Below are 56204 nucleotides of genomic sequence, written 5' to 3'. Positions count from 1 at the left end.
CGCTGTCGCGGATGCCCCTGCTCCGGCGCCCCCGTCGGAGGTCCCTGCTCCGGCAGCTCCCGCGCCGGCTGCCGAGGCAGCCGAGGAGGCGGCCACGGCCGGCACCGGGCCGGTGCTGGCGGTCAAGGGTCTCGACGAGCCGCGCCGTGCGCCGGAGAACCTCACCTACTCCGCGCCCAGCCTGGACGCATCCCCGGCCGAGGGTGGAAAGGCCAAGGCCGCCAAGACGGCGACGGTCTCCGGCACCAAGGAGACCCCGCGCAACGCGCCCTGCCCGTGCGGGTCGGGCCGGAAGTACAAGCAGTGCCACGGGGCGGCCGGCAACTAGCAGAAGGACCCCGTCCGGACGCCACGACGCCCCGCCGACCGGCACACGGTCGGCGGGGCGTCGTCGTGCAGGGGCCCGCGGGGCTCAGCCGATCTGCAGCACCGTGCAGCGCCAGTGGCCGTCCATGCCCTCCAGTCGAGCCGCCACGGCGTGCGCGCGGCCGCCCCGGTGCGCGACGGCGCTGACCTCCGCGACCCCGTCCACGGGCTCGCAGACGCGCACCCGGCCGATCACCACCGGCGCGTTGCCCTCGGCGCACCACCGCGGGCGGCGGCCGGCCGACAGCGCCGCGTAGACGCCGGGCGAGGCCAGGGGCCGAACCTGGGCGAGTGGTCGCCGTCCGGCCAGCGCCTCCAGCGCCGTGGTCACCAGCCGCCGGGCCGCCGCGCCGACCGGCGGGAGTTCGTCCCGCCCCGTCAGGACGGGTCCGAACTCGTCGCGCGCGGCGGCGGGGGCCGCGACGCTCGGCCGGGGGCCCGGGCGTGGGACGGGTCGGGGGAGCGGCCGTCCCGGGTGCACCAGCCGCAGAGCCGGCAACGGGTCGGCCGGCGGCTGCGGTGTGGGGACGACGGTCAGGCGCAGGGCCGGGCGTGCGGTGGGCGGGGCGTGGCGGGACGGCGCGGTCATCGGGGCTCCCGGGAGTGGCGGTCGGTGGCGGACGGGCGGGTCACGGCAGGGCGGGCGGGCGCAGCACCTGGCCGGGCAGCAGCAGGTCGGGGTCGGGGCCGATCACCTCGGCGTTGGCGCGCCACCAGGCCGTCACGGCGGTGGCCACCTGGGCGGTGGCGGGCGCGCGCCCCGCGGTGCGCGCCAGGTGGTCTCCGGCGATGCGCCAGAGGCAGTCGCCGCGCACGACGACGTGCTCGTCGGCGGAGGGGGCCGGCGGCCAGTCGGGCGGCGCATCGGCCCGCGCACCGTCGTCCGGCGTCGGGGCGGCAGGCGGTGCCGGGGCCGGCCAGTCGGGGACAGCGCTCCCCGCTCCCGGACCGGGCCGGGCCGGGACCTCCTCCGCCGCGGCCGCGGCCGGCAGCCCGGGCGCGGCGGTCACCAGCAGCGGTGGGGCGATGCCCAGGCCGACGCCCAGGGCGAGGGAGGCGGCCCGGCGTGCGGATCGGGGGAGCAGCCCGCGGAGTGCGCCGTCGGCGAGGGCTCCGGCCGCGCCGGGCAGGGCCGAGCACGCGGTGAGCGCGAGGCCGAGCGCGCCCCAGCCCCACACCGCCCAGGCGAGCAGCCCCACCAGGTGGAGGACGAGGACGTCGGCGCCCCCCGTGTCGGCCGTGCGCTGCGCGGCGCCGAGCGCGGCGAGGGAGGCAGGGACGGCTGGTGTCAGCAGCCCCAGCAGGACGGCGATCGCGGCCATGCCGAGGCCCGTGCCGAGCAGTCGTCGCGCCGACATCCGCGCCTCCTCCGTGTTGACGTTGCGTCACTAAAGCAATCAAACGCAAGCAAATGCAAGTATCGGCACGATCTAGGCTGTCGGCGGAGGTGGGAGATGCGGTGGCAACAGCTGTTCGCCGACCTGCAGGCGCAGTTCGAGGCGGCGGAGGAGGCGGAGGAGCGGGCCGAGTGGGCGTCGCGTGCCCGCGCGGAGATCGGCGCCGTCCGGCTGGCCGACCGCATCGGGGGCGCGCTCGGCGCGGAGCTCGTGGTGACCTGCCGCGGCGCGGGACGGGTCCGGGGGGTGCTCGCCGACCGGGGGAGCGACTGGCTGCTGCTCACCGACGAGCGGGCACGCGACCAGCTCGTGGCGGTCGCCGCGGTGCGGGCCGTCGACGGGCTGGGCCGGTGGACCGCGCCGGCGGAGGAGGCGGGCCCGGTGCGGGTGCGGCTGGACCTGCGGCGGGCGCTGCGCGGGCTAGCGCGGGACCGGAGCGCCGTCCAGCTCGTGCTGGACGACGGCACGCAGCTGACCGGGACGATCGACCGGGTGGGCGCCGACTACCTGGAGGTGGCCGAGCACGCGGCGGACCAGCCGCGTCGCCCGCACGCGGTGCGGCGGGTGTCGGCCGTGGTCGTGGACGCGGTGGCCGTGGTGCGCACCCTGGTGCCGGGCTGGGACTGAGGCGTCAGGCCCGCTGGTCGGCAGCCTCCTCCGCGCCGGCACCCGGAGCCGGCTCGGCGGGCACCGTGCCCGCGCGGGCCTCGGCGTACTTCTGCTGGATGAACCGCTCCAGCTCGTCCACCTCGACGCGCCACTGGCCGCGGCCGCCGATCTGGATGGCGATCAGCTCCTTGCGGCGCACCAGCGCATAGGCCTGCGACCACGAGACGTTGAGGATCTCGGCGACGTCGTCGAGGGTCAGGAAGCGAGGTGTGGGCATCGGCGTCTCCATCCGGTCGTCGTCCAGTCTGTCAGCCGTGCCGGTGGCCCGTGGCGGCCGTCCACACCCGAACGTGTGGACGGCGGATGCACGAGTACGCACGCGTGCCGCATCATCGGCACCCCATTGCCGCCATCGGCCCGTACCCGCGGGTCGACGCGCCCGACCGGGCCGGTGGCCTGCCGGCAGAGAGAAGGTCGTGTGACCGCCGTGCGCACCCCGGGCGCCGTCCCCGACGCCCCCGAGCTGCCGGCGGGGCCCACCCCGCGGCGCGTCCGGGCACCGGGGTGGCTGGACCTCCGGCTGGTGCTGGGGGTGCTGCTCGTCCTCGCCTCGGTCCTGCTCGGCGCGCGGGTGGTCAGCGCAGCGGACGCCACCGTGCCGGTCTGGAGCGCCGCCGACGACCTCGCGGCCGGGACGGTGCTGACCGCGGACGACCTCGTGGTGGTCGACGTCCGGCTCGACGACGCCGCGGACCGGTACCTGGCGGGCAGCACCCGCCCGGACGGCAGCACCCTCGCCCGCGGGGTCCGGGCCGGGGAGCTCCTGCCCCGCTCGGCCCTCGAGGAGCCGTCGGACCTGGTGCAGCTGGCGCTCCCGGTCCAGGCCGGCTACGTGCCGCCGGGCCTGCGCCGGGGGCAGCTGGTCGACGTGTACGCCGTCGCCGACCCGGCGGCCGGGGCCACCGGGCCGGCCGTCGGCAGCGTGGACCTCGTCGTCGGCGCCGCGCCGGTGCAGGCGCTGTCGGGCAGCTCCTCGGGCGTGCTCTCCACGCCGACCACCACGGTGCAGGTCGTGGTGAGCGTCGCGGCCGACGACGCCGCCGACGTGCTGGCGGCCATCGCCGGGCGCCCGCTCGTGGTCGTCGCCCACCCGGCCGGGGCAACCGCGGTGCAGCGGACCGGCACCCCGGCGCCGTCGAGCGCGGCGCGCGCCACGCCCGCACCGTCGTCCGCGCCCGGCCCTGCTCCGGGGCCGGCCGTGGCCACCGAGGGAGCACCCGCACCGGCGGGACCGACCGGCTGATGGCACTGCAGGTCTTCACCGCCGTGACCGGGGCCGGCTGGGAGTCCGAGCTCGTCGGCGCCCTCGACCGCGACGACCACGGGGTGACCGTCGTCCGGCGCTGCGTCGACATCTCCGACCTGCTGGCCGCCGCCGCCACCGGCACCGGTCAGGCGGCCCTGCTGTCGGCGGAGCTGCGCCGCCTCGACGGCGACACGGTGGCCCGGTTGCACGCGGCCGGCGTCGCGGTCGTCGGGTTGGTGGAGCCCGGCGACGACGCCGCGGCGCAGCGGCTGCGCCGGCTCGGGGTCGCCCAGGTGCTGCCGGCCGATGCAGATCCGGAGCTGATCGCCCGGGCGCTGCGGGAGGCGGTCACGGGCGTACCGGCGTCCGGCCACGACGTCGCCGACCTGCGCGCGGCGCTCCCCGGGCCCGGTGCCCCCGTCGAGCCGGCGCGGCCGCCGGGAGAACGGGGCCGGGTGGTGGCGGTCTGGGGACCGACCGGGGCCCCCGGCCGGACGACGGTCGCGGTCGGCGTGGCCGACGAGTCCGCTCGGCTGGACGTGCCCACCCTGCTCGTGGACGCCGACGTCCACGGCGGGGTGGTGGCGCAGGTCCTCGGGCTTCTCGACGAGTCGCCCGGGCTCGCCGGCGCGGCCCGGCAGGCCGGCCTCGGATCACTGGACGGCGCGGCGCTGGCCGCGCTGGCGTGGGCGGTCCGCCCCCACCTGCGCGTGCTCACCGGCCTGGCCCGCGCCGACCGCTGGCCGGAGCTCCGGCCGGCCGCGGTCACCGCGGTCCTCGAGCAGGCGCGCCTCCTCGCGCGGCTGACCGTCGTCGACTGCGCCTTCGCCGTGGAGGACGACGAGGAGCTCTCCTTCGACACCGCGGCGCCGCGCCGGAACGGCGCCACGCTGGCCGTCCTGGAGCACGCGGACACGGTGCTGTGCGTGACCGGGGCCGACCCCGTCGCCCTCCAGCGGTGCGTGCGGGCGCTGGAGCAGCTGCGCGACGTGCTGCCCGACGTCGAGCCGCTGCTGGTCGTGAACCAGCTGCGCCGCGGACCGGTCCCGGGTGAGCCGCGCCGGGAGATCGGGGAGGCCCTGGAGCGCTTCACCGGCCGGCGGCCCCGGTTCTTCCTCCCGGCCGACCGGCGCGCGACCGATGCGGCGCTCGCGGCCGGCCGCACCCTGGCCGAGGCGGCGGCGGGCTCGGCGCTGCGCACGGAGCTGCGCGCCCTGGCCGCCCAGCTCGCGGGGGTCCCCGTCCCCGTGGCCGGCCGACGCGGGGCGGTGCGCGGTCGGCGGGCGGGCTGAGCGCCGGGCTGTCCGGAACCGCGTCGCCGTCGTAGCGTGAGGGCCCCGTCGGGAGGAGCACGATGGTCGAGCGGTTGGGCACCCTGGAGGCCTCGTTCCTCTACCTGGAGGAGCCGGGCGTCCCCATGCACGTCGGCGGGGTGCTGATCCTCGAGACGCCTCCCGGTGGCCTCGACGCGCTCGCCGCGCTGGTCGAGGCGCGGCTGTCGCTGGTGCCGCGGTACCGGCAGCGGGTCGCCGAGGTGCCGGGGCACCTGGCCAACCCCGTGTGGGTCGACGACCCCGACTTCGACATCACCTACCACCTGCGCCGGTCGGGGCTGCCGCGGCCGGGCACGGAGCAGCAGCTGCTCGACCTGGTGTCCCGGCTGATGTCCCGCCCGCTGGACCGGCGGCGCCCGCTGTGGGAGGCGTACCTCGTCGAGGGCCTCGGTGGAAACCGGGTGGCGGTGGTGACCAAGACGCACCCCGCGCTCGTGGACGGGCTCAGCGCCGTCGACATCGGGCAGGTCCTGCTCGACGTCTCGCCGGACGCGCCGGCACCGGAAGCGGCGGAGTGGCGACCCCGCCGGCCGCCCTCAGGCGTCGAGCTCGTGTGGTCGGCCCTCGAGGACTACCGGCAGCGCCCGTCGTCGCTGGTCGGGCTGGCGCGCTCCGCGGCGACCGACGCGCGCGCCACCGCCGTGCGGATCGGCGGGGTGACCGGCGGCCTGCTCCGCACGGCCCGCTCGGCGATCCTCCCGGCGCCGCACAGTCCGCTCAACGCCCCGATCGGGCGGCAACGTCGGGTCGCGGTGGCGTGCGCCGACCTCGACGACCTGAAGCGGGTGCGGAAGGCGCACGGCGGCACGGTGAACGACGTGCTGCTGACCGTCGTCGCCGGCGCCCTCCGGGAGTGGCTGCTCTCGCGCGGTGAGCCGCTCGTCGGCGGCACCTCGGTGCGGGCCCTGGTGCCGGTGTCGGTGCAGGACGAGGACGGCTCCGCGGGCAACCAGGTCACCTCCCACCTGGTGGACCTGCCGGTGGGGGAGCCCAACCCGAGGGTCCGGCTCGCCCGGCTCACCTACGCCATGCGCGGGCTCACCCAGCACGGGCAGTCGGTCGGGGCGGACAGCCTGATCGCGCTCAGCGGGTTCGCCCCGTCGACGCTGCACGCGCTGGGCGCCCGGGCGGCCCGGGGGCTCTCCCGGCGGCTGTTCAACCTCGTGGTGACCAACGTGCCGGGCCCCCAGGTGCCGCTGTACGCCGCCGGTGGCCGGGTGCTGGAGGTGTTCCCGGTGGTGCCGCTGGCCCGCGGGCAGGGGCTGTCGATCGGCATGACCTCCTACGACGGCACGGTGTTCTTCGGCCTCAACGCCGACCGGGACAGCATGGGTGACGTCGACGTGCTCGCCGACCTCATCGAGCAGGAGGTCGCCGGGCTGGTCGAGACCTCGTCCTGACCCGCCGTCCGGCGGCGGCTACGGTCGTCCTTCCACCGACGAAGGGGGTCAGCCGGGTGCGCGTGTACCTGCCGGCGACGACGAACGTGCTCCGCACCCTGGTCGAGGAGAGGCACCTGCCCGCTCCGCAGACCGTCTTCGCGGTCACCCCGCAGCTGCGCGAGTTCTACGCGCTCAGCGACGCGGAGGCCGACACCGAGGAGCTGGAGTACGCCGCGCTCCTGGCCGCGGCGCGGGCGAGCCTGCGGCTGCTCGACCTCGACCCCCTGGCCGCCCGCCGCCGGGTCGTGCTCGCCGCCGACGTGCCCGACGACGCGGTGACCCCGATGGACGACCCGCACGTGGAGCGCGGCGCGGCCCGGCTGGCCCACGAGGTGCGGCTGCCCGAGGTCGTGAGCGCGCACATCGACGACGCCGAGGCCGAGGAGGACGTCCGCCGGGCGGTGGGCGTCGTCCTGGAGGCGGACCTCGGCAGCGAGGACGCGCAGTTCGTCGTCGACCAGGCCGAGGGGCACGAGCTCGGCTGGTACGCCAGGCAGGAGCTCGGACCGGTCCTGGAACTGCTCTGACGCCCGGGGCCCGGGCGCCGGCGGGTGCCGGCCCGTGCCGCGTCCGTAGGATCACCAGCCGTCTGTCAGCGTCGACGTCGGGAGCCAGCGAGATGCAGTTCGGTCGGTACTACGAGGAGTTCGAGGTCGGGGCCGTCTACAAGCACTGGCCCGGGAAGACCGTCACCGAGTACGACGACCACCTGTTCTGCCTGCTGACGATGAACCACCACCCGCTGCACATGGACGTGAACTACGCGGAGAAGACCACCGACTTCGGCAAGAACGTCGTCGTCGGGAACTACATCTACTCGCTGCTGCTCGGCATGAGCGTGCCCGACGTCTCGGGCAAGGCGATCGCCAACCTGGAGATCGAGTCGCTGCGGCACGTCGCCCCGACCTTCCACGGCGACACGATCTACGGCGAGACGACGGTGCTGGACAAGACGCCGTCGAAGTCGAAGGACGACCGCGGCGTGGTGTACGTGGAGACCATCGGCTACAAGCAGGACGGCACCGTCGTCTGCATCTTCCGGCGCAAGGTCATGGTGCCCAAGCGCTCGTACGGGGAGGCCCGCGGCGGCGAGCAGCCCGGCCGCCCGGAGCCCACCCCCCGCGGCTGACGACGGCGGGGCGTGCGGTCGGGTCAGCCCGGCAGCACGCCCCACTCCTGCAGGGTCTCCACGAGTCGCGGCGTGCACCGCAGGGCGGCGATCGTCGCCGCGTCCGCGAAGACGACGTCGAGCGCGTCGTCCCCGGCGACCGGCTGCGCCCCGGGCTCCAGCAGGGCGCACGCGAGGTCGACGACGTCGTAGACGACCGCACCGCCGTCGATGCGGATCCGGCCCACCTCCGCCCCCGCGCGGACCCGCAGCCCGGTCTCCTCGCGGACCTCCCGCTCGACGGCCTGGCCGACGGTCTCGCCCGGCTCGACCCGGCCACCGGGGAGCGACCACAGGCCCCGCCCCGGCTCGTTGCCCCGGCGCACCAGCAGCAGGCGGCGCTCCGCGTCGTGCACGACGGCGCCGACGCACGGCACCGCGGGAGGCTCGGCGGCGGTCACACCCGGGAGGCTACGCACGCCGGCCGCGGCCCCGCACCGCTGCGCTTGACGATCGGGGCCGCTCCCGCGACCGTGTTCCCCGATGAGTGCGTCACCGGTCTGCCCGCGCTGCGGTGAGCCAGTGGCCGTCCGCCCCGGATCCGAGGCGCACGCCTGGTGCCACCGGCACGGCGCGGTCACGCCGCTGCACCACACCGCCCTGGTCGCCCACGACGCGATCGCCGCCGTCACCGCCGACGCGCGGGTGCCGGCGTGGGTGCCGGACCCGGTGCCCCCGGGCTGGGCGGTGACCGGGCTGGCCTGGGGTGGTGAGCCGGGCGCCCGGGCGATCGTCGTCGACTGTGCCGGACCGGCCCCGCTCGGGGGCGCCGCCGAGCTCGTGCTGGTGGCCGAGGAACCCGGTACCGGCGTCGGCTGCGGCTACGCCGGTCTCCCGGGGCTCGACCCGGGGGACGTGATCTCCGGGCCGAGCTCGGTCGACGTCGAGGCCGCCGGCCAGCACGCCCCGCTGTGGGCGGTGCCGACGAGCCAGGACCGTGCGGCGTTCGTGGGGGAGGCCTACGGGGTCTGGCTGTGGCTGGTGATGTGGCCGATGAGCGCCGCCTGGCTGCTGGTCGAGGAGCTGCGGCTGCTCGACCTGCGGGAACGGATCTACCCCGACCTGCCGCTGGGGCCGGTGGGGGAGCACCTGCTGCCCGGCCGCTGATCCCCGGTCGCGGAACCGACCGGGCCGCTCGTGACCGGCGCGTCGGTGCGGTGCGCCGTGGGGCCTGTGTTACTCATGGGACGAACGCGTCCGCCGCACCCGGCGGACCCTCCTGCCGGCCCGGACGCCCGGGCTGCCTCGTCCCACACCACGGAGGTGGCGGTGAACCTCAAGAAGGTCCTCACCTGGGTGGTCGTCGCCTTCGTGCTCTTCTACGTGATCCAGGCGCCGGAGTCCTCGGCGGAGATCGTCCGCAGCGCCGGCGAGGCGCTCGGCGAGGCGGCGTCGTCGCTCGCGCAGTTCGTCGGCTCCCTGGTCTGAGCCGGTGGCCGATCCTGTCGGGCTCCCGACCAGGGCCGCCAAGGACGTCCGGAAGTACCTGCTCGACGACGAGGACGCGGTGGTGGTCACCCGCCGGCACTGGGCGGTGCTCGTCGTCCCCACCCTCAAGTTCCTGCCGGTCCTGTTCGTCGGCGGCTGGCTGCTCGTGCTGGACCCGGAGAACCGGGTCACCAGCACCGTCGGGATGCTCGTGGTCCTGGTCGCGTTGGCCACCTACGCGATGCGGGTCGGTGAGTGGTGGATGCGGCACTTCATCGTCAGCCGGCGGCGGGTGCTGCTGACCTCGGGCGTGATCGTCCGGACCGTCACGCTGCTGCCGCTGCGCCGGATCACCGACCTGACGTGGAAGGAGACCTTCTTCGGCCAGCTGCTGGGCTACGGCACCTTCCGGTTCGAGTCCGCCGGGCAGCAGCAGGGGCTGTCGGAGATCACCTTCCTGCCGCGCGCCGGCGACCTCTACCGCGAGGTCAGCGGCCTGCTGTTCGGCAGCGACTGGGGCAGCGCCGGCGCCGGGGACGACGAGGGCAACCCCGAGTCGCCGGCACCGGCCGGGCCGGTCGCCACCGGCGGACGGCGGGACACCGAACCCATCCCGCCGCTCCCGCCGCGAGAGCCGTGACCGGCCGCTCCCCGGGTGGTGCACGCCCGCGTGCGGCAGGCTGACCGGTGATGCGGATCGACCTGCACACCCACTCCTCGGTGTCCGACGGGACCGACGACCCCGCCGCGCTGCTGGCCGCCGCGCGGGCCGCGGGCCTCGACGTCGTGGCGCTCACCGACCACGACACGACGGCCGGCTGGGCTGCGGCGGTGGAGGGCCGTCCGGCCGGGCTGACCGTCGTCCCCGGCATGGAGATGTCCTGCCGCTGGTTCCCCTCCGACCAGCCGCCGATCAGCGTGCACCTGCTCGGCTACCTGTTCGACCCGCTGCACCCGGTGTTCGCGGCGGAGCGGGCCCGGCTGCGGGACGAGCGCCTCGGTCGCGCCGAGCGGATCGTGGCGGCGCTGGCCGCCGACGGGTACCCGGTGGTCTGGGCGGAGATCGTCGCGCACGCCGGCGGCGGGGTGATCGGCCGGCCGCACGTGGCGCAGGCGCTGATCCGTGCCGGCGTCGTCGGCACCGTCGCGGAGGCGTTCGCCGGGCTGCTGCACCACCGCAGCCCGTACTACGTCAGCAAGGCCGACACCGACGTCCGCGAGGGGATCGCCCTCGTTCGGGCGGCCGGCGGCGTGCCGGTGTTCGCCCACGGGCTGGCCACCGCGCGCGGCCGGGTGGTCGGGGACGACGCGATCGCCGCCATGGCCGCAGCCGGGCTGCTCGGCCTGGAGGTCGACCACCCCGACCACACCGCCGAGCAGCGCGCCCACCTGCGCGGGCTGGCCGCCGAGCTCGACCTGATCGCCACCGGCTCCAGCGACCACCACGGCACCAACAAGGCGACGCCGCTCGGCGCGTGCACGACGGACCCGGCGCAGTTCGAGCGGCTGCTGGCGGCGGGCACCGGCACCGCGCCGTGGCGCGACTGATCCGGAAGCGTCGCCCCCCGCGGCTACCGTGACCGGTATGCGCAACCCCACGGACGGCGGGCAGGGCGTCCTGCCCGGCATGCCCCGGCGGCTGCTGCGCGCGAGCCCGAAGTCGCTGGCCGACTTCTCCGACTGTCCACGGCGCTACCGGTTCGCCAACGTGGACCGGCCGAGCCCGCCGCGCGGCCCGCGGTTCGCCCACCACACCGTCGGCACGGCGCTGCACCAGGTGCTCTCCTCGTGGTGGGACCTGCCTGTCGAGCGCCGCACGCCCGGGGCCGCGCGGCAGCTGCTCGTCGCGGCCTGGAGCCCCGCGGGGTTCCGCGACGACGAGCAGTCCGACCGCTGGCGGGCCCGGGCGGCCGGCTGGCTCACCGACTACCTCGCCGGCGTCGACCCGACCGAGGAGCCCCGCGCCCGGGAGCGGACCGTCAGCACGATGACCGAGCGGATGACGCTCTCGGGCCGGGTGGACCGCATCGACGAACGCGGCGAGGAGCTCGTCGTCGTCGACTACAAGACCGGCCGTGCACCGAGCACCGATGACGAGGCGCGCGGCTCCCAGGCGCTGGCGCTCTACGTCCTCGCCGTCCGCCGCACGCTCCGCCGGCCGTGCACCCGGGTCGAGCTGCACCACGTGCCCTCCGGCACGGTGGCCGCCTTCGAGCACACCGAGCGGTCGCTGGCCAACCACGCCCGGCGGGCCGAGGACGTCGCCATCGACATCCAGGCGGCGAGCGAGGCGGTGGCCGCCGGGCAGGACCCCGACGCCGCCTTCCCGGCGGTCCCGGGCAAGCAGTGCGGGTGGTGCGACTTCCGGCCCAGCTGCCCGGCGGGGCAGGCCGCCGGCCCGGCCCGGGAGCCGTGGAGCTTCCTCCCCGAGGACGACGCGGCCACCTGATGGAACGGCCACGCTGCAGGGTCCCGCCCCGAGCTCGCAAGGGGTGGGGGGCAGCGTGGTCCTCTCTCAGGCGGCCGGCGCCACGGGCGCGCGGACGAGCCCGGCGCGCACGATCGGTGACCGGTACGCCCGATCGGGCAGCGCCAGGAACGCGGTCCGGAACGCCCGGAGCCCGGCGGTCGCCGCGGCGTCGGTCAGCGCCAGCCCCGGCAGGGAGTACATCCTCCGGGCCCAGGCGGGCAGCAGCGCGAAGCAGAGCGCCGCCAGGGTGCCCCACACCGGCCTCGCCGGCGTCAGCACCTGCAGCCACCCGGGCATCGGCGGCAGGAAGAGGTCCCGGACACCCTTCACGGCCGCCGGGGTGGCCGCCAGCGAGGGCCGCATGCCCTCGAAGTACGCGTCGAGCTCGGCCACCGACCTCGGCACCGTCGCCAGCGGCACCCCCACGAGGTGCGCGAAGGTCACCTGCTCGTCCACGTAGCGGTCGGCCTCGTCGTCCGTCAGCGCCACCCCCGCCCGGCGGGCCGTCGTCAGGATCGACGCGACGGCGCAGGCGTGCACCCACAGGAGCAGGTCCGGGTCGTCGACCCGGTAGGCGCGGCCGGTCGTCTCCTCGACGCCGGAGAGCTTCCGGTGGTAGCCCCGCACCCGGGCGGCCATCCGGCGCGCCTCGGTCCGCCGCCCGAAGACGACCGTCTCCATGTACTGGCCGGTGCGGGTCATGCGCATCCACCAGTCGTCCTTGAAGCCGGCGGAGTTGCGCGCAACGCCGTCCATGGCCACCGGGTGCAGGGCCTGGAGCATCAGCGCCCCCATCGCGCCGACGTGGTATGCGGGGTCGCCGTGGATCCGCCAGGTCACGCTCCCCGGGCCGAAGAAGCCCAGCCGGTCCTCCTCCTCGGTCCAGTCGTCGGGCGAGGGCAGCGGTGCCAGCCGGCTCACGACCGCTCCTCGGCGCTCGACCAGAAGTCGCAGAGCACCTCGAGGGTGCGCGGCGGGTTCTCGACGGCGGGGGAGTGGATCGCGTTGTCGATCACCTCGTGCCGGGCGCCCAGCCGGCGGGCCATGTCGGCCTGCACGTGCGGCAGCCAGGCGTCGTCGGCCTCCCCGTGCGCCACCAGGACCGGCACACCGGCCTCCTTCAGCTCGGCCACCCGGTCGGGTTCGGCCAGCATGGCGTCGGCCATGCCCCGCAGCCCGGCGGCGGAGTTGCGCAGGAAGCGGCGCGAGTAGAACTCCCGGGTCGGCGCCGGTACGGCCTGCGCCTTGGGATCGGTCATCGCCAGCTGCTCCAGCGTCTCGTGGACCAGCGGCACGCCTCCGGCGTCCAGCAGGGGGCCGAGGTGGTCCAGCAGCTCGGCGCGGCGTCCGGTGAGCCGGGAGGGCCCCGACCCGAGCAGCGTGAAGGTGGTGAACAAGCCCGGTTCGGCGAGGACTGCGGCCCGGGTGACCAGCCCTCCGAAGCTGTGCCCCACCAGGTGGAGGGGCGCACCGGACTCCTCCCGCAGCACCTGCGCCACCGCGACGACGTCGGCGCCGAGGGCCGCCACCGAGTACTGGGCTGGCTCGTCGGGGCCCGGTGACTCGTACTGCCCCCGCTGGTCCAGCGCGACCACCCGGTACCCGGTGGCGGCGAGCGGGCTCAGCAGCGGGGCGAAGTCCTCCTTGCTGCCCGTGTAGCCGGCCACCATCAGCACGGTGCCGCGGGCGGCGCTTCCCCCGGTGTCCAGGGCGGCGAGCGGCCCGGCGCCACCGGGAAAGGTGCGCGCGACCGCGTCGTGCCGCGCGAGCTGGCGGAGGTCGTCGGGCGCGATGGCGAGGGACACGGGTCGGGCATCGGGGCCGCCGGGCAGGACCATGGCCCCCAGTGAACCCCGAACGCAGCGGGCGCGCCGGGGCGGGGCGGCCTCAGCGGTAGACGCGGACCTCGCCGGGCAGCGCGAGGACGACCGCAGGGCCGACGACGGTGGCCACCGCACCCTCGGGCAGGTCGATCGCTCCCGACCGGCCCAGCTCGTCGCCGGTGCCGGGGTCGAGGTGGACGATCCCGTCGGACGTCGGGACGGGCAGCGTCGTGGTGCCGTCCGCGGTCGCCTCCCCGGGTACACCGGTGGCGGGAGCCGTCCACAACGGTCGGGCGGACTCCGGGTCGAGCGCGGTGAGCGTGCCCCCGGCGGAGACCAGCACCGCGGTGTCGGTGGCCGACGCCCGCACCGCGGACCCGGGGCCGGCGGCCAGGGTGGCGAGCAGCGAGCCGTCGGCGGCGGAGAGCAGCTGAACCTCGTCGCCCAGGCGCACCGTGACGAGCTGGTCCGCGCCCACCAGCTCGGTGGTCCCACCGTCGGATCCCGGCAGGTCGCGGGTCCAGTGCGGGGCGCCGTCGAACCCGTCCAGCAGCTCGAGCTGCGCGGTGTCGGAGCCGGCGCACTGCTGCAGCACCGCCACGCCTGCGTCGCCGGCCGCGGACCGCAGCAACCGGCAGCCCTCCGGAGGGGCGTACCGCCAGCGGATGCCGCCGGCGGTGGGGTCGAGCGTGACGATCCCGGTGGGGCTGCGGGCCAGCACGATGCGGTCGGTGGAGGAGAGGGTCGCGTCCGCGCGGAAGTCGACGTTCCGGGTCCACGCGCGGACGCCGGTGCCGGCGTCCAGGGCGACCGCCTCGTCGCACCGGTCCTCGGTCCGGAAGACCGCCACCGCGACGCCGTCGGTCGCCGTGAGCCCGCAGAGCCGGGCGTTGGCCCGCGTGTAGTGCCAGGCCTCCTCGCCGGTCGCCGGGTCCAGCCCGCGCACCCCTTGCGGCGAGCCGACCAGCACGCGCCCCTCCTCGACGACGTCCCCGGGCACGGGGTCGCCCTCGGTGGACCACGCCTCGGCGACGGTGTCGGCCGGCGCCCCCGCAGGGGGATCGGCCGCGGGCGCGGTGCTGCTCGACGTGGCGGCCGCGTCCGAGCCCCGCCACAGCAGCGCGGCGACGACGACCAGTGCGACCGTGGCCGCCGTCCAGACCCACACCCGCAGCGGCGGCGCGCCGACGGTGGTGGACCGGCCACCCGCCAGGGGTCCGCGCCGAGCGTGCGAGGCGTGGGCCCCCGGGAGGTGCTCCGTCATCAGCCCTCGGAGCCGGCGCCCGAACTCTCCGCGCCGGCGCCACCCGCGCCCGAGCCGCCGCGTCCGGCACCGCCACGCCGGCGCCGGCGGCGCGGCCGGGCGCTCCCACCCTCGGCGGAGGCCGCCGGGGTCGTTCCGGCCGGTGCGGCGCCCTCTGCCGCCGGGCCGTCGGCAGCGGCCGCCGTCTCCCCGCTGCGGCGGGTCCGCCGCCGCGGACGGCTCTTGCCGCTGCCCGCGGACTGCTCGTCGCCGGGCTCCTGGCGCTGCGCCGGGCCGCGCGAGTCGCCGCGACCCGCGGCGCGGTTCCGCTTGCCGGTCTCGCCGAGGTCCTCGAGCACCTCCGCGTCCAGCCCCTCACGGGTCCGCTGCGAGCGCGGCAGCCGGCCCTTGGCGCCCTCGGGGACGTCGAGGTCGGTGTAGACCCACGGGGAGGTCGAGTAGGTCTCCGGTGGGTCGGCGAAGTCCAGGTCCAGCGCCTTGTTGATCAGCTGCCACCGGGGGATGTCGTCCCAGTCGACCAGGGTGACCGCGACACCGGTCGACCCCGCGCGGCCGGTGCGGCCGATGCGATGCACGTAGGTCTTCTCGTCCTCCGGGCACTGGTAGTTCACGACGTGGCTGACGCCGGTGACGTCGATGCCGCGGGCGGCGACGTCCGTGGCCACCAGCACGTCCACCTTGCCGCTGCGGAAGGCCCGCAGCGCCTGCTCCCGGGCGCCCTGACCCAGATCGCCGTGCACGGCCGCGGCGGCGAAGCCGCGGTCGACGAGCTCGTCGGCGACCTTCTGCGCGGTGCGCTTGGTGCGGCAGAAGACCATGACCAGGCCGCGGTCGCGGGCCTGCAGCACGCGGGAGAGCAGCTCGGGCTTGTCCAGGTTGTGCGCCCGGTAGATGAACTGGGTGGTCTGCGGAACCGTCGAGCCCTCGTCGTTGCCGTGGGCACGGATGTGCGTCGGCTGGGTCATGAAGGTCCGCGACAGGGTCACGATCGGGCCGGGCATCGTGGCCGAGAAGAGCATCGTCTGCCGCTTCTCCGGAACCATCGCGAGGATCCGCTCGATGTCGGGCAGGAAGCCGAGGTCGAGCATCTCGTCGGCCTCGTCGAGAACGAGCGCCTTGACCTTGCCCAGGATCAGGTCGCCCCGCTGGGCCAGGTCGAGGAGTCGACCCGGCGTGCCGACGACGACCTCGACACCCTTGCGGAGCGACTCGATCTGCGGCTCGAAGGCGCGGCCGCCGTAGATCGCCTCCACGCGGATGCCGCGCTTGGCGCCGGCGGCGCCCAGGTCGCGGGCGACCTGCACGCACAGCTCGCGAGTGGGGACGACGACCAGTGCCTGCGGCACCCCGTCACCGCCCTCGGCCGGCGGGACGACGCGCTGCAGGAGCGGGACGCCGAAGCCCAGGGTCTTGCCGGTGCCGGTGCGCGCCTGGCCGATGAGGTCGTTGCCGGCGAGCGCCAGCGGGAGGGTGAGCTCCTGGATGGCGAAGGTGCGGTGGATGCCCACGTCGGCCAGTGCGGCGACGATGTCGGGGTGCACGTCGAAGTCGCTGAACAGCGGGCTGTCGGCGGCGACGGGGGCGCCGCCGAGCTCCTCGACGGTCTGCGCGAGCTCCTCGGGAGCGGGCGCGCCGGTCTCGGCGTGCTCCAGCTCGGGGGCGGTGGTCTCGGTGGAGGTCTTCTCGGTGGAGGTCAAACTCTCGCCTCTGGTCTGCTGGGGACCGGCTGCGGCAGCGGTGTCGCCGCCTCGCGCCCGTCCCGGGTCGGTTGTCGCGGGATCGGTTCCTGCGCCGACGCGGCCAGCGGAACCGGACCTCGCCACGGCCCGGGAGACAGCCCGGGGGGCGTCGTCCAGCGATCGTCAGCGCACAGATGTTCGAGCGCGCCCGGAGGCTCGCCGATTCCCATGCTAGCGCGAGCACCGGTTAGCCTCTCGGCGCCGCGCTGCCCGGTGTCGGGTGCGTCACCCCTCCGGGGCACGCGGCGCCACCGCTGCCGAGCCCAGGAGTTGCCGTGCCACCGGTCCAGAACACGGCGGTCGCCGACCTGCTGGGGGTGCTCGCCTACGCCGAGCTGACCGCGTTCGACCGGCTGGCCGAGGATGCCCGGATGGCGCCGTCGCTCACCGGCCGGGCTGCGCTCGCCCGGATGGCCGCCGCCGAGATCGCGCACCACTTCCGGCTCACCGCGCGGCTGGAGGAGCTGGGCGTCGACCCCGCGACGGCGATGGCGCCGTTCGTCTCGGCGCTGGACACCTTCCACGAGAGCACCCGGCCCAGCACGTGGCTCGAGGGGCTGGTGAAGGCCTACGTCGGCGACGGGCTGGCCGCCGACTTCTACCGCGAGATCGCCGGCTTCCTGCCCGAGCCCGACCGGGGGCTGGTGCTCGACGTGCTCGCCGACACCGGCTACGCGGACTTCGCCGTCCGCGAGGTGCGCGCGGCGATCGCCGCCGACCGCGCGGTCGCCGGCCGGCTGGCGCTGTGGGGCCGCCGCCTGGTGGGGGAGGCCATGACCCGGTCGCAGGCGGTGATCGCCGAGCACGACCCGCTCGCCGAGCTGATCGTCTCCGGCACCGGCGACCTGTCGGGGATCGGCCGGCTCATCGAGCGCATCACCAGCGCGCACACGGCCCGGATGAAGACCCTCGGCCTGAACCCCTGAGGCGATCACATCGTCGGCCTCCGGCCGACACCGCGGCCACGTGCCGTCCCCCTGGTGCGCCGAGCGCGTCCGTCGGGCCTGCGCGGGACCCTCCGGGCCCCACTCGGCACGACCACGCAGAAGGGGGCGGCTCCGCCGCAGCGGAGACGCCCCCTTCGCTCAGGTGCTGCTCGTGGCCGGCTGCGGTCAGCTGCCGGTACCGGCGATGAAGCCCACGCGGCGCTGGTCGGCCTGCGCGATCTCCACGTAGGCGATCCGGTCGACGGGGACCAGGACCTGGCGCCCCCGCTCGTCGACCAGGGTGAGCAGGCCGTCCTTCGTCGAGCCCGACATGGCCTTGGCCACCTCGGCCGCGATCTCATCAGGGGTCTTGGGGCTGTCGATGACCAGCTCCCGGGGCGAGTGCTGGACGCCGATCTTGACTTCCACGTGGGCGATGCCTCCTCGGTTCGCGCGACTGAGGCCAACGCTAGTCCAGCCGTCGTCGCGGGCACCGTCCGAACCCGTGCGCCGTCAGCGAACGCCGCCGCTCAGCCCTGGGCCGGCTCGCCGTCGACGCGGGGGAAGCCGGAGATGCCCCGCCAGGCCAGCGCGGACATCAGCGAGACCGCCTCGTCGCGGGAGACGGTGCCCTTCCGCGGTAGCCACCAGCGGGCGCTGCTCTCGGCCAGCCCCGACAGCCCCGAGGCCAGCAGCAGCGCACGCTCCGGGTCGGCTCCGGTGTCGGCGGCGATGACGCCCGCGATGGCCTCGACGCACACCGCCGTACCGCGGTCGACGACGGCGCGGACGTCGTCGTCGTTGCGCAGGTCGGACTCGAAGACCAGGCGGAAGGCCTCGCCGTCGGCGTCGATGAAGTCGAAGTAGGCGCCGACGGCGGCGTCGACCCGGGCCCGGTTGTCGGCGGTGCGGCCCATCGCCTCGCCCACGCGGTCGGCCAGCTCGGAGACGTGCTCCTCCAGCAGCGCCAGGTAGAGCTCCCGCTTGCCCGGGAAGTGCTGGTAGAGCACCGGCTTGCTGACTCCGGCCCGGACGGCGATGTCGTCCATGGCCGCCGCGTGGAAGCCGTGGGCGACGAAGACCTCCTGGGCCGCGCGCAGCAGCTGGAGACGGCGCGCGCCGCGCGGCAGTCGGGACGTGCGCCGGTTGGCCGCGGCGGGGCGTGAGGGCTGCATGGCGAGGGGGATGGTACCGGCGGGCTGCCGGAGTGATCGACAGACGGCACTCAGCGTTACCGTCGCCGGTGATGTCCGAGGCCCCGCTCTCCACCACCCCGCTACCGGCGCTGGAGGTCGCGGTGCCGCCGTGGCCGGGCGAGGAGGTGCCGGTACGCGGCGGGGCGGTGTTCGTGCGGCGCACGCCGTGGCGGGGTCCCGTCGGGGACGGGCCGCCGGCGGGCGCGCCCCGGGAGCGGGCGCTGTACGTCCACGGTCTGGGCGGCGCCTCCACGAACTGGACCGACCTCGCGGCCCTGCTCGCGGTGCGGTTCGACGGCTGGGCGGTGGACCTGCCCGGGTTCGGCCGGTCACGGCCCCCGGCGCGCGGGCGGTACTCCATCCGCAGCCACGTGCGCGCCGTCGTCGACGTCCTCGAGCACGTCGCGGCCCAGCCGGGCGCGGGCGCCGGGGATCCGGTGCACCTGGTGGGCAACTCCCTCGGCGGCCTGGTGAGCCTGCTCGTCGCCGCGCTGCGCCCCGACCTCGTGGCGACGCTGACGCTGGTCTCCCCGGCCATGCCCGTCTACCGGGTGCCGTCGGCGTTCAGCCGGGCGCTGCTGCTCCTGCTCGTCCCCGGCGTGCCGACCCTCGCGGAGCGCCGGCTGGCCGCCGTCTCCCCGGAGGAGAGCGTCCGGTCGATGGTGCGGATGTGCTTCGGGAACCCGCATGCCGTGCCGCCCGAGCGCGTGGAGCAGGCGGTCCAGGAGATGCACGAACGGGCCCAGCAGCCCTGGGCGGACCGGGCCCTGGCCCGGAGCATGCGCGGGCTGATCACCTCCTACCTGAGGCTCGGCCCGGCCAACGCCTGGCGGACGGCCCGGGGGCTGCGGATGCCGGTCCTGGTGATCTGGGGCGGGCGCGACCGGCTGGTCGATCCCGCCCTCGCGCCGCGCCTGGCCGCGACCGTGCCGGACGGTCGGCTCCTGCTCCTCGACGACGTCGGGCACGTGGCCATGCTGGAGGCCGCGGAGCCGACGGCGCGGGCGGTGCTCGGGATGGTGGAGGGCCGAACCACGGGGCCGGGCGTGGCGGACCCGCCGGCTGTCGCCGACGCGCCACGCAGCGTGAGACGCTGAACGCACCGGGGGACGGAGCGAGCGAGCGGGGAGGCGACCGGTGGGAGGACGTCTGACCGACGGCCGACCCGTGGCCCGTCCCGGCCCGCCCCCCGCCCGCGGTCGGCCGCGGCCGACCGTCGGCCCCCGGGGTCGGCTGCGCCGGTTCGTGCGGCGCCACGGCTGGCGGGCCTACGCGATCCCCTTCCTGGCGCTCGCCACGGTCGCCGTCCTCGTCGACCTCGCGCTGCACCCTCCGGGCGCGACGCCCGCCGCCCCCGCCGCGGTGGCCACCTCGGCCCCGGCGGTCGAGACCTCCGCCCCGGCGCCCTCCCCACCGGCCGAGCCGGTGGCCCCCGCCGAGGGGGATGCCGGCCCGTCGGAGACCGCCCCGCCGGAAGCGGTTGCGGAGGAGTACGTGCAGCAGGGGGCGGGCAGCGTCTCGCTGGTCGGCGGCGGCTCGGAGGTGTACGGCACCGGCCCGCTGCAGCGGTTCATCGTCGAGGTGGAGGACGGCATCGGCGTGGACGGCGCGGCGTTCGCGGACGCCGTCACGGAGACGCTCGGCGACCCGCGGTCCTGGGGCAACGGTGGGCGCTACTCCTTCCAGCGGGTGGGCGAGGGCGCGGCGTTCGACTTCCGGGTGAGCCTGGTCAGCCCCGGCAGCATGGAGACCTACTGCCCGGGCGTGGGCACCGGCGGTTACACCTCCTGCCGGTACGGCGACCGCGCGGTGATCAACCTCGCCCGGTGGGCGACCGCCGTCCCGCACTACGGGGGCGACATCGCCACCTACCGGCGGTACGTGGTCAACCACGAGGTCGGGCACGTGCTCGGGAACGGGCACGTGCAGTGCCCCGGGCCCGGGCAGCTCGCCCCGGTGATGCAGCAGCAGACCCTCGGGCTGCAGGGGTGCGTCCCGAACGCCTGGCCCTTCCCGTGACGCCGGGTGCACGTGGCCGGGGGGCGAGCCGGTCGGTCCCTCGGTGGCCGAGTCGGTGGGCGCACGACCCGATGCTGCGGACGTTCGAGGAGCGGGTGCGGCACCGCCCGGACGAGCCGTTGTCGCCGCTGGTCGAGCACGACCTGACCGACGGGCTCGATGCGCCGGCCGGGACGCTTCTCAGGCTGGGGCCGGGTCCGGGTCCGCGGGCGCCCTTCTGCGCCGTCGTCCTGGACGTCGCGCGGATGGCTGACGGCGGAACGGTGGTGTGCGGGCTCGCCGGCCCGGGGGGCGTGTTCGCCGGGTACCGCGACGCCGACGGCGCGGTCGTGCTGGAGGTCGAGGGACCCGACGGGCCGGTCGTGGTCGGGACGGCGCCGGTGACGCTGGCCGCCCCCTTCCGGCTGGCCTGCGTGGTCAACGAGAACCGGGTGACCGTGCTGGTGGCCGCCGACGACGGCTGGCGTCCCGTGCTCAGCCTGCGCGACGAGATCGTCCGCACGACCGACCTCCGGGACCCGCAGGTGCTGGGCGCGCTGCAGTACGCCGCAGGAGTCCGCGGCCCGGAGGGGACGGTGCTGGCCCGGCTGGCCGCCGGTTACTCCGGGGCCGTGGGGCTCCGGGATCCCCAGGTGGTCCGGCGCCCCGACGGCCGCCCGGTCGTACGCGACGGGCAGCTCTACCTCACCGCCACCAACGCGGGTCTGGGCTTCTTCGAGCACGCGCACTGGGGGGTGTGGACCCTCGACCTCGCCGACCCCTCCCGGCTGACCCAGGTGGGCGCGGTGTTCTCCGAGCGGGACGGTCTGCTCCTCGGTGACCACGCCGGCGCCATCGTGTGGGAGGAGGAGTCCGACCGGTACCTGGTGTTCGTCTCCTCGTGGGGCGACCACACACCCGAGCGTGGCGTCCACGTCCGGCATGCAACCGTCACCGGCACCGACCTGCTCCGGGGGGTGCACGTGCTCCGCACCGAACGGTTGGCCCTGCCCACCGAGGTGAGCGCTTGGGATCCCTCGCTGGCCCGTGTGGGTGACCGCTGGTACCTGGCCTTCACCGAGTGCCCGTCGTTCGGGCCCCCGCGCTACGTCTTCCGCCCGGCGCTGGCCACCACGACCGCCGCCGAGCCCGTCACGGGCCTGGAGCGGGTCGGGTCCGACGACGCACTCGAGCAGGCGGAGGGCACGATCCTGCAGCGGCTCGGGCGCTCCTGGTACGTGCTGGCCAGCGACCGGGATGCCGCGGCGTACCCGGTGTACGACCTCGGCCTCCGGCGGATCGGGGCGTTGCGGGCGCCCTACGGCTCGAACATCCCCCACCCCATGGTGGTCCCGGTGGGCGACCACTCCGGGCCGTGGTGGATGGTCACCTTCGACGGCACCTCCTGGCACGAGCCGGTGCTGGGGTACGGCACCCACGGGGACCTCGTGGTGCACATCGCGCAGCCGCCGTCGGCTCGGACGTCGCTGGCGGCGGCGGCCCGGGCCGCCGCCCGGCGGCTGCCCGATCCCCTCCGCCATCGCCTCGGCGTCGCCCTCGCCGCGGGCCGCGGAGCGGCGCAGCGGGTCCGCACGCGCCGCTGATCGCGGTCCGCCGCGCCCGGGCCGGGCCCCGGTGCCGACCGGCCGGGTGCGTCGGCAGGGACCTCCGGGGTCGGTGGGATTAGGGGCGCGTGCCACGCTGTTGTCGCCAACGACTACCGGCCCGTGGGGCCGTGTCCGCGACGTGAAGGAGCAAGCGTGTCCCTGCCACCGCTGGTGGAGCCGGCCGCCGACCTGTCGATCGACGAGGTCCGCCGCTACAGCCGCCACCTGATCATCCCCGACGTCGGCATGGACGGTCAGAAGCGCCTGAAGAACGCCAAGGTCCTGGCCGTGGGTGCCGGGGGTCTGGGCTCGCCGGTGCTGATGTACCTGGCCGCGGCCGGAGTCGGCACGCTCGGCATCGTCGAGTTCGACACCGTCGACGAGTCCAACCTGCAGCGTCAGATCATCCACGGGCAGTCCGACGTCGGGCGGTCGAAGGCCGAGAGCGCGCGGGACTCCATCAAGGAGATCAACCCGCTGATCGACGTCCGGCTGCACGAGACGCGGCTGGACAGCGACAACGTCCTCGACATCTTCGGCCAGTACGACCTGATCGTCGACGGCACCGACAACTTCGCCACGCGCTACCTGGTCAACGACGCGTGCGTGCTGCTGAACAAGCCCTACGTGTGGGGCTCGATCTACCGGTTCGACGGCCAGGTCTCGGTCTTCTGGAACGAGCACGGCCCCAACTACCGCGACCTCTACCCCGTGCCGCCGCCGCCCGGCATGGTCCCCAGCTGCGCCGAGGGTGGCGTGCTCGGCGTGCTGTGCGCGACCATCGGCGCGATCCAGGCGACCGAGGCGGTCAAGCTCATCACCGGCATCGGCGAGACGCTGCTCGGCCGGCTCATGGTCTACGACGCCCTGGAGATGACCTTCCGCGAGATCAAGGTCCGCAAGGACCCCGAGGGCGAGCCGATCACGGAGCTCATCGACTACGAGGCGTTCTGCGGCGTCGTCTCCGAGGAGGCCCAGGAGGCTGCCGCGGGTTCGACGATCACCGTCGACGAGCTCAAGGACATGATGGACGCCGGCAAGGAGTTCGAGCTGATCGACGTCCGGGAGCCCAACGAGTACGAGATCGTCTCGATCCCCGGCGCCACGCTGATCCCCAAGGACGAGATCCTCTCCGGCCGTGCCCTGGCGCAGCTGCCGCAGGACAAGCCGATCGTGCTGCACTGCAAGACCGGCGTGCGCTCGGCCGAGGCGCTCGCCGCGGTCAAGAACGCCGGCTTCAAGGACGCCGTGCACGTCCAGGGCGGCGTGACGGCGTGGGCCACCCGCATCGACAAGGCGCTGCCCACCTACTGAGAGGACCCTGTCCCAGGGCCCCGCGACACGCTTCGCGCGCCGCGGGGCCCTGGGACGAGGCCGCCCTCGCCCCCGACCCTCGCTCCGCTCGGGCCGGGACCCTGCGAGGGGGCCGTTCCAGGCCCTCACCACGGGGCCGTTCCAGCAGCTCACCGGGGCCCGGTCCGCTTCCCACCAGGGGAGGCGGGCCGGGCCCTCGGCATGTTGGACTGGCGCCATGGCCGACTTCTCGCCCGTGGAGCTCCTGGAGCTCTTCCAACGCGCCCAGAACCAGTTCACCGACCGGGTCGACGCCGTGGCGCCGGACCAGTGGGAGGACGAGTCGCTGCCCGGGTGGACGGTCGCCGACCTGGTGGCGCACCTGGTGAACGAGGCGCTGTGGGTGCCCCCGCTGCTCGCCGGTGAGCCCTACGACGTGATCGAGGGCCGGTTCCCCGACGACACCACCGACCTCCTGGGCGACGATCCGCTGCTGGGCTGGGAGTCCGCGGCCGACGGCGCGCTGTCGGCGTTCGCCGAGGACGAGGGCCTCGTCCGCACCGTGCACCTGTCGCGGGGCCCGACGCCGACCACCGAGTACATCTTCGAGATGACCACCGATCTGACCGTGCACGCCTGGGACCTCGCCCGGGCCACGGGCGGCGACACCGAGCTGGACGGCGAGCTGGTGACCGCCGCGCTGGTCTACGCCGAACGTCTCCCCGAGGACGGGGTGCCCGGGCTGTTCGACCCGCCGCTGGACGTCTCCCCGGCGGCGCCGCCGCAGACCAGGCTGCTGGCCCGCTTCGGGCGAAAGGACTTCTGACCCGCCGCCCGGCGTACCACGATGGGCGCGTGACCGATGCCGCGCTCGACGTCGACGAGGCCGTCTTCGACGAGGTGGAGCGGATCCCGCCCGGGCGGGTGAGCACCTACGGCGCCATCGGCCGGCTGGTGGGCGTCGGGCCGCGCAGGGTGGCGCGGGCGCTGAGCTCCGGCGGGGGCGCAGTGCCTTGGTACCGCGTGGTGCGCGCCGACGGCTCGGCCGCCGAGCCGGTGCGCGCCCGCCAGCTGGAGCTGCTGGCCGGCGAGGGGGTTCCGGTGCGCAACGGGAAGGTGGACCTGGCGGCCGTCGGCTGGCCCGACCGGGGAGCCGGCGGTGTCCTCCCTCGGGATGATCGCGGACCGGTGCCGGGTCGCCCTCCGGGGCGATGCGCGCCGACCGGGCCGCACGGTGAGCTGACCCGGTGACGTCCCCGGCCCGGCAGCAGCCCCTTCCGCCCGCTCCGGCGCGGTCCCGACCCGTGCGGTCCCGCGGCGCCCGCATCCGGCGGGCCTGCGTCCGCCTGGTGGCCGGCGTGCTCGTCCTGCTCTGCGCGGCGTTCGCCGTCGGCTGGGCGGTGACCCCCGACGTGGTCGACGCCCAGGAGCGGGTGGCCGAACGGCTGGCGGAGCACGGCGGCACTCCGACGACCGGGGAGGTGCCACCGCGCATCGCCGACGCGCTGCTGGCCACCGAGGACAGCCGGTTCGGCTCGCACCCCGGGATCGACTGGCGCGGCGCGCTGCGGGCGCCGCTCGGGCTGGTCGTCGGGCGCGACCTGGGCGGCTCGACCCTGCAGCACCAGCTGGCCCGGGTGCTCTACGAGGACGGCGCCACGGACACGCCGGCCAGGGCGCGATCGCTGGTGCTGGCCGTCAAGCTCGACCAGACCTGGACCGACGACCAGATCCTCCGCATGTACCTGGACGCCGTGTACTTCGGCCACGGGTTCTACGGGGTGCAGGCGGCGGCCGAGGGCTACTTCGGGCTGGCCCCCGACGAGCTCGACTGGGCGCAGGCCACCGTGCTCGTCGGGCTGGTGCAGGGTCCCAGCGCCTACGACCCCTTCGTGTACCCCGAGCGCGCGGCCGCCCGGCAGGCCCACGTGCTCGACCGGCTGGTGGCCGTGGGAACCCTCTCCCGGTCGGAGGCCGACCGGATCGCCGCCGAACCGTGGAACCTCACCGGCGGATGACTCCAGTTCCGGTCCCCGGCTGCCGACGACATGGACATGAACACCATGGCGTGCAGGGCAGTGGCCCAGGCCGGACTGGTCGCCGGAACCGCGTCGCTGGACCGGGAGCAGGCATTCCCGCTGCTCCTGGTGGCCGGCTGGCTGACCACCGCGGCCGACCTGATGCTCGAGCAGTCGTTGCTGGACTCCCTGGCCTGACCCACCCGCTCCATCCACCCCGCCCGTCCCCGGATCGTCGTACCCCCGTGCTTCCATCGAGGAGTGGCACAGCGCGGGGGTGAGGGCGGTCCGGTCTACCGGTTGCTGCCGGGGGAGCCGCCGCGCTCCACCGCGCCGCTGCTCGATCCCACCCAGCAGGCCGTCGTCGACCACCCGGGCGGGCCGCTGCTGGTGCTCGCCGGCCCCGGCACGGGCAAGACGACGACGATCGTCGAGGCCGTCGCGACGCGCATCGACGCCGGCGTCGACCCCGAGCAGATCCTCGTCCTGACCTTCAGCCGCAAGGCCGCCGCCGAGCTGCGCACCCGGATCACCTCCCGGGTCGCCCGCACCATCCGCGAGCCGCTGGCGCGCACCTTCCACTCCTACGCCTACGGCGTGCTCCGGCGCGCCGCCGTGCTGCGGGGGGATCCGCCGCCCCGGCTGCTCACCTCCGCCGAGCAGGACGCCGTCGTCGCCGAGCTGCTGCGGGGTGACGCCGAGGGTGAGGGCACCGTCCGGTGGCCCGACGACCTCGCCCCCGCGCTGGGCACCGAGGGCTTCCGGGCGGAGTTGCGGGAGCTGCTGCTGCGGGCGACCGAGCGGGGGGTCGACGCCGAGCGCCTGGCCGCCTGGGGCCGGGAGACCGGCCGCGAGCACTGGGTGCACGCGGCCGCGTTCCAGCAGCAGTACGAGAACGTCAGCGACTTCTGGGTGGCGTCCCGGGGCGACGCCTCCGGCTACGACCCCGCGGAGCTGGTCCGGCAGGCGATCCTCGAGCTGACCGGTGACCCCGAGCTGCTCCGCCAGGAGCGCGAGCGCGCCCGCTGGCTGTTCGTCGACGAGTACCAGGACACCGACCCGGCGCAGGTCGAGCTACTGGAGCTGCTCGCCGGGGGCGGGGGGAACCTGGTCGCCGTCGGTGACCCCGACCAGTCCATCTACGCGTTCCGCGGCGCCGAGCCGCGGGGCATCGTGGAGTTCACCGAGCGGTTCCGGCACTCCGGCGGGCGCGCCGCCGGGCGGGTGTCGCTGGGAGTCTGCCGCCGATCGGGCGCGGAGCTGCTGCGGATCAGCCGCCAGGTGGCCGAGGGGCTGCCCGGTCCCTGGGAGCACCGCCGGCTGGCCGCGGGGGAGGGAATCCCGCCGGGCGAGGCGGAGGTGCACGTGTTCGGCTCGGCCGCGGTCGAGGCCGCCTACGTCTCCGACGTGCTGCGCCGCGCGCACCTGCTCGACGGCATCCCGTGGTCGGAGATGGCCGTCGTCGTGCGCACCGCGGCGGTGCTCGGGCCGTTCCGGCGCGCCCTGGCCTCGGCCGGGGTGCCGGTCGCCGTCTCCACCGACGAGCTCCCGCTGGCCGCCCAGCCCGCCGTCGCCCCGTTCCTGCGGGTGCTGGCGGCGCTGCTGCCCGGCCCGGACGGGGAGCCCGCCGGTCTGGACGAACCGGGCGCCGAGGCGCTGCTGTCCTCGCCCCTGGGCGGGGCCACCGTGCTGGACCTGCGGCGGCTCCGCCGGGCCGTGCGCACCGCGCTGGCCAAGCAGGGGCTGGACGCCGCGGAGCGCGGCGCCCCGCTCGCTGCCGCGCTCACCGACGCGGCGCTGCTGGAGGCGCTGCCCGAGCACGTCGCCCGTCCGGCGATCCGGGTGGCGGCCGTGCTGGACGCCGGCCGGTTCGCGCTCGCCCAGGACGGCACCGCGGAGGACGTGCTGTGGGCCATGTGGCAGCGCAGCGGCCTGGCGACGCGCTGGGCACGGGCCAGCGCCGCCGGCGGCCCGTCGGGGGCGGTGGCCGACCGCGACCTCGACGCGGTCGTGGCCCTGTTCGACGCCGCCGCCGGCTTCGTCGACCGGCTGCCGTCCGCCGACGTGCGGGCGTTCGTCGAGCACCTCTCCGCGCAGGAGCTCCCCGGCGACACCGGCGCCGCGCGGGCGGTCGCCGGCGAGACGGTCCGGCTGCTCACCGCCCACGCCGCCAAGGGCCTGGAGTGGGACCTGGTCTGCGTCTCGGGGGTGCAGGAGGGACTGTGGCCGGACCTGCGGGAGCGCGCGTCGCTGCTGGGCGCCGAGCTGCTGGTGGAGATGGCGGCCGGCATCGACGGCGCCTCGACCGACCGGCGCGCCCTGGCCCTGGCCGAGGAGCGGCGGCTGTTCTATGTCGCCTGCACCCGGGCCCGGCGACGGCTGGTGGTGACCGCCGTCGAGGGCGCCCTCGACGGGGCCGACGCCGGTGCGTCGGCGTCCCGGTTCCTCGACCTGGTGTCCCCGCCGCCGCCCGACGGGCGTCCGCTCACCGAGCTGCCCCGGGCGCTCACCCTGCCCGCGCTCGTCGCCGAGCTGCGCCGGGCGGTCACCGACCCGCACACCCCGCCGGCCCGGCGCTCCGCCGCGGCGGCGCTGCTGCGCCGGCTCGCCGACGAGGGCGTGCCCGGTGCGGCACCAGCCCGCTGGTGGGGGCTCGCACCGCTCTCGGACGACGCGCCGCTCGTCGACGAGGAGCTGCCGGTGCGGGTGCGCCCGTCGGCGATCGAGACGTTCCAGCGCTGCCCCCTGCGGTGGGTGCTCGGCGCGGTCGGCGCCGAGGCCTCGCCCGACGCCACCCGCACCGTGGGCTCGGCCGTCCACGCCGTGGCCCAGCAGGTGGCCGAGGGGCTGCCCGCGCCCGACGCGCGCACCGTGCTCGACGCCGAGCTCGACCAGCTCGACCTCGGGCCCGGCTGGGCCGACCAGCGGCAGCGGGTGCACGCCCACGACATGCTCGACCGCTTCCTGCGCTGGCACGCCGCCAACCCGCGGGAGCTGGTCGGCGCGGAGGTCGACTTCGACGTGGTCGTGGGGCGGGCCCGCATCCGCGGCCAGGTCGACCGGCTCGAGCGCGACGCCGAGGGGCGGCTCGTGGTCGTCGACCTGAAGACCGGGAAGAGCGCGGCGAAGAACACCGAGGAGCACGGACAGCTCGCGGCCTACCAGGTGGCGGTCGCGGCCGGGGCCTTCGAGGGGCACGGCACCGTCTCCGGCGGCGCCGCCCTGCTCCAGGTCGGCACCGGCGCCAAGGCCAAGGAACAGCACCAGGAGCCGCTGCCCGCCGACGTGCCCCTCGAGGGCACGTGGGCCGGGGAGCTCGTCGCGGAGGTGGGCGCCGGTATGGGAGGGGCGACCTTCGAGGTGCGCACCGGTTCGCACTGCTCGCGCTGCCCGGCGCGGCGCAGCTGCCCGCTGCAGGAGCCCGGCCGGCAGGTGACCGGGTGACCCCGAGGCATGAGCGGCCCCGTCCAGAGGCTCGCCGCGAGCCTGCGAGCGGGGAGGAGGACGGGGTCCTTCAACTGTCCTTCGAGGACCTGCTGGCGGAGGTCCCCGCAGCGGAACCCGCGCCCCGCCGGCTGCTCACGCCCGCGGAGGTGGCGGCGCGCTGCGGGCTGTCCTACGCCCCGTCCGACGAGCAGGCCGGCGTCGTCTCCGCGCCCGCGGACCGGCCGCTGGTGGTCGTCGCCGGGGCCGGGTCGGGCAAGACCGAGACGATGGCCGCGCGGGTCTCCTACCTGGTGGCCAACCGGATCGTCGAGCCCGAGGCGATCCTCGGCCTCACCTTCACCCGCAAGGCCGCCAGCGAACTCAACGAGCGCATCCGGCTGCGCCTGGGTGCGCTGGCCCGCCACCCGGAGACCGAGGACGACCTGCGCGAACGGCTGGCGATCGCGCAGCCCACGGTCTCGACCTACCACGGTTACGCCGCCGCGCTGGTCGCCGAGCACGGCCTGCGGATCGGGGTGGAGCCCGGCGCCGGGGTGCTCGGCCCGGCGATGTGCTGGGGGCAGGCGGCCACCGTCGTCGCGGCCTGGACCGGCGACATGGCCGACGTCCCGCTCACCCTGCTCACCACCGTCGAGGACGTGCTGGCGCTGGCCGCGGAGATGGGCGAGCACGACGTGACCCCCGCGGCCCTGCGCACCTGGACGGCGCGGCTGGAGGCGCAGATCGCCGGCTACGCGGACGCCCCGAGGAAGAAGGGGCCCTACGCCGCGGTCGCCGAGATGCTCGCCCGGCAGAAGGCCCGCGTGGCGCTGCTGCCGCTGGTCGAGGCGTTCGAGGCGCGCAAGCGTGCCCTGGGCTCCATCGACTACGCCGACCAGGTGGCCCACGCCGCGCGCATCGCCGTCGCCGCGCCCGAGGTCGGCCGGCGCGAGCGCGCCCGCTGGAAGGTGGTGCTCCTCGACGAGTACCAGGACACCAGCGTCGGGCAGCTGCGCATGCTGGAGGCGCTCTTCGGCGGGGCGAGCGGCCACCCGGTGCTCGCCGTCGGTGATCCCCGGCAGTCCATCTACGGGTGGCGCGGGGCCTCGGCCGGCACCATCGAGCGCTTCGCCCGCACCTTCCCCGGGCGTCCGGGCCGCGCCGCGCAGCGGTTGACGCTGGCCACCAGCTGGCGCAACGACGAGGCGGTGCTGGCGGTGGCCAACGCCGTGTCGGCGATGCTGCCCGAACCGGCCCAGCCACTGCCCGACCTCGCCCCGGCGCCCACCGCCGGCCGCGGCTCGGTCACCGTCGGGCTGTACGAGACCGTCGCCGAGGAGACCGCGGCCCTGGCCGACCGGCTGGCCGCCTGCTGGGACGGCGCGGACCCCGCCGTCCCGGCGAAGGACGGGCAGGACCGCCCGCCGTCGATGGCCGTGCTGGTGCGCACCCGCAAGCAGCTGCCCGGCATCGCGGCGGCCCTGCGCGAGCGCGGACTGCCGGTCGAGGTCGTGGGGCTGGGCGGCCTGCTGGAGGTGCCGGAGGTATCCGACGTCGTCGCCACCCTCACCGTGCTGGTCGACCCGACGGCGGGTGACGCGATGGGCCGGCTGCTCACCGGTGCCCGCTGGCGGATCGGCCCCCGCGACCTCGCCGCCCTCGAGGCCCGCGCCCGCGCGCTCGTGCACGCGCGCCGGCCGGCCCGCCCGGCCGAGGGCGCGGAGGCCGGGGCGGTCGAGGTGCCGCAGGAGCGCGGCAGCATCGTCGAGGCGCTCGACGACCTCGGCGACGCCGCGCAGTACTCGCCCGCGGGCTACCGGCGGCTGCGCCGGCTGGGTGCCGAGCTCGCCCACCTGCGCGGCCGGATCGGGGAGTCGCTGCCCGACCTGGTCGACGAGGTGGCCCGCACCCTGGGCCTGGAGACCGAGCTGGCCAGCGCGCCGGGGATCAGCCCCGCCGGGGCCCGCGCCCACCTGGATGCGCTGCACGGTGTCGCGGCGGAGTTCACCGAGCTGGCCGAGCTGCCCTCGCTGCCGGCGTTCCTGGGCTACCTGCGCGACGCGGAGGAGCGGGAACGCGGCCTGGAGCCCGGGGAGGTGGCGGTCAACCCGGAGGCGGTGCAGCTGCTCACCGGGCACTCGGCCAAGGGGCTGGAGTGGGACGTCGTCGCCGTGCCCGGCATGACCGCCGACCAGTTCCCGGCGCGCACCAACGCCAGCGACTCCTGGATCAAGGACCCGGGCGCGGTCCCGGTCGACCTCCGGCTCACCGACCGGGAGGAGCTGCCCCGGCTGCGCCTGCCGGTGCCCGGCTCCGGTGACCAGGCGGTGGTCCGGGACGCCCTGGAGGAGTACGTCCAGGACTGGAAGGACTTCGGCCGGGACGAGGAGATCCGGCTCGGCTACGTCGCCGTCACCCGGGCGAAGCGGCTGCTGCTGTGCTCGGGCAGCTGGTGGCGTGACGGCGTGAAGCCGTGCGGGCCGTCGTCCCTGCTGCACACCGCCAAGGAGGCGTGCGAGGCCGGCGCCGGCACCGTCGTCCACTGGGCCCCGGCGCCCGAGGACGGCGCGACCAACCCCGCGTTGGAGGAGTGGCCGGTCGGTGTCTGGCCGGCCGACCCGCTCTCCGAGCCGCGCCGGCGGGCGCTCACCGCCGCCGCGCAGCTGGTCGAGGGCGCCGCGCCGCACCCGCTGGAACCCGAGCGGTCGCTCGGCGGGGAGGACGAGCTCGTCGGGCAGTGGGTGCGCGACGCCGACCTGCTGCTGCGCGAGCGGGCGCGGCAGGAGAGCCCGACCGTCGACGTCCCGCTGCCCTCCCACCTGTCGGTGTCGGCGCTGGTCACCCTCCGCCGCAACCCGGCCGAGCTGGCCCGCCGGCTGCGCCGCCCGATGCCGGCGGCGCCCGCTCCTCAGGCCCGCCGCGGCACCGCCTTCCACGCCTGGCTGGAGGAGCGGTTCGGCGCCGCGCGGCTGGTCGACCTCGACGAGCTGCCCGGCTCCGGCGACGAGCTCGCCGCGCCCGACGACGCCCTGGACGAGCTGCGCGAGGCCTTCCTCGCCAGCGAGTGGGCCGATCGCCAGCCCGTCGAGGTGGAGGTGCCGTTCGAGACGCCGTTGGGGCCGATCACGCTGCGGGGCCGGATCGACGCGGTGTTCCAGGGCGAGGACGGCGGCTACGAGGTCATCGACTGGAAGACCGGTCCACCGCCCTCGGGCGGCGAGCTGGCCGCCGCCGGTGTCCAGCTGGCCGCCTACCGGCTGGGCTGGTCGCGGCTGACCGGGGTGCCGGTCGAACGGGTGAGCGCCGGCTTCCACCACGTGGCCGCCAAGGAGACGATCCGGCCTGTCGACCTGCTCGACGAGTCCGGGCTGCTCGCGCTGATCACCGGAACGGGCTGACCCGTCCTTCCTCTCGGCAGGAGAACCCATCAGCCCTGCGGCGTGGTGGGCGGGGCCGGGGGTGGCGTCGCCGGGGGCGGGGCCGCCGCGGGCGCTCGCCGCCGCGCTCGGCGGACCGGCACGAGGACCGCACCGGCCACCAGCGCGGCGACGGCCACCCACGGCAGGACGACCCCGAGGACGACGGCGACCGAACCGGCGGTCGACGCCAGGGCCCGCCACCCGGTGCCCAGCCCGCCGAGGAAGCCGTCGGGCCCACCGGGCGGCGCCACGCCGAACGGCTCCAGGTGCACGCGCAGCGTCGACAGCTCCACCCGGTCGGCCAGCAGCGCGCGCCGCGACAGCAGCGACTCCAGCTGCTCCTGCCGGTCGGAGAGGGCCTTCTCGGCGGCCAGCAGGGCCTCGGTGTCGGCCGCCCCCTCCATCAGCGTCTGCAGCCGCGCCACGGAGGTCTGCAGCGCCGCGATCCGCGCGTCCAGGTCGACCACCGTCGTCGTGACGTCGGAGTGGGACACCGACACGTTCGCGACGTCGCCGAGGTCCTCGAGCTCGGCCAGCACACCGGTGAGCTCGGACGCCGGCACCCGCACCACGAGCTCGGCGACGGCCCCTCGAGTGCCGTCCCCCGACGCCGTCTGCTCGGTGCGCTCCTCGATCCGCCCGCCGACGGACTCGACCAGCTCGCTCACCTGCTGGGCACCCTCGGCCGGGTCCTCGACCGCCACGGAGGCGCTGGCAGTGGTCACCATCTGCCGGTCGCCATCGGTCTCGAGCGGGTCGTCCGGCGCACTTCCGAGATCCCCCGGGATCGCGGGCACGGGAGCGACCGCGCCCCCGCCGGCACCGCCGTCCGCGCTACCGGACTCCGCGCCCGGCGAGCCCGTGCAGCCGGCCAGCAGCGCCAGTGCCAGGGCCGCGGCTGCCGCGCCGAGGAAGCGCCGCACGGGCCGGACCGCAGGCCGCTGGGCCGCCACCGACCGGCGTCGATGCCCGATCGCGACGCGGACGGTTGTCACGAGCCCCGCGCGGATCCGTCGTCCGGCCATGGCGGTGCGATCCTTTCCCTCGGGTGTCTTCCCGGGGGATGACGGCCCGACGTGCCTGACACGTTCCCGCGGGAACGCGTCGCGGGCACCGGAGCTCACCCCGGCGCACGGTGACGGCCGACCGTGCGGGGGCGACGGCCCCAGCGGCTCCTGGGCGGAGGGCCCAGCCGGTGCCGACACGTCGGCTCGTCGACGAGTCGACATGTCGTCGGCGATCGTGCTCAGGACGGCGTCAGGCCGGACTGCTGGGCAGGGGGGCCGTCGGGGGCCGGTGCGAGCGGGTCGGCGTCGGCGGCGGCGCGCTCAGGACGAGGCGACGCGGTCCAGGATCGCCGCGGCCAGCTGCTCGGGCGCCTGCTCGGGGACCCAGTGCGTGATCCCGGGCAGCTCGACGAACCGGTAGTCGCCGGTCACGAACTCCTCGCACGCCTGCGCGGCCGTGCGGCCGATCGCGACGTCGGCGTCGCTCCACACGTAGGTGGTGGGCACCTCGACCTTGTCCACGCGGATGTCCGAGCTCATCGCGCGGTACCAGTTCAGCGCCGCGGTCAGCGCGCCCGGCGCCGACAGCGCCGCCACGTACTCGTCCGCGGCCTCGGGGGAGACGCCGGTCTCGCCGTCGGCGCCCAGCAGCATCCGGCGCAGCCGCCGCGCGTCGTCGGCCAGCAGCACCTCCTCCGCCTTGCCCGGCTGCCAGAACAGCCGGATGTAGGCCGAGCGCTCCTTCTGCTCCGGGTCGATCCGGAAGGCCGCGGTGTACGCCGCCGGGTGCGGCACCGACACGGCGGTCAGCGACCGCACCCTGTCGCTGTGCCACGCGGCCAGCGTCCACGCCACGTTGGCACCCCAGTCGTGGCCCACCACGTCGGCCACCGGGATCTCCAGCGCCGTCATGAGGTCCGCCGTCACCTGCGCCAGATTCGGCATGGCGTAGGCCCCCACCTCGGCGGGCCGCGCGCCGGGGGAGTAGCCCAGCTGGTCCGGCGCGTAGGTGCGCAGACCTGCCTGGGTGAGCAGCGGCGTCACCGCGGCCCAGGACGCCGACGTCTGCGGGAAGCCGTGCAGGAGCAGCACCGGCCGGCCGTCCTCGGGTCCGTCGACGCGCACGTCGAAGGTCAGGTCGCCGACATCGGTCCGCAGCAGCTCTCCGGGCATGCCCCGGACGCTAGCCGGGCGGAGAGCGCTGCGCTGGCGGCACTACCGTCGACGCCGTGACCAGCGCCGAACGTGACTTCGTCCTCGACCACCTCGACGACCTGCACGCAGACCTCGACGCCTGGCTGCGCATCCCGTCCATCTCGGCCGACCCCGCGCACTCCCGCGACGTCGCCGCGAGCGCCACCTGGCTGGCCGACGCGCTGCGCCGGGTCGGCTTCCCGACCGTCGAGATCTGGCCGACCGCCGGCGCGCCGGCCGTCTTCGCCGAGTGGCCCAGCGCTGACACCGGTGCGCCGGTCGCCCTGGTCTACGGCCACCACGACGTGCAGCCGGTCGACCCGCTGGAGCTCTGGGAGCACCCGCCGTTCGAGCCCACCCGGGTCGAGGGCCCCGACGGCCCCGAGCTGCACGCCCGCGGGGCCATCGACGACAAGGGCAACGTCGCCTTCCACCTGCTCGGCATCCGCGCCCACCTGGCGGCGACCGGCCGCGACACCCCCGCCGTCACGGTGAAGCTGCTGATCGAGGGCGAGGAGGAGTCCGGGTCCCCGCACTTCGAGGCCCTGCTCCGGGAGAAGGCCGACCGGCTCGCCTGCGACGTCGTCGTCGTCAGCGACACCGGCATGGCCGCACCCGACGTGCCCAGTGCCGTGACCGCGATGCGCGGGCTGGCCGACGCCGAGATCACCCTGCGCGGCCCGGCGGTGGACCTGCACTCCGGGTCGTTCGGCGGCGCCGTGCCCAACCCGTTGCACGCCATGGCCGAGCTGATCGCGAAGCTGCACGACGACCAGGGCCGGGTGACCATCCCCGGCTTCTACGACGAGGTGCGGCCGCTGTCGGACCGCGAGCGCGAGCTGATGGGCCGGGTGCCCTTCGACGAGCAGGCCTGGCTGGCCGGCCCGGCCGCCTCGCGCGCGACCTACGGCGAGGCCGGCTTCAGCACCCTGGAGCGCACCGGCGCCCGCCCGACCGCGGAGGTCAACGGCATGTGGGGCGGGTACACCGGCCCCGGCCACAAGACGATCATCCCGGCCGAGGCGCACGCCAAGGTGACCTTCCGGCTCGTCTCCGACCAGCGGCCGGAGGACGTCGGCCCGCGACTGCGCGCCTGGGTGGCGGCCAACGTCCCGGCCGGCATCGAGGCCGAGGTGCACACGCCGCCGGGCGGCGTCGCCCCGTGCGCGAGCGACCTGGACTCCCCGTACATGGACGCGCTGCTGACCGCCATCGGTCAGGCCTTCGACCGCGATCCGGCCGACGTGCTCTTCACCCGCGAGGGAGGCAGCGGCCCCGAGGCGGCGATCGTCGAGGCGCTCGGTGCGCCGCTGCTGTTCCTCGGCGCGGGCCTGCCCACCGACCGCATCCACTCGCCGAACGAGCGGGTGCTGCTGCCGATGCTGTACCGCGGCGCGGAGGCGGCGGCGCACCTGTGGCGGGAGCTGGCCGCGGCGCCGCGGCGCTGAGGACCTGACGGCATTCCCGCGGGAACGCCGTCACCGCGTTTCCGGGAGGTCGTCCGGGAGCGTGCCGACGACGACGGTCGCGCCGAGGTCCTCGTCGGTCACCAGCCGGGGCAGCAGGCCGCCGCGGGTGACGACGTCGACCGCCGCCTGCGCCTGCCCCTCGCCGCACTCGAACAGCAGCGTCCCACCCGGCGCCAGCCACTCCGCCGCCCGGGCCGCAACCCGGCGGGCGAGCGCCAGCCCGTCCGCGCCGCCGTCGAGGGCGGTCCGCGGTTCGTGGTCGCGGGCCTCCGGCGGGAGGAGCCCGAGGGCGCCGGTCGGCACGTAGGGCACGTTCGCGGTGAGGACGGCGACCCGGCCGCGGAGCCCCGCCGGCAGCGCGTCGAACAGGTCGCCTTCGTGCACGGGCACCCCGGGAAGGTTGTCCCGGGCGCAGGCCGCGGCGGCGGGGTCGAGGTCGGCCGCGTGCAGCTGGATGCCCGGCACGGCCGCCGCGAGCGCGGCGCCGACCGCTCCCGTACCGCAGCACAGGTCGACGACGACGGCGCCCGGGCGGGCGAACGGCAGGGCCGCGCGGACCACCAGCTCGGTCCGGCGGCGCGGGACGAAGACCCCCGGCGCGACGGTGATCCGCAGCCCGCAGAACTCCGCCCAGCCCAGCAGCACCTCCAGGGGCGTCCCCGCCACCCGTCGCTCGACCAGCCGCGCCAGGTCGGCGGCGTCGCCGGCCGCGGATACGAGCAGGGCCGTCTCCTCCTCGGCGAAGACGCAGCCGACGGCCCGCAGCCGGGCCACGACCGCCGGGTCGGGCGCGGTTCCGGCGGGGTGCACGGCGGCCTCCTTCGACGGCGCGGGCGACGGTGCCGCCGCGAGCCACGCCCTTACGCTGAGCCCGTGACCGGAGTGGGCCAGGAAGCGGCGCCGGGCTGGTATCCGGACCCGGGTGGCGCCCCCGGCATGGTGCGCTGGTGGAGCGGCAGCGCGTGGTCCGACGTCATGATGCCCGCCGGCCCCGGGGTCGAGGTGCACCGGGCCGCCGCGCGGACCGCGGCTCCGCGGCTCCCGGAGCCGGTGGCCCCTGCGGCGCCCGTCGCCCCCGCCGGGGCCCGGTCGCGGATCCGGCGATGGGTCGCCGCGGGCGCCGTCCTGGTGCTCCTCGTGGCCGCCGTCGTCACCGTGCTGTCGCTGGGCTCGGGCGGGGACGGCGGCACCACCGCCGCTCCCGCGCAGCAGCCCGGTGCGGCCCCCGCGCCGGCACCCGGCCAGGCGTTCCCGCCGGGCACGGTACGGATCATCGACGAGGCCGCCGGCATCTCCTACCCGTACCTGGGCGAGGGCTGGCGGGAGTTCGACCTGGGCCGGCAGCTGGAGACGACCACGACCGCCGGGCAGTACTTCACGACGCAGGAAGCCACGCCCGACGGCGGGATCTTCATCTCCCAGTGCACCTCCGGGCCGGTGCCCGACGGATACGGGTGGGCGGGTCCCTCGACCCTGCAGAGCACGGTGACGACGCTGGCCGCCAGCGTCCGCGCCAACTACTACCCGTGGCCGAACACGATCGAGATCCGGCGCGACGAGCCCCGGACCGTCGACGGGCGTGCCGCCCACCTCGTCGAGTTCCAGCTGGCGTGGGACGTCGAGGGCTACGACGCCTCGGGGGAGCGGGCGGCGCTGCTGCTGATCGACGTCGGCCGGCCGGCCCCGGCGCTGCTCTACGTCTCCATCCCCAACACCCACGCCGAGCTGTACGGCGTCATCGACCGGGTCCTCGGCGCCGTCGAGGTGTTGGAGTGACGAGCTGTGCGGGCGACCGACGAGCGGAGCCCGGAGGGTTCCGGAGGAGGAACGCGGCAGCAGGGGCTCACCAGGGATGGGGACGGCAACTGGCCGCGGTGTCACCCGGAGGGTGACGTCGTCGTAGGGTCGGGCGCGTGACTGCGGCTGGTACCGAACTGACCCTGCGGCACCCGATCGAACGGTTCACGCTGGACAACGGCCTGCGGGTGGTCCTCGCCCCCGACCGCAGCGTGCCGGTGGTGGCGGTGAGCGTCTACTACGACGTCGGGATGCGCAACGAACCCGAGGGGCGCACCGGCTTCGCCCACCTCTTCGAGCACATGATGTTCCAGGGGTCGGCCAACGTCGCGAAGATGGAGCACGCGCGGCTGGTGCAGGCCGCCGGTGGCACGTTCAACGGGTCCACCCACCAGGACTACACGAACTACTTCCAGGCGCTGCCCGCCGAGGCGCTCGAGCGCGCCCTCTTCCTCGAGGCCGACCGCATGGCGGCGCCGGCGATCACCGAGGAGAACCTCCGGAACCAGATCGACGTGGTGAAGGAGGAGATCCGGGTCAACGTGCTCAACCGCCCCTACGGCGCCTTCCCGTGGCTGCAGCTGCCGCAGGTCGCCTTCGAGACCTTCGCCAACACCCATGACGGCTATGGCTCCTTCGTCGACCTGGAGTCCTCCACGGTCGCCGACGCCACCGACTTCTTCGAGAAGTACTACGCGCCGGGCAACGCCGTGCTGTGCATCGGCGGCGACCTCGACGTCGCCGCGACCGAGGAGCTGGTCCGCCGCTGGTTCGGCCCCATCCCCGGCCGGCACGTCCCGCCCTTGCCGGCCACCGGGGAGCCGTCCCCCACGACGGTGCGCTCCGCGGTGATCGAGGACCCCCTGGCGCCGGCGCCCGCGCTCGCCCTGGGCTGGCGGGTGCCCGACCCGGTCGGTGACTTCGACACCTACCTGGGCAGCGTGCTGCTGGCCGAGGTGCTCAGCGAGGGCGACGCCTCCCGGCTGGAGCGCCGGCTGGTCCACGACGACCGGATCGCCATCGCGCAGAGCAGCTACGTGGGCCTGTTCGGCGACCCCTTCGACGTCCGCGACGCGACCCTGCTCACCACGCAGGTGCACCACCCGGCCGCCGTGCCGGCCGAGCGCGTGATGGCCGCCGTGCACGAGGAGGTGGCGCGCATCGCCGACGAGGGCGTCGACGCGGACGAGCTGCGCCGGGTGCAGGCCCGCATCGAGGCGCAGCTGCTCCAGCAGGCCGACTCGGTGCTCGGGCGCACCCTCGCCTTCGCCGCGGCCGAGCTCGTCCACGGGCGCGCGGAGCTCGCCGGCGAGCTCGCCGCCCGCCTCGCGGCGGTGACCCCCGAGGCGGTGCAGGGAGCCGCCCGCGGGCTCGATCCGGGCACCGCCGCGGTGCTGGAGCTGCGACCTGCTGGAGGTACCCGATGACCGCACCCGAGCAGGTCTCGCTGATCCCGCCGCTGGGCGAGCCGCGCCCGCAGCCGGCGCCGGTGGCCGAGGAGACCACGCTGCCCAACGGGCTCCGGGTCGTCGTGGTCCCGCGCCCCGGGGTGCCCCTGGTCGAGCTCCGGCTGCGGGTGCCGTTCGCCGCGCCCAACACCCGCAACGCCGGCGTGCACGCGGCGCGCGGCGCCGTCCTCTCCGGGGCGGTGCTGCTCGGGACGCAGCGGCACGACCAGGCCGAGGTCGCCCAGCTGCTGCAGAGCCACGGCGCCGAGCTGTCGGTGAGCACCGACGCCGACCGGCTCATCTTCGGCACCACCCTGCTGCCCGGCGGTCTCGGCCCCGTCCTCGAGCTGCTCGCCGAGCTGCTCACCGGCGCCAGCTACCCGGCCGGCCGGGTGGACGGCGAGCGGGACCGGCTGGCCGAGCGGATCGCGATCGCCCGCACGCAGCCGGGCATGATCGCCCGCTCGGCGCTGGCCGCCCGCCGGTACGGCACCCACCCGTACGCCATCCAGCTGCCCGACGCCGAGCTGGTCTCCGCCGTCCGCGCCCCGGCGCTGCGGCGGCTGCACCGCGAGCGGGTCCTGCCCGCGGGCAGCACCCTCGTCCTCGTCGGCGACCTGGACCCCGCGGCCGCGACCGACACCGCCGCCGCGGCGCTCGAGGCGTGGACCGGCAGCGGCAAGGCGGTGGAGACCCCGCCGGTCGCCGAGCAGCCGGCGCACGGCATCCAGCTCGTGCACCGGTCCGGCGCGGTGCAGTCGAACCTGCGGCTGGGCGGCCCGGCCCCCAGCCGGACCGACCCCGACCTCCCGGCGGCACGGCTGGCGGCGATGGTCTACGGCGGGTACTTCTCCTCCCGGCTGGTGGAGAACATCCGCGAGCGGCGCGGTTACAGCTACAGCCCGCGCAGCGCCATCGACCACCAGCGCGCGGCGTCGTCGTTCCTGGTCGAGGCCGACGTGGCCACCGAGGTGACCGGGCCGGCCCTGCTCGAGACGCTCTACGAGCTCGGGCGGATGGCGCTGACCCCGGTGACCGAGGCGGAGCTGGACGCCGCCCGCCGCTACGTCCTCGGCAGCATGGCGCTGTCCACTTCCACCCACGCCGGCCTGGCCAGCACGCTGTCGGCGCTGCTCGGCGTGGGGCTGCCGGCGGACTGGCTGAGCACCCACCAGCGCGACCTCACCGAGGTCACCGTGGAGCAGGTGCAGGCCGCGGCCGCGCGCTACCTGGCGCCCGAGGCGCTCACCGCCGTCGTCGTGGGCGACGCGGACCGCGTGGCCGCCGAGCTGGGCGCCCTGGCGCCGGTCACCGTCACCGGGGGCGGCGAGCAGGCGTGACCGCCGGCGGCGGCGACGGCCCCCTGCTGTCCCGGGTCGCGCACGACCGGGCGCACCTCGCCCGGGTGCTGCCCGACCCCACCGGCGGCCGGCCGGTGCGGGTGCTCACCGTCGACGCCGCCCGGACGGTGCCGGTGGCCGAAGGCCCCGACGGCCCCCGCCTGGTCTGGGACGAGCGGCCGGAGCTGCCGGCGGGCGCGGTCTTCCTCGGCGAGGCCGACGGCGTCCCGTACGCGGCGGTGCGCGGGGAACGGGCGCTGACCGTCAACGGCCGGCCGGTCGACCGCTGGGCCGGGCTGCGCGACGTCGGTGCGGAGCTCGGCGACCTGGACGCCGGCCTGCTGGCGGAGGCCGTCGGCATCCTGGAGTGGCACGAACGGCACCGGTTCAGCCCGCTCACCGGCGCCCCGACGACGGTCGAGCGGGCCGGCTGGACGCAGCGCGACCCCACCACCGGGACCGAGTTCTTCCCGCGGGTCGACCCCGCGGTGATCATGCTCGTCCACGACGGCGGCGACCGCGTGGTGCTCGGCCGGCAGGCGACCTGGCCGCCGGGCCGGTTCTCCATCCTCGCCGGCTTCGTCGAGCCGGGGGAGTCCGCCGAGGCGGCCGTCGCCCGCGAGGTCGAGGAGGAGGTCGGGCTCCGCGTCAGCGACGTCCGCTACGTCGCCAGCCAGCCCTGGCCGTTCCCGCAGTCGCTCATGCTCGGGTTCGTGGCCCGCGCCGACGGCGACCAGGACCTCCGGCTCGATCCGCACGAGATCGAGGAGGCCCGCTGGTTCACCCGCGACGAGCTCCGGGCGCCCGGCGGGCAGCTGGCGGTGCCGCCGTCGATCTCCATCGCCCGGCACATCCTCGACCGCTGGCTGCGCGGCGAGCTCTAGGCACCCCAGCGACCGCCGAGCACGAGCGCGGGGCGGTCGGCGTGGTCGGCCAGCACCACGGCGTCGGCCAGCGCCACGGGATCGACCTCGTCGTCGTAGCGGTCGAAGGCCGGGAGCGCCCAGGCCGCCTCCGACGGGGTCCTGCGTCGCCGCGCGGCGGGCGTCACCCGCAGGTGCACCACGACGTCGAAGGCCAGGCCGACCCCCTGCAGCAGGGCGCCCGCCACCAGCAGCACGCCGCCGGCGGGTGCCGGACGGCGCGGCGCCCGGGCGGCCCGGTCGCGCTCCAGGTCCCACAGGACCGGCAGGTACTCCCCGGAGCCCCCCGGCCCGACCGGACCCAGCACCTCGCGGGCGAGCGCGCCGGCGTCCAGCCAGTCGGTGTAGCGGGCGTCGGGATCGGTGCGCCCGTGCTCCAGCCGCAGCGACGCCGGCCGGTAGAACCCGGTGGCGGGGACGACGACGGCGGCCCGGCCCAGCGTCGGCAGGCGATCGGCGATCGAGCGCGCCAGGTCCTCCGGCTCCGCCAGCTCGGGGCCGTCGACGGCCACGCGCAGCGCGGTGGCGCCCGGCTCGGCGGGGAGCTCCGCCAGCAGCTCGGCCAGGCGGTCGGCGAGGGCGCCGGGGGACAGCGGCTCCGGTCGGGTCAGGAGCGGCCGTCCGCAGTGGTCACGGCGTCGGGCCGCACCGGCTCGACGCGCGGCGGCGGCGGGGGCACCGGCGCAGGCGCGGACGACGCGGTGCCTCCCGGTCCACCGGCGGGGGCGACGGCATCGGGCGCCAGGCTCGCGAGGACCTCGCGGGCGAGCTCGACCACGGGACGGCCCTGCGTGCGCGCCTCCCGGCGCAGCCCCTCGAACACCGTCCGCGGGCTGGCGCCCTGCCGTTCGGCCAGCACCCCGATCGCCCGCTCCGTGGACACCCGGGCGGCGAGCGCGTGCTCGAGCTGGGCGACGGTGCGCTGCAGGGCAGCGATCCGCACGTCGACCGGGTCGGCGTCACCGGGTGGCGTCACCGGGCCGCGGGCCGAGCGCCGGGCGGAGCGGTCGGGCTCGGGCAGACCGCCCATCTCGTCGGCCACCAGGTCGGCCAGGGTCATCCCCTCGACGAGGTCGTCGACGAGGTCACCGCCGACCGGATCGCCGTCGAGCGGGACGACCACCCACCCGCGCCCCGACCTGGTCAGGGCGACCCGCGGCCGGTCACCGGCCCCAGGGACGGCCGAGACCTCGGGGCGGGGCGGCGCATCGGGGGACACGTGCCCGTCGAGTTCGTCGGAGGGCCTGGGGCCGGGGACCACGGGTGCTCACGCCTCCGGTAGCTGTCCGAGCTGGGCCTTCACCGCGTCGATGCTCGGGTTGGTCAACGCGGTGCCGTCGGAGAAGACCAGCGTGGGCACCGTCCGGTTGCCGCCGTTGGCCTGCATGACCAGGTCCGCCGCCTGGGGATCGGTCTCGATGTCCACCTCGGCGAACTCGATGCCCTCGCGCTGCATCAGCTTCTTCAACCGCACGCAGTAGCCGCACCACGTGGTGGTGTACATCGTGACGGCAGCGCCGGGGGTCGTGGTCATCGCGGGGAGTCTCCCTGTTCGTGCCGGGTCGGTCCAGCCCCGTGGCGGGGTGGCGGTGGTGCGTGGGTCCCAACGTGGTGCTCCTGGGGATCCTTCCCGCCGTCCGTCGCTGCCGGCTGGGAGGATCGTCGCCGGGGGCCGTCGGCTCCCGGGTACGAGTCGGGTGAGGAACGGGGAGGGACGCCGGCGATGGCGCACGCGGACGCGGAGGCCGTGCTCGACGGCCTCGACGACGAGCAGCGTGCGGCGGCGCAGGCGGTGTCGGGGCCGGTCTGCATCCTCGCCGGTGCCGGCACCGGGAAGACGCGCACGATCACCCACCGGATCGCCTACGGCGTGCACACCGGCACCTACGTCCCCGAGCAGGTGCTCGCGGTCACCTTCACCGCGCGGGCGGCGGGTGAGCTGCGCGCCCGCCTGGCCGCCCTCGACGTGGGCGGGGTGCAGGCGCGCACCTTCCACGCCGCGGCGATGCGGCAGCTGAGGTACTTCGCCCCCCGGGTGCTCGGCGGCCCGATGCCCGGGCTGATCGAGAACAAGCTGCGGGTGGTGGCCTCCGCCGCTACGCGCAACCGGCTCACCACCGACCGGACGAGCCTGCGGGACCTCGCGAGCGAGATCGAGTGGGCCAAGACCACGCTGGCGACGCCGGAGGACTACCCGGCCCGCGCGCAGGCGGCCGGCCGCGAGGCCCCGTTCGAGCCCGCCGCCGTCGCCGCCGTCTACGCCAGCTATGAGCAGGCCAAGCAGCGCGACGGCGCCCTCGACTTCGAGGACCTGCTGCTGGTCACCGCCTACGCGCTCGAGGAGCACCCGGACGTCGCCCGCCAGGTCCGGGGCCAGTACCGGCACTTCGTCGTCGACGAGTACCAGGACGTCAACCCGCTGCAGCAGCGGCTGCTCGACGCCTGGCTCGGAGGGCGGGCCGAGATCTGCGTGGTCGGCGACCCGAACCAGACCATCTACTCCTTCACCGGCGCCGACCCCGACTACCTGCTCGGCTTCGCCGACCGGTATCCCGACGCGGCCGTGGTCAAGCTCGAGCGCGACTACCGGTCGACCCCGCAGGTCGTCGGGCTGGCCAACCGGCTGATCGGCCAGGCGCCTCCGCGCAAGGGCCTGCCCGGGCTTCGCCTGCTCGGCCAGCGGCCGCAGGGCCCGGAGCCGACGTTCGTCGAGCACCCCGACGAGCCGGCCGAGGCGGCGGCGGTCGCGGCGCGCTGCAAGGCCCTCATCGACGACGGCACGCCCGCCGCCGAGATCGCCGTGCTGTTCCGGATCAACGCGCAGTCCCAGGTGTACGAGTCCGCGCTCGCCGACGCGGGCGTGCCCTACGTCCTCAAGGGCGGGGAGCGCTTCTTCGAGCGGCCCGAGGTCCGGGAGGCGGTGCTGCTGCTGCGCGGGGCGGCCGCCGGGGGCAACGAGCCGGGCATGCTCGTGCCCGCCGTCCGCGACGTGCTGGCCTCCACCGGCTGGGTGGAGCACCGCCCGCCGGCCGGGGGCGCGGCGCGCGACCGCTGGCAGTCCCTCGCCGCGCTGGTCGACCTCGCCGTCGACCTGGTCGCCGAGAACCCCTCGCTCGACCTCGCCGGCTTCGTCACCCACCTCGCCGAGCGGGCCGACGCCCAGCACGCACCGACCGTCCAGGGCGTCACCCTCGCCTCGATGCACGCCGCCAAGGGCCTGGAGTGGGACGTCGTCTTCGTCGTCGGACTGGTCGACGGCGTGCTGCCGATCGCCCAGTCGCTGAGCCGTCCGGTGGCGGTGGAGGAGGAGCGCCGGCTGCTGTACGTGGCGGTCACCCGCGCCCGCGAGCAGCTGACCCTGTCCTGGTCGCTGGCCCGCAACCCGGGCGGCCGGCGCTCCCGGCCGCGGAGCCGGTTCCTCGAGGGGCTGGCGCCGGGCTCCGGGCCGACCGCGCCCCCGGCCCGGCGCCCCGCCAAGCGCCCCAAGGTGGTCCTGGAGGGCGAGGCCGGGGAGCTGTTCGAGCGGCTGCGCGCCTGGCGCAGCCAGGCGGCCCAGTCAGCCTCGGTGCCGGCCTACGTCGTCTTCTCCGACGCCACCCTGCAGGCCATTGCGGAGAGCCGGCCGGCCAGCCTCCGCGAGCTGTCCGGGTTGCCCGGGATCGGCGCCCGGAAGCTGGAGCTCTACGGCGAGGACGTGCTGGCCACCGTCACCGGCTGAGGCGGTGAGGGAGCGGTCGCCGAGGGCGACGGCAGGCGGTTCCGAGACCGGTGGGGACACCGTCCGAGGGACTCGTCGTTAATTCGATTGACCCGGAATCCGGGCGGTCATAGTGTCCCGTTCCACACGAGCTGCGCCCCGTAGCGCGCCCGGCCGACCGGCCGGGCGCGGAGAGAGGAAGGAGGGGGCATCCCGATGACCATCATCACTTCGATCACCGCTGCCTCCGCCGACCTCCTCGGCCTGGGCGGCATCGACACGCGTACGGGGGGCCTGGTCATGGCTGGTCCCGCCGCTCAGCACGAGGGCACCGGTCTGTCCTCCGCCGGCTGCGCCGGCGGCGAGTGGGCCGTCGGCACGCCGTTCGCGGCCGCCGCCCTCGACCGGCGCCCGAAGTCGCTCCGCGCTGTCGAGCGCCCCTTCGCGCCCACCTACCTGCCCACGAACGACGGCACCACCCTCGGGATCCGTTCCCCCGGGAGACCGTTGAGCTAGCCGCTCACCGGACCTCCTCGAGGCCGCGGAACCCGAACCCCGGGATCCGCGGCCTTTTTCTTTCCTCCGCGGCGCCCGGCCCCCACTTCGGTCGGCGGGCCCCCGCCGGCCGTACCCGACGAGTACGAGGAGGAGCGGCAGTGCAGCAGACGATCGACCGCCCGACGTCCCACCGCCGGCCCGGGCTCTCCCGGACCGGAGGCCCCGTCCCGCGGCGACCCCGTCCGTCCCTGCCCCCCGCCCCGGTCCGGCGCCCCCTGCCGTGCCGGGTGGAGGACCCCGAGCTGTGGTTCGCCGAGAGCCCGGCACAGCTGGAGCTCGCCAAGAGCTTCTGCGGCGACTGCCCGGTCCGGGAGGCGTGCCTGGCCGGCGCGCTCTCGCGCGCCGAGCCGTGGGGCGTCTGGGGCGGCGAGATCTTCGACCGGGGCGCCGTGATCGCCCGCAAGCGGCCACGTGGCCGACCCCGGAAGGTCGTCGCGGCGTGAGCCCGCGGTCATCCGGGTCCGGTAACCACACCACCAGCAGTTCCGTGCTCCCGTGGGGGAGCCGATCAGAGGAATCAGCCATGTACATGCTCGAGCACGAGATGGCCTGCAGCCGCATGACCGAGCTGCAGGCCGAGGCGATGGCCGTCTCGCGCGCCCGTCGTCTCTACCTGGCACGGCGGGCCGCCCGTCGCGCCGAGCGCGCGGTCCGCCGGGCCGCCCGCGCCAGCGCCGCCGTCTACTAGAAGGACCCCGTCCTCCTCACCCCTCGCACGCTCGGGGTGAGCCTCGGGACGGCGCCGGCGGTCCTCCGGACCGCACCGCCACCACGAGCCGTCCCGGCGCCGTGGGGCCGGCGGTGCGGTCCGGAAACCGTCCCCCCGCGTCGGTCGGGGGTCTCAGTCGGCGAAGCCGGGGAGCCACTCCTCGAGGACGGCCCGCCAGTCGGCCGCGGCATCCAGCTGGCAGAGCACCCCGATCGATCCGATCGAGACCCGGTGGATCAGCAGGTACGCCGGTGGCAGGTTCAACTGCCTGCCCAGCCGGTTGGCCTCCGTCCGCGGATCGGCGATCCGCGTGGCCTGCTCCTGCATCCAGGCGCGGGTGAAGTGGAAGTGCCGCCCGGCGATGGGCTCCAGGAGGGGGAGCAGGTAGTCGAGCACCGCCTCGGGGTCGACGTGCACCCCCGGCCGCACGAAGCCCTCCGCGCGCAGATCGGCCAGCACCTCCGCCGCACGGCCGGCCAGGGCCCAGCGCAGCAGCCGCCCGATCGGCTCGGGGTGGCCGTCGGGGAGCCGGGCGATGGCCCCGAAGTCGATGACCCCGAGGCGGCCGTCGGGCACGAGCCGGAAGTTGCCCGGGTGCGGGTCCGCGTGCAGCAGCCCGGCGCGCTGCGGCGCGGAGAAGTGCAGCGTCGCCAGCAGCCGGCCGGCGCGGTCCCGCTCCTCACGGTTCCCCGAGGTGATGACCCGGGACAGCGGCGTGCCCTCGAGCCACTCGGAGACGATGACCTTGGGTGCGCTGGCCACCACCCGCGGGACCGCGATCTCGGCGTCCCCGGCGTAGGCGGCGGCGAACGCCCGCTGCGCGTCGGCCTCCAGGCCGTAGTCCAGCTCTTCCACCACGCGCGCCTTCAGCTCGGCGATCAGCGGCTTCACGTCCAGCCCGGGGAAGACGGCGGCGAACAGCCGGGCGAACCGGGCCAGCTGGTTCAGGTCGCTCATCAGCGCCGTCGCCGCGCCCGGGTACTGGATCTTCACCGCCACGTCGCGGCCGTCCCGCCACGTCGCCCGGTGCACCTGGCCGATGCTCGCCGCCGCGGCCGGGGCGTCGTCGAAGTCGGCGAAGCGCTGGCGCCACGAGCCACCCAGCTGCTGCGCGAGGACCGCGTGCACGGTCCGCACGGGCATCGGCGGCGCCTCCTCCTGCAGCTTGGTGAGGGCCTCGCGGTACGGCGCGGCCATCTCCTCGGGCACCGCCGCCTCGAACACCGACAGGGTCTGGCCCAGCTTCATGGCGCCGCCCTTGAGCTGCCCCAGCACCGCGAACAGCTGCTCGGCGGTGCGCTGCTGCAGCTCGGCGTTCACCGTGTCCGCGGACTGCCCCGACAGACGCCTGCCCAGGCCCATGGTCGCGCGGCCCGCGGCGCCCAGGGGGAGGGAGGCCAGGCGCGCGGTCCGCGCGACCGACCCCCGGGGCATGGCCGGTCGCTCGTCACTCACACGTCCTCCTCGCCGGCGTCCGGTCGGAGCGGCGCCGTGTCGTGTCCGGTGAGCCCGTGAGCTCGCTCAGCGGCCATTGTCGCCCGACGAACCGGGATCCCGCCGGGAGGGCGTCCCTCGCCGTCCGTGGAGTCGGTCTCCCCGCCCGCCGCCGCGCCGCAGCCGCAGGACGGGTGCGGCGGCCATCGGCGCAGGCGGGGCAGCAGGTCGGGTGGGCGCAGCTCCACGGTGGCGTCCAGGGTGACCGGTGCACCGCGTCCGTCGACGCAGGCGAGCACCTGACCGGCCGCCAGCAGCGCGGTCAGCAGGCAGGTGAGCGTGGCCCCGCTGGCGGGCGGCTCCGCGGCGGTCAGCTGGGCCGCCAACCGGGGCCAGCGCGGATCGGCGTCGCGCCGGTGGAGGTCGCCGCAGCGCAGGCAGCTGGTGGCACCCGGGATCACCAGCGGCCCGACGACGCCCGTCTCACCGCGCACCGTGGCCACCAGGTGCGGTCCCGGCACGGCGGGGACCAGGGGGTCCGATGCGTCCCAGGGGCGGGTGAGGACGACGACGTCGGGCCGCAGCCCCGCCGGGAGGGGCCCGAGATCGGTCTGCGGGCTGGCCCGGCGGACGGCGTCCGCCGCCGCGACGGCGCGGGGTCGCCCCTCGTCGGCGGCGGTCAGGCCGCCGACCATCGCGTCTGCGGCGGTGACCACGCCCGCGTCCCGCACCACGACGCGGCCGATCCCGCTCGCGGCCAGGACAGCGGCCAGCGGGGTGCCCACACGTGTCGCACCCTCGACCACCACGGTGGCTCGCCGCCTGGTCCGCCAGCCGGCCGTTCCCGGGGTGGAGCCGGCCGCCGGCAGCTCGACCGCCGCGCGGGCGGCGGCGGCCGGACCGGGACCGATCGCGAGCAGATCGGCCGGGTCCAGCTGCCGCACCAGGCCCGCCGAGGTGAGCGCGTCGAGGGCTGCGTCCACGAGGCCGGGCGCCAGGCCCGCGCGGGCGGCCTCGGCCCGGACGACCCGCCGCGATCGACGCCCGTCGAGCGCGCGGAGCAGCGGAGCGAGCCCCGCGGCCGGGTGGAGGAGCAGCCCGTCGGTGGAGTCGACCCCGCCGATCTGGACGCCCTCGTCGTCACCGACGAGCAGCGGCGTCGCCGCCGGGAGGAGGGGATGGGCGTTGTCGCTCACCCCGGCAGGGTGGCAGCTGCGCGGCGGCGGCGCGCTCGTCGTCCACAGGGCCGGAAAGGACGACGACGGCGGCGCCCCTTCCCGGAACGCCGCCGACCGCAACTGCCTGGAACGGCCACCCTCCAGGGGCCCGCGCCGAGCCTGAGAGGTGCGGGGAGGAGGGTGGTCCTTCTAGGCCTTGCCGAGGATCCGGTTCATCTTGGTGCCGCAGACGGGGCAGGTGCCCTGCGCCATCCGGCGGCCGGACTCGCTGACCTTGACCTCACCGTCGAAGTCGCGCTTCTCCTTGCACTTCACGCAATAGCCGTTGTAGCTCTCCGCCACGGGATCTCCTCGTCTCCGGGGTGCCGCGGCTCGCACGCCGGGCACCGTTGGGCGAGCACGCTACCCGTGCCCGGTGGTCGCCATCCCCGTCGGCGGCCGCCCGGCGGCGAGTTCCCCGGCGGTCGGGGGCCCTCCCTTCCCCACAGCTGTGGACGACGCTGTGGATGCCGTGGGGACGGCATGGCGTGTCCCTGTGCGGAACCGAGGGAGGGGCCGGGGACGGATCGCCCGCGGTGACCCCCGCCGCCCCGCCGACCAGCACAGACGTCCCCGTACGGGTGTGGACGCCCGCGTCCGGCCACCGTGGTCACCGGCTGGAGCGGCGGCGATGTCCACCGTCCGTGCGACCTGCACCCGAGCGGGTGTCTCCGCGCAGGCGCCACGCCGAGGCGGTGTCCTACGGTCTTCCCGTGCCCCGAACGCCCCCTGACGCGAGCGCCCTGCCTGGACCGGGGGACGGCGACGTCGTGGAGGTCCGGCGCAGCAGCCGTCGGCGGCGCACGGTGACCGCCTACCGGGAGATGGGCCGGACCGTGGTGCTCATCCCGGCGGCCTTCAGCCCGGCCGAGGAGCAGCGCTGGGTCGCCCAGATGGTCGCCAAGCTCCGCACGCGCGAGGAGCGCCGCAAGCGCTCCCTCGGTGGTGACGTCGAGCTCCTGGCGCGGGCGCGGGCGCTGTCGGCGGCGCACCTCGACGGCCTCGCCGAACCGGCGAGCGTGCGCTGGGTGGACAACCAGCACCGGCGCTGGGGGTCCTGCACCCCGGCCGACCGCACCATCCGCCTGTCGAGCCGGTTGCGCTCCATGCCGGAGTACGTCGTCGACTACGTGCTGGTGCACGAGCTGGTGCACCTGCTCGAGCCGGGTCACGACGAGCGCTTCTGGGCGCTCGTCGCCCGGTACCCCCGCGCGGAGCGCGCCCGCGGCTTCCTGGAGGGCGTCGAGCTAGCGGCTACCGCAGGCGCGGCGGGAGCCGAGCCGCCGCTCGACGTCGACGGCTGAGCCGGCTACCCCTGGCCGCCCGGCTCGCGCCGGTCCTCGCCCTCCTCGGGGTCGGAGCCCCCCTCGGTGTCGGAGCTCCCTTCGGCGTCGGACGCGCGGTCCGGAGCCCGCTCCGCGTCGTCGGCGGTCAGCGCGGCGAGCTCGTCGTCGAGGCCCTGACGGGCGACGAAGTCCAGCGGCTCGTCCAGGTCCTCCGAGGTCGGCAGGAGGTCCGGGTGCGACCACAGCCGGTCCCGCTCCGCGCTGCCGTGCTGCTGCCCCATGGCGCCCCAGACCGTGGCCGCGTCGCGCAGCCGGCGGGGACGCAGCTGCAGCCCGACCAGGGTGGCGAAGGTCTGCTCCGCCGGCCCACCGGAGGCCCGTCGGCGGCGCATCGTCTCGGCGAGAGCGTCGTGCCCGGGCAGCCGGTCGCCCGCCGCGGCGGCGACCACGGTGTCCACCCAGCCCTCGACCAGGGCCAGGAGCGTCTCGAGACGGCGCAGCGCCATCTGCTGCTCGGGCGTCTCCTCGGGCTCGAGCACGCCGCTGCCGAGGAGGCGCTGGATGCTCTCCGGGTCGCTGGGGTCCAGCCCCGCGCCCATGCCGCCGGACATCGCCTCGTTGATGCCCCGCTCGATCGCCTCGCGGTCGATGGTGATGCCGCGGGCGTAGGCGTGCACGGCGTCCTGGAGCTGCTGGCGCAGCCAGGGGACGTGGGCGAACAGCCGCTGGGAGGCCGCCTCGCGCAGCGCCACGAAGAGCCGGACCTCGTCGGCCGGGCGGTCGAGCCCCTCGGCGAACGTGGCCAGGTTCTGCGGCACGAGCACGCCGGTGCCGGCCGGCGCCAGCGGCAGCCCGACGTCGGTGCTGGTGAGCACCTCGCCGGCGAGCGTGCCGAGGGCCTGCCCCACCTGGGCGCCGAACATCAGCCCGCCCATGCGGCCCATGATCCCGGCGACCGGCCCGAAGGACATGGCCGCCTCCTGCGGCAACGCGCTGGTCATCGCCGCCACCACGCGCTCGGCCAGCGGATCGATGAGCGCAGCCCACGCCGGCTGGGTCTGCTCGACCCACTCCACCCGCGACCACGCGGCGGTGCGCTCGATCCCCGACGGCAGCTCGGTCACCTGGTCGAGCCACAGGTCGGCCAGCCGGAGCGCCTCGGCGGTCGCGGAGCGCTCCTGCTCCGACGACGGCTGGTGCCCGGCCGCCAGCTGGCTGATCGCCCCTTGCCGGGCCAGGTCCCAGTTGACCGGGCCCCCCGACCAGTTCATGAGCTTCTGCAGCTCGGCGAACAGCGGCATCTTGCCGAGCACGTCCTCGGGCGACCCGCCGCCGGCCATGCCGCCGAAGAGGGCGCCGAGGCCGAACGGGTCGCCGCCCTGGTCACCGCCCTTGCCGGGCTCCCGGCGCTCGGGGTCGCGGTCGGGCAGGCCGAAGCCGAACGGGTGGTCGCTCATGCGTCCACGGTAGACGCGTGATCTTCGGCCGTGGGGCGGGATCGCGTTCGCCAGGAGCGCACCAGGTCGCGCGGGCGCCCCGCCGGCGCGCGGTGGGGGACGGCCGGAGGGCTCCCACCGGCCCCGCTGCCGCGGGCTCGCGACGCGCCCCGGCGACGGGGCCCTAAGCTCGCCGGTCGTGACCCGTCGGATCGCCGTCCTCAGTGTCGGCGCCGTTCTCCTGCTGCTGTTCGGCGTGCTCGGCACGAGCGTGCCGGTGCCCTACGTGGCACAGGTCCCCGGCCCGACGTTCGACACGCTCGGGGAGGTCGACGGCGAGCCGATCATCGCCGTGGAGGGCAGGGAGCGCAACGAGGTCGAGGGCGACCTCACCCTCACCACCGTCGGGGTCAGCCGTGGCGGGCTGAGCCTCGTGCAGGCCGTGCGCGGCTGGTTCGACGACGAGGTCAGCGTCGTCCCCGAGGAGTCCGTCTACCCGCCCGACCGCACCGAGGAGGAGACCCGGCAGGTCAACCGCCAGGCCTTCCTCACCTCGGAGCAGGCGGCCGAGAGCGTCGCCCTGGGCGAGCTCGGCTACCCGCAGAAGGTGGTCGTGCGGGAGGTCCCCGAGGGCTCGCCGTCGCAGGGGCTGCTCGAGGAGGGCGACGCGATCGAGTCGGTCGACGGGCAGCCGGTGCCCGACTCGGAGGTCCTGACCGACGTCCTCGCCGGCATCCCGCCCGGGACGCCGGTCACGGTCGGCTACACGCGGCTGGGCGAGCCGGGTACCGCGACGATCACCACCCAGGCGGCCGAGGAGCGGGAGGGCTCGCGGCTGGGCGTCAGCGTGCTCGACCAGCCGTCCGCGCCGTTCGACGTGGACATCCAGGTGGCCGATGTCGGCGGCCCGTCGGCCGGGCTCATGCTCACCCTCGGCATCCTGGACCTGGTGGGCGAGGAGGATCTGACCGGCGGCGCGGTCATAGCCGGCACCGGGACGATCGACCTGGCGGGGAACGTGGGACCGATCGGCGGTGTCCCGCTGAAGATGGTGTCCGCCCGCGACATCGGCGCCGAGCTGTTCCTGGTCCCCGCCGACAACTGCGCCGAGGCGCTGGCCGCTCCCGACACCGGCGTCCCACTGGCCCGGGTCGCCACCCTCGACGACGCGCTGGCGGCCCTTGCCGACGTGCGCGCCGGCCGGACACCGGAGAGCTGCTGACCCGAGCCCACACGGCGCCGACGCGCCCCCACCGGGAACCCCGCGCCGTCCGGTGCGTTGTCCTGGGGGCCGGGTCCGCCCGGCGCCGCACCACCCGACCCCACGGTCGATCGTCGCGTGGCCGAGAGGCCACGCCTGCAAGTGAAGGAGACCGCTCGTGGCCATGCGGCCCCCCGTGCCGGTGCCGACGCTGTCCCGGCGCGCGAAGCTGGTCATCGGTGCCATCGCCGTGCTGCTGGTGCTGTTCACCGCCGTCGGCACCCTCACCAACGTCTACGTCGACTACCTGTGGTTCGACGAGACCGGGTACACCGAGGTCTTCTGGACCGAGCTGCAGTCACGCGTGCTGCTGTTCGCCGTCGCCGGCGTGGCGACCGGCGGGCTCACCGCGCTGGCCGTGTACCTGGCCTACCGGTTCCGGCCCACCTTCCGGCCGATGTCGCTCGAGCAGCAGAACCTGGAGCGCTACCGCCAGTCGCTGGAGCCGCGGCGCGGCCTCGTGCTGACCGGCATCGCCGTCGTCCTCGGCCTGTTCGCGGGGTTCACCGCGCAGAGCAGCTGGGAGACGTGGCTGTCGTTCCGCAACAGCACCGACTTCGGCCGGACCGATCCCCAGTTCGGCATCGACCTGTCGTTCTTCGTCTTCGACTACCCCTTCTACCGGCTGCTGCTCGGTTTCGGGTTCGCGATCGTCATCCTGGCGCTCATCGGCTCGCTGCTGACGCAGTACGTGTTCGGCGGGCTGCGGCTGCAGACGCCCGGGCAGAAGCTGACCGCCGCGGCGCGGGTGCAGCTGTCGGTGCTGCTGGGCTTCTTCCTCGCCCTCAAGGCCGTCGCCTACTGGCTGGACCGCTACGGGCTGGTCTACTCCAACCGCGGTGGCGTCTTCACCGGTGCCAGCTACACCGACGTCAACGCGCTGCTGACGCCCAAGACGATCCTGGTCTTCGTGGCGGCCGTGTGTGCCCTGGCGTTCTTCGCCAACATCGTCGTCCGCAACTTCCTGCTGCCGGCCGCGGCCCTCGTGCTGCTCCTGGTCTCCAGCCTGGTCATCGGCGTGGCCTACCCGGCGATCGTCCAGCAGTTCGTCGTCAACCCGAGCGCCAACGAGAAGGAAGCCGACTACATCGAGCGGGCCATCCAGTCGACCCGGGAGGCCTACGGTCTCGACGACATCGACTACGTCCAGTACGCGCAGGAGACCACCGGCAACGAGGTGGACCCCGACGTCGCGCTGGCCGAGCTGCGGAACGACACCGAGACCATCCCGAACGCCCGGCTGCTCGACCCGAACGTCCTGACCGACACGTTCACGGCCCGCCAGCAGATCCGGAACGTGTACGGCTTCCCCGAGAAGCTCGACATCGACCGCTACACCATCGACGGCGAGACCGGGGACTACGTCGTGGCGGTGCGCGAGCTGGACAGCGCCGGGCTGTCGGAGAACCAGAGCACCTGGATCAACCGGCACACCGTCTACACCCATGGGCACGGCTTCGTCGCCGCTCCGGCGAACGAGGTCGTGGCCGGCTCCGAGGGCGGCGAGCCGAACTTCACCACCGGCGACCTGCCGACCCGGGGGAACATCCCGGTCGAGCAGAGCCGGATCTACTACGGCGAGCTGATCCAGGACTACTCGGTGGTCGGGGCTCCGGAGGGCAGCGCGCCGCGGGAGTTCGACCTGCCGGAGGGCGGATCCGAGGATCGGCAGATCAACAACACCTACGACGGCGAGGGCGGTGTCTCGGTCGGCAGCTTCTTCCGGCAGCTGACGTACGCGATCTACTACCGCGAGCGCAACTTCCTGCTCTCCAGCGCGGTGAACGAGGAGTCGAAGGTCCTCTACGTCCGGGACCCGCGCGAACGCGTGGAGAAGGCGGCGCCCTTCCTGGAGGTCGACGGCGACCCGTACCCCGCGGTGATCGACGGCCGGGTGACCTGGATCCTCGACGCCTACACGACGTCGGACTCCTATCCCTACTCCGAGCAGATGCAGCTCGGCGAGGCGGTGGCGGACGCGCTCACCGGCACCGGGACGACCGCGCTGCCGAACGAGACGGTGAACTACATCCGCAACTCGGTGAAGGCCACCGTCGACGCCTACGACGGCACGGTGACGCTGTACGCCTGGGAGGAGGAGGACCCGGTCCTCCAGACCTTCATGAAGGCGTTCCCCGGCGTGGTCGAGCCGAGGAGCGAGATGAGCGACGAACTGATCAGCCACGTCCGGTACCCGGAGGACCTGTTCAAGGTGCAGCGGGACATCCTGACCCGCTACCACGTCGATGACCCGATCGCCTTCTACGAGGGCAGCGACCGGTGGCAGATCCCCGACGACCCGACGCGGAACATCGAGGAGAACCAGCCGCCGTACTACATCCTGGCCCAGCGACCAGGTGACGACGAGGCGACGTTCCAGCTGACCAGTGCGCTGAACGCCTTCCAACGGGAGAACCTGTCGGCGTTCGTCTCGGCGTCGAGTGCGCCGGAGACCTACGGCGCACTCCAGGTGCTGCAGCTACCCGGCAACACTCCGTTCCGGGGTCCCGGGCAGGTGCAGAACGCGTTCATCACGAACAACCAGGTGCGGCCCGACCTCACGCTGTTCGACAGCCAGAACTCCGCTGCCGTGTTCGGCAACCTGCTGACGCTGCCGATCGGTGACGCCGGGTTGCTCTACGTGGAGCCGCTCTACGTGGAGAGCACCGGGGAGGGCGGCTTCCCGCTGCTGCAGCGGGTGCTGGTCAACTTCGGTGACCGCATCGGCTACGCCAACACCCTCTCCGAGGCGCTGGACCAGGTGTTCGGCGACGGCGCAGGGGTGGTCGCGTCCGACGCCGACGGGGTGCCGACCGAGGCGGAGCAGGGGGAGGACAACCCCGGCGTGGAGCAGCCGGCCGATCCCACCGACGTGCCGATCCCGCCGGACGGCACGGACGGTCTGCCGGCCACGCCGGACATGGAGCAGGCCGTCCAGGACATCAACGCCGCGCTCGAGGCGTTGGCCACCGCCCAGCGGTCCGGTGACTTCGCCGCCCAGGGGCAGGCGCTGGCCGATCTGCAGGAGGCCGTGACGGCCTACCAGCAGGCCCAGCAGGCGGCGACCGGAGGCGGGTGACCGCTGGCCCGCGGGGGGGGGGGGGGGGGGGGGGGGGGGGGGGGCCCCCCCCCCCCCCCCCCCACCCCCCGCCCACAACAAAAGTACCAAAAAAAAATAAAAAAAAAATTAAAAAAAAAA

At 75.7% G+C, this 56204-nt stretch carries 55 protein-coding genes (1 of these 55 running past the window's edge); 35 read left to right on the top strand and 20 right to left on the bottom strand.

The genetic code is table 11. The features are described from left to right. A protein-coding gene (gene secA / locus ACI79K_RS13335; RefSeq protein WP_456599931.1) for a preprotein translocase subunit SecA crosses the window boundary here: on the top strand, positions 1 to 328 show its 3' portion. It extends 2705 nt beyond the left edge of the window; 328 of the gene's 3033 nt are visible here — the last part of the coding sequence; the start codon falls outside the window, past its left edge; its stop codon occupies positions 326 to 328. Between the two features lie 84 nt (positions 329 to 412). Here secA and ACI79K_RS13330 read toward each other — a convergent pair whose 3' ends face one another. Beyond that, positions 413 to 955, bottom strand: a complete 543-nt coding sequence (locus ACI79K_RS13330) for an Rv3235 family protein (RefSeq protein WP_456599930.1) — start codon at positions 953 to 955, stop codon at positions 413 to 415. A gap of 40 nt (positions 956 to 995) precedes the next feature. Beyond that, on the bottom strand, positions 996 to 1724 hold the full coding sequence (locus ACI79K_RS13325; RefSeq protein WP_456599929.1) for a LysM peptidoglycan-binding domain-containing protein: 729 nt from the start codon (positions 1722 to 1724) through the stop codon (positions 996 to 998). Positions 1725 to 1820: 96 nt separating this feature from the next. Here ACI79K_RS13325 and ACI79K_RS13320 point away from each other — a divergent pair, with 96 nt between their 5' ends. Beyond that, the gene (locus ACI79K_RS13320; protein ID WP_456599928.1) at positions 1821 to 2390 is read left to right on the top strand and encodes a hypothetical protein; all 570 of its coding nucleotides are present in this window, start codon (positions 1821 to 1823) and stop codon (positions 2388 to 2390) included. Positions 2391 to 2394: 4 nt separating this feature from the next. Here ACI79K_RS13320 and ACI79K_RS13315 read toward each other — a convergent pair whose 3' ends face one another. Further along, the gene (locus ACI79K_RS13315; RefSeq protein WP_456599927.1) at positions 2395 to 2649 is read right to left on the bottom strand and encodes a helix-turn-helix domain-containing protein; all 255 of its coding nucleotides are present in this window, start codon (positions 2647 to 2649) and stop codon (positions 2395 to 2397) included. A 201-nt stretch (positions 2650 to 2850) separates the two neighbouring features. Here ACI79K_RS13315 and ACI79K_RS13310 point away from each other — a divergent pair, with 201 nt between their 5' ends. The 5 genes from ACI79K_RS13310 to ACI79K_RS13290 all read left to right on the top strand — a co-directional run bounded on the left by ACI79K_RS13310 (position 2851) and on the right by ACI79K_RS13290 (position 7583). Beyond that, entirely contained in the window at positions 2851 to 3675 is an 825-nt protein-coding gene (locus ACI79K_RS13310) for an SAF domain-containing protein (protein ID WP_456599926.1), read from the top strand. Next, positions 3675 to 4970 (top strand): AAA family ATPase, encoded by a 1296-nt coding sequence (locus tag ACI79K_RS13305; protein WP_456589916.1) that lies wholly within the window; start codon positions 3675 to 3677, stop codon positions 4968 to 4970. The genes ACI79K_RS13310 and ACI79K_RS13305 overlap by 1 nt, the downstream gene beginning before the upstream one ends. A 62-nt stretch (positions 4971 to 5032) precedes the next feature. Further along, a complete protein-coding gene (locus ACI79K_RS13300; protein ID WP_456589915.1) occupies positions 5033 to 6412 on the top strand; it encodes a WS/DGAT/MGAT family O-acyltransferase in 1380 nt (459 codons plus the stop codon). A gap of 56 nt (positions 6413 to 6468) precedes the next feature. Beyond that, on the top strand, positions 6469 to 6981 hold the full coding sequence (locus ACI79K_RS13295; protein WP_456599925.1) for a DUF6912 family protein: 513 nt from the start codon (positions 6469 to 6471) through the stop codon (positions 6979 to 6981). Between the two features lie 92 nt (positions 6982 to 7073). Then, the gene (locus tag ACI79K_RS13290; RefSeq protein ID WP_113798727.1) at positions 7074 to 7583 is read left to right on the top strand and encodes a MaoC family dehydratase; all 510 of its coding nucleotides are present in this window, start codon (positions 7074 to 7076) and stop codon (positions 7581 to 7583) included. A 23-nt stretch (positions 7584 to 7606) separates the two neighbouring features. Here the strand turns inward: ACI79K_RS13290 and ACI79K_RS13285 are convergent, their stop codons facing one another. Then, the gene (locus tag ACI79K_RS13285) at positions 7607 to 8023 is read right to left on the bottom strand and encodes an NUDIX hydrolase (protein ID WP_456589913.1); all 417 of its coding nucleotides are present in this window, start codon (positions 8021 to 8023) and stop codon (positions 7607 to 7609) included. A gap of 82 nt (positions 8024 to 8105) precedes the next feature. Here ACI79K_RS13285 and ACI79K_RS13280 point away from each other — a divergent pair, with 82 nt between their 5' ends. The 5 genes from ACI79K_RS13280 (at position 8106) to ACI79K_RS13260 (ending at position 11499) form a co-directional block, all read left to right on the top strand. Beyond that, positions 8106 to 8729 (top strand): DUF6758 family protein, encoded by a 624-nt coding sequence (locus ACI79K_RS13280; RefSeq protein WP_456589912.1) that lies wholly within the window; start codon positions 8106 to 8108, stop codon positions 8727 to 8729. Positions 8730 to 8891: 162 nt separating this feature from the next. Further along, positions 8892 to 9050 (top strand): hypothetical protein, encoded by a 159-nt coding sequence (locus ACI79K_RS13275; RefSeq protein ID WP_456589911.1) that lies wholly within the window; start codon positions 8892 to 8894, stop codon positions 9048 to 9050. 4 nt (positions 9051 to 9054) lie between these two features. Next, complete coding sequence (locus ACI79K_RS13270; RefSeq protein ID WP_456599924.1) at positions 9055 to 9690, top strand: PH domain-containing protein; 636 nt, start codon at positions 9055 to 9057, stop codon at positions 9688 to 9690. 50 nt (positions 9691 to 9740) lie between these two features. Further along, entirely contained in the window at positions 9741 to 10598 is an 858-nt protein-coding gene (locus ACI79K_RS13265; protein WP_456589909.1) for a PHP domain-containing protein, read from the top strand. A 37-nt stretch (positions 10599 to 10635) separates the two neighbouring features. Next, complete coding sequence (locus tag ACI79K_RS13260) at positions 10636 to 11499, top strand: RecB family exonuclease (protein WP_456589908.1); 864 nt, start codon at positions 10636 to 10638, stop codon at positions 11497 to 11499. Between the two features lie 66 nt (positions 11500 to 11565). On the opposite strand, the gene ACI79K_RS13255 is transcribed toward ACI79K_RS13260, so the two are convergent. The 4 genes from ACI79K_RS13255 to ACI79K_RS13240 are packed head-to-tail and all read right to left on the bottom strand — an operon-like array spanning position 11566 to position 16304. Next, a complete protein-coding gene (locus tag ACI79K_RS13255) occupies positions 11566 to 12441 on the bottom strand; it encodes an oxygenase MpaB family protein (RefSeq protein WP_456589907.1) in 876 nt (291 codons plus the stop codon). Beyond that, positions 12438 to 13358, bottom strand: a complete 921-nt coding sequence (locus ACI79K_RS13250; protein ID WP_456597106.1) for an alpha/beta fold hydrolase — start codon at positions 13356 to 13358, stop codon at positions 12438 to 12440. The genes ACI79K_RS13255 and ACI79K_RS13250 overlap by 4 nt, the downstream gene beginning before the upstream one ends. Positions 13359 to 13407: 49 nt before the next feature. Continuing rightward, positions 13408 to 14607 (bottom strand): outer membrane protein assembly factor BamB family protein, encoded by a 1200-nt coding sequence (locus ACI79K_RS13245; RefSeq protein WP_456599923.1) that lies wholly within the window; start codon positions 14605 to 14607, stop codon positions 13408 to 13410. Beyond that, complete coding sequence (locus ACI79K_RS13240) at positions 14607 to 16304, bottom strand: DEAD/DEAH box helicase (RefSeq protein ID WP_456599922.1); 1698 nt, start codon at positions 16302 to 16304, stop codon at positions 14607 to 14609. Before ACI79K_RS13240 ends, ACI79K_RS13245 begins: the two co-directional genes overlap by 1 nt. 317 nt (positions 16305 to 16621) lie before the next feature. Between ACI79K_RS13240 and ACI79K_RS13235 the strand changes: the two genes are divergently transcribed. Beyond that, positions 16622 to 17272 (top strand): ferritin-like fold-containing protein, encoded by a 651-nt coding sequence (locus ACI79K_RS13235; RefSeq protein ID WP_456589903.1) that lies wholly within the window; start codon positions 16622 to 16624, stop codon positions 17270 to 17272. Positions 17273 to 17458: 186 nt separating this feature from the next. Here the strand turns inward: ACI79K_RS13235 and ACI79K_RS13230 are convergent, their stop codons facing one another. Both ACI79K_RS13230 and ACI79K_RS13225 read right to left on the bottom strand, forming a co-directional pair. Continuing rightward, complete coding sequence (locus ACI79K_RS13230) at positions 17459 to 17701, bottom strand: DUF3107 domain-containing protein (protein WP_346619940.1); 243 nt, start codon at positions 17699 to 17701, stop codon at positions 17459 to 17461. A 101-nt stretch (positions 17702 to 17802) separates the two neighbouring features. Beyond that, complete coding sequence (locus tag ACI79K_RS13225; protein WP_456589902.1) at positions 17803 to 18447, bottom strand: TetR/AcrR family transcriptional regulator; 645 nt, start codon at positions 18445 to 18447, stop codon at positions 17803 to 17805. Positions 18448 to 18518: 71 nt separating this feature from the next. Between ACI79K_RS13225 and ACI79K_RS13220 the strand changes: the two genes are divergently transcribed. From ACI79K_RS13220 to ACI79K_RS13175, 10 genes are all read left to right on the top strand, one after another. Next, positions 18519 to 19565, top strand: coding sequence for an alpha/beta fold hydrolase (locus tag ACI79K_RS13220; protein ID WP_456599921.1), 1047 nt, complete (start codon positions 18519 to 18521; stop codon positions 19563 to 19565). A 40-nt stretch (positions 19566 to 19605) separates the two neighbouring features. After that, a complete protein-coding gene (locus ACI79K_RS13215) occupies positions 19606 to 20487 on the top strand; it encodes a DUF3152 domain-containing protein (protein WP_456599920.1) in 882 nt (293 codons plus the stop codon). Between the two features lie 71 nt (positions 20488 to 20558). Continuing rightward, a complete protein-coding gene (locus ACI79K_RS13210) occupies positions 20559 to 22070 on the top strand; it encodes a hypothetical protein (RefSeq protein ID WP_456599919.1) in 1512 nt (503 codons plus the stop codon). A 156-nt stretch (positions 22071 to 22226) separates the two neighbouring features. Next, on the top strand, positions 22227 to 23387 hold the full coding sequence (gene moeZ / locus ACI79K_RS13205) for an adenylyltransferase/sulfurtransferase MoeZ (RefSeq protein ID WP_456589898.1): 1161 nt from the start codon (positions 22227 to 22229) through the stop codon (positions 23385 to 23387). 217 nt (positions 23388 to 23604) lie between these two features. After that, entirely contained in the window at positions 23605 to 24192 is a 588-nt protein-coding gene (locus ACI79K_RS13200; RefSeq protein ID WP_456599918.1) for a TIGR03086 family metal-binding protein, read from the top strand. Positions 24193 to 24221: 29 nt separating this feature from the next. After that, positions 24222 to 24617, top strand: a complete 396-nt coding sequence (locus ACI79K_RS13195; RefSeq protein WP_456599917.1) for an MGMT family protein — start codon at positions 24222 to 24224, stop codon at positions 24615 to 24617. A 53-nt stretch (positions 24618 to 24670) separates the two neighbouring features. Beyond that, a complete protein-coding gene (locus ACI79K_RS13190; RefSeq protein WP_456599916.1) occupies positions 24671 to 25384 on the top strand; it encodes a transglycosylase domain-containing protein in 714 nt (237 codons plus the stop codon). A gap of 36 nt (positions 25385 to 25420) precedes the next feature. After that, positions 25421 to 25582, top strand: coding sequence for a hypothetical protein (locus ACI79K_RS13185; RefSeq protein ID WP_456589894.1), 162 nt, complete (start codon positions 25421 to 25423; stop codon positions 25580 to 25582). A gap of 63 nt (positions 25583 to 25645) precedes the next feature. Continuing rightward, positions 25646 to 28828: an ATP-dependent helicase gene (locus ACI79K_RS13180; protein WP_456589893.1), complete on the top strand. Its 3183-nt coding sequence runs from the start codon at positions 25646 to 25648 to the stop codon at positions 28826 to 28828. Continuing rightward, on the top strand, positions 28825 to 32208 hold the full coding sequence (locus ACI79K_RS13175; RefSeq protein ID WP_456599915.1) for an ATP-dependent helicase: 3384 nt from the start codon (positions 28825 to 28827) through the stop codon (positions 32206 to 32208). Before ACI79K_RS13180 ends, ACI79K_RS13175 begins: the two co-directional genes overlap by 4 nt. Before the next feature lie 29 nt (positions 32209 to 32237). On the opposite strand, the gene ACI79K_RS13170 is transcribed toward ACI79K_RS13175, so the two are convergent. Continuing rightward, entirely contained in the window at positions 32238 to 33254 is a 1017-nt protein-coding gene (locus ACI79K_RS13170; protein WP_456599914.1) for a DUF4349 domain-containing protein, read from the bottom strand. Positions 33255 to 33557: 303 nt separating this feature from the next. Next, positions 33558 to 34409 carry an alpha/beta fold hydrolase gene (locus ACI79K_RS13165; RefSeq protein WP_456599913.1) on the bottom strand — a complete coding sequence of 284 codons (852 nt, stop codon included), beginning with the start codon at positions 34407 to 34409 and terminating at the stop codon, positions 33558 to 33560. A 56-nt stretch (positions 34410 to 34465) separates the two neighbouring features. On the opposite strand from ACI79K_RS13165, the gene ACI79K_RS13160 reads away from it, so the two are divergent. After that, positions 34466 to 35878: a M20/M25/M40 family metallo-hydrolase gene (locus tag ACI79K_RS13160; protein ID WP_456589889.1), complete on the top strand. Its 1413-nt coding sequence runs from the start codon at positions 34466 to 34468 to the stop codon at positions 35876 to 35878. Positions 35879 to 35908: 30 nt separating this feature from the next. Here ACI79K_RS13160 and ACI79K_RS13155 read toward each other — a convergent pair whose 3' ends face one another. Beyond that, positions 35909 to 36709 (bottom strand): putative protein N(5)-glutamine methyltransferase, encoded by an 801-nt coding sequence (locus ACI79K_RS13155; protein ID WP_456599912.1) that lies wholly within the window; start codon positions 36707 to 36709, stop codon positions 35909 to 35911. 63 nt (positions 36710 to 36772) lie between these two features. Here ACI79K_RS13155 and ACI79K_RS13150 point away from each other — a divergent pair, with 63 nt between their 5' ends. From ACI79K_RS13150 to nudC, 4 genes are all read left to right on the top strand, one after another. Further along, entirely contained in the window at positions 36773 to 37675 is a 903-nt protein-coding gene (locus tag ACI79K_RS13150) for a DUF2510 domain-containing protein (RefSeq protein ID WP_456599911.1), read from the top strand. 137 nt (positions 37676 to 37812) lie between these two features. Beyond that, positions 37813 to 39123: a M16 family metallopeptidase gene (locus ACI79K_RS13145; RefSeq protein ID WP_456589886.1), complete on the top strand. Its 1311-nt coding sequence runs from the start codon at positions 37813 to 37815 to the stop codon at positions 39121 to 39123. Beyond that, entirely contained in the window at positions 39120 to 40484 is a 1365-nt protein-coding gene (locus tag ACI79K_RS13140) for a M16 family metallopeptidase (RefSeq protein ID WP_456589885.1), read from the top strand. Before ACI79K_RS13145 ends, ACI79K_RS13140 begins: the two co-directional genes overlap by 4 nt. Then, on the top strand, positions 40481 to 41368 hold the full coding sequence (gene nudC, locus ACI79K_RS13135; RefSeq protein ID WP_456589884.1) for an NAD(+) diphosphatase: 888 nt from the start codon (positions 40481 to 40483) through the stop codon (positions 41366 to 41368). The genes ACI79K_RS13140 and nudC overlap by 4 nt, the downstream gene beginning before the upstream one ends. Here the strand turns inward: nudC and ACI79K_RS13130 are convergent. The 3 genes from ACI79K_RS13130 to ACI79K_RS13120 all read right to left on the bottom strand — a co-directional run bounded on the left by ACI79K_RS13130 (position 41365) and on the right by ACI79K_RS13120 (position 42941). Next, entirely contained in the window at positions 41365 to 41919 is a 555-nt protein-coding gene (locus ACI79K_RS13130; protein ID WP_456589883.1) for a uridine kinase, read from the bottom strand. The genes nudC and ACI79K_RS13130 overlap by 4 nt on opposite strands. A 95-nt stretch (positions 41920 to 42014) precedes the next feature. Continuing rightward, positions 42015 to 42530, bottom strand: coding sequence for an ANTAR domain-containing protein (locus ACI79K_RS13125; protein WP_456599910.1), 516 nt, complete (start codon positions 42528 to 42530; stop codon positions 42015 to 42017). A gap of 144 nt (positions 42531 to 42674) precedes the next feature. After that, positions 42675 to 42941 carry a mycoredoxin gene (locus tag ACI79K_RS13120; protein ID WP_456589881.1) on the bottom strand — a complete coding sequence of 89 codons (267 nt, stop codon included), beginning with the start codon at positions 42939 to 42941 and terminating at the stop codon, positions 42675 to 42677. A 189-nt stretch (positions 42942 to 43130) separates the two neighbouring features. Between ACI79K_RS13120 and ACI79K_RS13115 the strand changes: the two genes are divergently transcribed. From ACI79K_RS13115 to ACI79K_RS13100, 4 genes are all read left to right on the top strand, one after another. After that, entirely contained in the window at positions 43131 to 45125 is a 1995-nt protein-coding gene (locus ACI79K_RS13115; RefSeq protein ID WP_456589880.1) for an ATP-dependent helicase, read from the top strand. A gap of 195 nt (positions 45126 to 45320) precedes the next feature. Beyond that, a complete protein-coding gene (locus ACI79K_RS13110) occupies positions 45321 to 45620 on the top strand; it encodes a hypothetical protein (protein ID WP_456589879.1) in 300 nt (99 codons plus the stop codon). A gap of 269 nt (positions 45621 to 45889) precedes the next feature. Beyond that, entirely contained in the window at positions 45890 to 46105 is a 216-nt protein-coding gene (locus ACI79K_RS13105) for a WhiB family transcriptional regulator (RefSeq protein ID WP_456589878.1), read from the top strand. Positions 46106 to 46185: 80 nt separating this feature from the next. Then, positions 46186 to 46350, top strand: coding sequence for a hypothetical protein (locus ACI79K_RS13100; RefSeq protein ID WP_456589877.1), 165 nt, complete (start codon positions 46186 to 46188; stop codon positions 46348 to 46350). 153 nt (positions 46351 to 46503) lie between these two features. On the opposite strand, the gene ACI79K_RS13095 is transcribed toward ACI79K_RS13100, so the two are convergent. The 3 genes from ACI79K_RS13095 to ACI79K_RS13085 form a co-directional block, all read right to left on the bottom strand. Then, complete coding sequence (locus ACI79K_RS13095; RefSeq protein ID WP_456599909.1) at positions 46504 to 47826, bottom strand: ABC1 kinase family protein; 1323 nt, start codon at positions 47824 to 47826, stop codon at positions 46504 to 46506. Continuing rightward, entirely contained in the window at positions 47823 to 49001 is a 1179-nt protein-coding gene (locus ACI79K_RS13090; RefSeq protein ID WP_456589875.1) for a ThiF family adenylyltransferase, read from the bottom strand. The genes ACI79K_RS13095 and ACI79K_RS13090 overlap by 4 nt, the downstream gene beginning before the upstream one ends. A gap of 171 nt (positions 49002 to 49172) precedes the next feature. Beyond that, positions 49173 to 49325, bottom strand: coding sequence for a DUF5679 domain-containing protein (locus ACI79K_RS13085; RefSeq protein ID WP_012950213.1), 153 nt, complete (start codon positions 49323 to 49325; stop codon positions 49173 to 49175). A gap of 410 nt (positions 49326 to 49735) precedes the next feature. Between ACI79K_RS13085 and ACI79K_RS13080 the strand changes: the two genes are divergently transcribed. Then, positions 49736 to 50326, top strand: a complete 591-nt coding sequence (locus ACI79K_RS13080; RefSeq protein WP_456597125.1) for a M48 metallopeptidase family protein — start codon at positions 49736 to 49738, stop codon at positions 50324 to 50326. A 5-nt stretch (positions 50327 to 50331) separates the two neighbouring features. Here the strand turns inward: ACI79K_RS13080 and ACI79K_RS13075 are convergent, their stop codons facing one another. Beyond that, entirely contained in the window at positions 50332 to 51765 is a 1434-nt protein-coding gene (locus tag ACI79K_RS13075; protein WP_456599908.1) for a zinc-dependent metalloprotease, read from the bottom strand. Between the two features lie 178 nt (positions 51766 to 51943). Here ACI79K_RS13075 and ACI79K_RS13070 point away from each other — a divergent pair, with 178 nt between their 5' ends. Beyond that, a complete protein-coding gene (locus ACI79K_RS13070; RefSeq protein WP_456589872.1) occupies positions 51944 to 52966 on the top strand; it encodes a YlbL family protein in 1023 nt (340 codons plus the stop codon). Positions 52967 to 53129: 163 nt separating this feature from the next. After that, entirely contained in the window at positions 53130 to 56084 is a 2955-nt protein-coding gene (locus tag ACI79K_RS13065) for a UPF0182 family membrane protein (protein ID WP_456589958.1), read from the top strand. The last annotated feature ends 120 nt before the right edge of the window (positions 56085 to 56204 follow it).

Source organism: Blastococcus sp. SYSU DS0616 (genome assembly GCF_054051015.1).
This window is presented reverse-complemented; position numbering and strand designations above follow the sequence as displayed.

Bases quoted from the DNA above. Each gene is read 5' to 3' on its own strand.
- ACI79K_RS13330 (WP_456599930.1), bottom strand. From the start codon at position 955: ATGACCGCGCCGTCCCGCCACGCCCCGCCCACCGCACGCCCGGCCCTG.
- ACI79K_RS13325 (WP_456599929.1), bottom strand. From the start codon at position 1,724: ATGTCGGCGCGACGACTGCTCGGCACGGGCCTCGGCATGGCCGCGATC.
- ACI79K_RS13320 (WP_456599928.1), top strand. From the start codon at position 1,821: ATGCGGTGGCAACAGCTGTTCGCCGACCTGCAGGCGCAGTTCGAGGCG.
- ACI79K_RS13315 (WP_456599927.1), bottom strand. From the start codon at position 2,649: ATGCCCACACCTCGCTTCCTGACCCTCGACGACGTCGCCGAGATCCTC.
- ACI79K_RS13305 (WP_456589916.1), top strand. From the start codon at position 3,675: ATGGCACTGCAGGTCTTCACCGCCGTGACCGGGGCCGGCTGGGAGTCC.
- ACI79K_RS13300 (WP_456589915.1), top strand. From the start codon at position 5,033: ATGGTCGAGCGGTTGGGCACCCTGGAGGCCTCGTTCCTCTACCTGGAG.
- ACI79K_RS13290 (WP_113798727.1), top strand. From the start codon at position 7,074: ATGCAGTTCGGTCGGTACTACGAGGAGTTCGAGGTCGGGGCCGTCTAC.
- ACI79K_RS13280 (WP_456589912.1), top strand. From the start codon at position 8,106: ATGAGTGCGTCACCGGTCTGCCCGCGCTGCGGTGAGCCAGTGGCCGTC.
- ACI79K_RS13265 (WP_456589909.1), top strand. From the start codon at position 9,741: ATGCGGATCGACCTGCACACCCACTCCTCGGTGTCCGACGGGACCGAC.
- ACI79K_RS13260 (WP_456589908.1), top strand. From the start codon at position 10,636: ATGCGCAACCCCACGGACGGCGGGCAGGGCGTCCTGCCCGGCATGCCC.
- ACI79K_RS13250 (WP_456597106.1), bottom strand. From the start codon at position 13,358: ATGGTCCTGCCCGGCGGCCCCGATGCCCGACCCGTGTCCCTCGCCATC.
- ACI79K_RS13245 (WP_456599923.1), bottom strand. From the start codon at position 14,607: ATGACGGAGCACCTCCCGGGGGCCCACGCCTCGCACGCTCGGCGCGGA.
- ACI79K_RS13225 (WP_456589902.1), bottom strand. From the start codon at position 18,447: ATGCAGCCCTCACGCCCCGCCGCGGCCAACCGGCGCACGTCCCGACTG.
- ACI79K_RS13220 (WP_456599921.1), top strand. From the start codon at position 18,519: ATGTCCGAGGCCCCGCTCTCCACCACCCCGCTACCGGCGCTGGAGGTC.
- ACI79K_RS13210 (WP_456599919.1), top strand. From the start codon at position 20,559: ATGCTGCGGACGTTCGAGGAGCGGGTGCGGCACCGCCCGGACGAGCCG.
- ACI79K_RS13200 (WP_456599918.1), top strand. From the start codon at position 23,605: ATGGCCGACTTCTCGCCCGTGGAGCTCCTGGAGCTCTTCCAACGCGCC.
- ACI79K_RS13185 (WP_456589894.1), top strand. From the start codon at position 25,421: ATGAACACCATGGCGTGCAGGGCAGTGGCCCAGGCCGGACTGGTCGCC.
- ACI79K_RS13170 (WP_456599914.1), bottom strand. From the start codon at position 33,254: ATGGCCGGACGACGGATCCGCGCGGGGCTCGTGACAACCGTCCGCGTC.
- ACI79K_RS13165 (WP_456599913.1), bottom strand. From the start codon at position 34,409: ATGCCCGGAGAGCTGCTGCGGACCGATGTCGGCGACCTGACCTTCGAC.
- ACI79K_RS13140 (WP_456589885.1), top strand. From the start codon at position 39,120: ATGACCGCACCCGAGCAGGTCTCGCTGATCCCGCCGCTGGGCGAGCCG.
- ACI79K_RS13120 (WP_456589881.1), bottom strand. From the start codon at position 42,941: ATGACCACGACCCCCGGCGCTGCCGTCACGATGTACACCACCACGTGG.
- ACI79K_RS13115 (WP_456589880.1), top strand. From the start codon at position 43,131: ATGGCGCACGCGGACGCGGAGGCCGTGCTCGACGGCCTCGACGACGAG.
- ACI79K_RS13110 (WP_456589879.1), top strand. From the start codon at position 45,321: ATGACCATCATCACTTCGATCACCGCTGCCTCCGCCGACCTCCTCGGC.
- ACI79K_RS13100 (WP_456589877.1), top strand. From the start codon at position 46,186: ATGTACATGCTCGAGCACGAGATGGCCTGCAGCCGCATGACCGAGCTG.
- ACI79K_RS13075 (WP_456599908.1), bottom strand. From the start codon at position 51,765: ATGAGCGACCACCCGTTCGGCTTCGGCCTGCCCGACCGCGACCCCGAG.
- ACI79K_RS13065 (WP_456589958.1), top strand. From the start codon at position 53,130: ATGCGGCCCCCCGTGCCGGTGCCGACGCTGTCCCGGCGCGCGAAGCTG.